Origin of the sequence: Pseudomonas sp. FeS53a, assembly GCF_000931385.1 — a bacterium.
Classification (GTDB): domain Bacteria; phylum Pseudomonadota; class Gammaproteobacteria; order Pseudomonadales; family Pseudomonadaceae; genus Metapseudomonas; species Metapseudomonas otitidis.
In genome coordinates this window covers 1-56,764 of the sequence record NZ_JYFT01000038.1, presented here as the reverse complement: position 1 = coordinate 56,764, position 56,764 = coordinate 1, and the positions used below count along the sequence as shown (strand labels likewise).

52 protein-coding genes and 1 tRNA gene (1 of these 53 cut by a window edge) are annotated in these 56,764 nt (G+C 65.7%); 31 read left to right on the top strand and 22 right to left on the bottom strand.

Annotated features, from left to right (window positions below; genetic code table 11):
* Positions 1 to 171, top strand: the end of a protein-coding gene (crp, locus tag SZ55_RS11465; protein ID WP_044405715.1) for a cAMP-activated global transcriptional regulator CRP. The gene continues 474 nt to the left of window position 1, outside the view; 171 of the gene's 645 nt are visible here — the last part of the coding sequence; its start codon lies off the left edge, out of view; it ends in the stop codon at positions 169 to 171.
* 53 nt (positions 172 to 224) lie between these two features.
* On the opposite strand, the gene trpC is transcribed toward crp, so the two are convergent.
* The 6 genes from trpC to rpe form a co-directional block, all read right to left on the bottom strand.
* Positions 225 to 1,061 carry an indole-3-glycerol phosphate synthase TrpC gene (trpC, locus tag SZ55_RS11460; protein WP_044405713.1) on the bottom strand — a complete coding sequence of 279 codons (837 nt, stop codon included), beginning with the start codon at positions 1,059 to 1,061 and terminating at the stop codon, positions 225 to 227.
* Positions 1,058 to 2,107 carry an anthranilate phosphoribosyltransferase gene (gene trpD, locus SZ55_RS11455; protein WP_044405711.1) on the bottom strand — a complete coding sequence of 350 codons (1,050 nt, stop codon included), beginning with the start codon at positions 2,105 to 2,107 and terminating at the stop codon, positions 1,058 to 1,060. The genes trpC and trpD overlap by 4 nt, the downstream gene beginning before the upstream one ends.
* A gap of 1 nt (position 2,108) precedes the next feature.
* The gene (locus SZ55_RS11450; RefSeq protein WP_044405709.1) at positions 2,109 to 2,702 is read right to left on the bottom strand and encodes an aminodeoxychorismate/anthranilate synthase component II; all 594 of its coding nucleotides are present in this window, start codon (positions 2,700 to 2,702) and stop codon (positions 2,109 to 2,111) included.
* A 10-nt stretch (positions 2,703 to 2,712) separates the two neighbouring features.
* Entirely contained in the window at positions 2,713 to 4,200 is a 1,488-nt protein-coding gene (gene trpE / locus SZ55_RS11445) for an anthranilate synthase component I (protein WP_044405708.1), read from the bottom strand.
* A 91-nt stretch (positions 4,201 to 4,291) separates the two neighbouring features.
* The gene (locus SZ55_RS11440; RefSeq protein WP_044405707.1) at positions 4,292 to 5,134 is read right to left on the bottom strand and encodes a phosphoglycolate phosphatase; all 843 of its coding nucleotides are present in this window, start codon (positions 5,132 to 5,134) and stop codon (positions 4,292 to 4,294) included.
* A complete protein-coding gene (gene rpe, locus SZ55_RS11435; protein ID WP_044405705.1) occupies positions 5,134 to 5,802 on the bottom strand; it encodes a ribulose-phosphate 3-epimerase in 669 nt (222 codons plus the stop codon). Before rpe ends, SZ55_RS11440 begins: the two co-directional genes overlap by 1 nt.
* Positions 5,803 to 5,911: 109 nt before the next feature.
* Between rpe and SZ55_RS11430 the strand changes: the two genes are divergently transcribed.
* Positions 5,912 to 6,298 carry a hypothetical protein gene (locus SZ55_RS11430; protein ID WP_044405703.1) on the top strand — a complete coding sequence of 129 codons (387 nt, stop codon included), beginning with the start codon at positions 5,912 to 5,914 and terminating at the stop codon, positions 6,296 to 6,298.
* Between the two features lie 83 nt (positions 6,299 to 6,381).
* Here SZ55_RS11430 and SZ55_RS11425 read toward each other — a convergent pair whose 3' ends face one another.
* From SZ55_RS11425 to SZ55_RS11400, 6 genes are all read right to left on the bottom strand, one after another.
* A complete protein-coding gene (locus SZ55_RS11425; protein WP_044405701.1) occupies positions 6,382 to 7,209 on the bottom strand; it encodes an ABC transporter permease in 828 nt (275 codons plus the stop codon).
* A gap of 11 nt (positions 7,210 to 7,220) precedes the next feature.
* Positions 7,221 to 8,453 (bottom strand): ABC transporter permease, encoded by a 1,233-nt coding sequence (locus SZ55_RS11420; protein WP_044405700.1) that lies wholly within the window; start codon positions 8,451 to 8,453, stop codon positions 7,221 to 7,223.
* Positions 8,454 to 8,522: 69 nt separating this feature from the next.
* Positions 8,523 to 9,554, bottom strand: a complete 1,032-nt coding sequence (locus tag SZ55_RS11415; RefSeq protein ID WP_044405698.1) for an ABC transporter substrate-binding protein — start codon at positions 9,552 to 9,554, stop codon at positions 8,523 to 8,525.
* Between the two features lie 54 nt (positions 9,555 to 9,608).
* Complete coding sequence (locus tag SZ55_RS11410) at positions 9,609 to 10,721, bottom strand: ABC transporter ATP-binding protein (protein WP_044405697.1); 1,113 nt, start codon at positions 10,719 to 10,721, stop codon at positions 9,609 to 9,611.
* Between the two features lie 198 nt (positions 10,722 to 10,919).
* Complete coding sequence (locus SZ55_RS11405) at positions 10,920 to 11,549, bottom strand: response regulator (RefSeq protein WP_044405695.1); 630 nt, start codon at positions 11,547 to 11,549, stop codon at positions 10,920 to 10,922.
* Positions 11,546 to 13,948, bottom strand: coding sequence for a PAS domain-containing sensor histidine kinase (locus SZ55_RS11400; protein ID WP_044405693.1), 2,403 nt, complete (start codon positions 13,946 to 13,948; stop codon positions 11,546 to 11,548). The genes SZ55_RS11405 and SZ55_RS11400 overlap by 4 nt, the downstream gene beginning before the upstream one ends.
* Positions 13,949 to 14,085: 137 nt before the next feature.
* Between SZ55_RS11400 and SZ55_RS11395 the strand changes: the two genes are divergently transcribed.
* Positions 14,086 to 15,186 (top strand): alpha/beta hydrolase family protein, encoded by a 1,101-nt coding sequence (locus tag SZ55_RS11395; RefSeq protein ID WP_082078213.1) that lies wholly within the window; start codon positions 14,086 to 14,088, stop codon positions 15,184 to 15,186.
* Here the strand turns inward: SZ55_RS11395 and SZ55_RS11390 are convergent, their stop codons facing one another.
* From SZ55_RS11390 to SZ55_RS11380, 3 genes are read right to left on the bottom strand one after another with little or no spacing between them, the layout of a single operon-like run.
* Positions 15,187 to 15,945 (bottom strand): TerB family tellurite resistance protein, encoded by a 759-nt coding sequence (locus tag SZ55_RS11390; RefSeq protein WP_044405691.1) that lies wholly within the window; start codon positions 15,943 to 15,945, stop codon positions 15,187 to 15,189.
* A 1-nt stretch (position 15,946) separates the two neighbouring features.
* A complete protein-coding gene (murU, locus tag SZ55_RS11385; protein ID WP_044405690.1) occupies positions 15,947 to 16,618 on the bottom strand; it encodes an N-acetylmuramate alpha-1-phosphate uridylyltransferase MurU in 672 nt (223 codons plus the stop codon).
* Complete coding sequence (locus tag SZ55_RS11380; protein WP_044405689.1) at positions 16,615 to 17,640, bottom strand: aminoglycoside phosphotransferase family protein; 1,026 nt, start codon at positions 17,638 to 17,640, stop codon at positions 16,615 to 16,617. Before SZ55_RS11380 ends, murU begins: the two co-directional genes overlap by 4 nt.
* A gap of 126 nt (positions 17,641 to 17,766) precedes the next feature.
* Here SZ55_RS11380 and SZ55_RS11375 point away from each other — a divergent pair, with 126 nt between their 5' ends.
* The 15 genes from SZ55_RS11375 (at position 17,767) to SZ55_RS11305 (ending at position 34,859) form a co-directional block, all read left to right on the top strand.
* Positions 17,767 to 20,553, top strand: a complete 2,787-nt coding sequence (locus SZ55_RS11375) for an LPS-assembly protein LptD (protein ID WP_044405687.1) — start codon at positions 17,767 to 17,769, stop codon at positions 20,551 to 20,553.
* Positions 20,534 to 21,826 (top strand): peptidylprolyl isomerase SurA, encoded by a 1,293-nt coding sequence (surA, locus tag SZ55_RS11370; RefSeq protein ID WP_160479485.1) that lies wholly within the window; start codon positions 20,534 to 20,536, stop codon positions 21,824 to 21,826. Before SZ55_RS11375 ends, surA begins: the two co-directional genes overlap by 20 nt.
* A gap of 68 nt (positions 21,827 to 21,894) precedes the next feature.
* Positions 21,895 to 22,893, top strand: a complete 999-nt coding sequence (pdxA, locus tag SZ55_RS11365) for a 4-hydroxythreonine-4-phosphate dehydrogenase PdxA (protein WP_044405683.1) — start codon at positions 21,895 to 21,897, stop codon at positions 22,891 to 22,893.
* 144 nt (positions 22,894 to 23,037) lie between these two features.
* Positions 23,038 to 23,841, top strand: a complete 804-nt coding sequence (rsmA, locus tag SZ55_RS11360) for a 16S rRNA (adenine(1518)-N(6)/adenine(1519)-N(6))-dimethyltransferase RsmA (RefSeq protein ID WP_044405681.1) — start codon at positions 23,038 to 23,040, stop codon at positions 23,839 to 23,841.
* Positions 23,842 to 23,880: 39 nt separating this feature from the next.
* Positions 23,881 to 24,261, top strand: a complete 381-nt coding sequence (gene apaG / locus SZ55_RS11355) for a Co2+/Mg2+ efflux protein ApaG (RefSeq protein ID WP_044405679.1) — start codon at positions 23,881 to 23,883, stop codon at positions 24,259 to 24,261.
* Between the two features lie 8 nt (positions 24,262 to 24,269).
* The gene (locus SZ55_RS11350; protein WP_044405678.1) at positions 24,270 to 25,097 is read left to right on the top strand and encodes a symmetrical bis(5'-nucleosyl)-tetraphosphatase; all 828 of its coding nucleotides are present in this window, start codon (positions 24,270 to 24,272) and stop codon (positions 25,095 to 25,097) included.
* The gene (gene glpE / locus SZ55_RS11345) at positions 25,090 to 25,419 is read left to right on the top strand and encodes a thiosulfate sulfurtransferase GlpE (protein ID WP_044405676.1); all 330 of its coding nucleotides are present in this window, start codon (positions 25,090 to 25,092) and stop codon (positions 25,417 to 25,419) included. Before SZ55_RS11350 ends, glpE begins: the two co-directional genes overlap by 8 nt.
* A 274-nt stretch (positions 25,420 to 25,693) precedes the next feature.
* Entirely contained in the window at positions 25,694 to 27,616 is a 1,923-nt protein-coding gene (locus SZ55_RS11340; RefSeq protein WP_044405674.1) for a PrkA family serine protein kinase, read from the top strand.
* Positions 27,617 to 27,708: 92 nt separating this feature from the next.
* Positions 27,709 to 28,980, top strand: coding sequence for a YeaH/YhbH family protein (locus tag SZ55_RS11335; protein ID WP_044405672.1), 1,272 nt, complete (start codon positions 27,709 to 27,711; stop codon positions 28,978 to 28,980).
* Between the two features lie 10 nt (positions 28,981 to 28,990).
* Positions 28,991 to 30,556: a SpoVR family protein gene (locus SZ55_RS11330; protein WP_044405670.1), complete on the top strand. Its 1,566-nt coding sequence runs from the start codon at positions 28,991 to 28,993 to the stop codon at positions 30,554 to 30,556.
* A gap of 61 nt (positions 30,557 to 30,617) precedes the next feature.
* On the top strand, positions 30,618 to 31,202 hold the full coding sequence (locus SZ55_RS11325) for a DUF4136 domain-containing protein (protein ID WP_082078212.1): 585 nt from the start codon (positions 30,618 to 30,620) through the stop codon (positions 31,200 to 31,202).
* Entirely contained in the window at positions 31,168 to 32,409 is a 1,242-nt protein-coding gene (locus tag SZ55_RS11320) for a multifunctional CCA addition/repair protein (RefSeq protein WP_044405668.1), read from the top strand. Before SZ55_RS11325 ends, SZ55_RS11320 begins: the two co-directional genes overlap by 35 nt.
* A 129-nt stretch (positions 32,410 to 32,538) precedes the next feature.
* On the top strand, positions 32,539 to 33,087 hold the full coding sequence (locus SZ55_RS11315; protein ID WP_044405666.1) for a YfiR family protein: 549 nt from the start codon (positions 32,539 to 32,541) through the stop codon (positions 33,085 to 33,087).
* Positions 33,084 to 34,328, top strand: coding sequence for a diguanylate cyclase domain-containing protein (locus SZ55_RS11310; protein WP_044405664.1), 1,245 nt, complete (start codon positions 33,084 to 33,086; stop codon positions 34,326 to 34,328). The genes SZ55_RS11315 and SZ55_RS11310 overlap by 4 nt, the downstream gene beginning before the upstream one ends.
* A 36-nt stretch (positions 34,329 to 34,364) precedes the next feature.
* Positions 34,365 to 34,859 (top strand): OmpA family protein, encoded by a 495-nt coding sequence (locus tag SZ55_RS11305; protein WP_044405663.1) that lies wholly within the window; start codon positions 34,365 to 34,367, stop codon positions 34,857 to 34,859.
* Positions 34,860 to 34,862: 3 nt separating this feature from the next.
* Here the strand turns inward: SZ55_RS11305 and folK are convergent, their stop codons facing one another.
* Both folK and folB read right to left on the bottom strand, forming a co-directional pair.
* Complete coding sequence (gene folK, locus SZ55_RS11300) at positions 34,863 to 35,402, bottom strand: 2-amino-4-hydroxy-6-hydroxymethyldihydropteridine diphosphokinase (protein ID WP_044405661.1); 540 nt, start codon at positions 35,400 to 35,402, stop codon at positions 34,863 to 34,865.
* A complete protein-coding gene (gene folB / locus SZ55_RS11295; protein WP_044405660.1) occupies positions 35,393 to 35,746 on the bottom strand; it encodes a dihydroneopterin aldolase in 354 nt (117 codons plus the stop codon). The genes folK and folB overlap by 10 nt, the downstream gene beginning before the upstream one ends.
* 52 nt (positions 35,747 to 35,798) lie before the next feature.
* On the opposite strand from folB, the gene plsY reads away from it, so the two are divergent.
* Positions 35,799 to 36,368, top strand: coding sequence for a glycerol-3-phosphate 1-O-acyltransferase PlsY (plsY, locus tag SZ55_RS11290; RefSeq protein ID WP_044405658.1), 570 nt, complete (start codon positions 35,799 to 35,801; stop codon positions 36,366 to 36,368).
* Between the two features lie 41 nt (positions 36,369 to 36,409).
* On the opposite strand, the gene tsaD is transcribed toward plsY, so the two are convergent.
* On the bottom strand, positions 36,410 to 37,435 hold the full coding sequence (gene tsaD, locus SZ55_RS11285; protein WP_044405656.1) for a tRNA (adenosine(37)-N6)-threonylcarbamoyltransferase complex transferase subunit TsaD: 1,026 nt from the start codon (positions 37,433 to 37,435) through the stop codon (positions 36,410 to 36,412).
* A 204-nt stretch (positions 37,436 to 37,639) separates the two neighbouring features.
* On the opposite strand from tsaD, the gene rpsU reads away from it, so the two are divergent.
* The 7 genes from rpsU to SZ55_RS11250 all read left to right on the top strand — a co-directional run bounded on the left by rpsU (position 37,640) and on the right by SZ55_RS11250 (position 47,413).
* Positions 37,640 to 37,855: a 30S ribosomal protein S21 gene (gene rpsU / locus SZ55_RS11280; RefSeq protein ID WP_003085057.1), complete on the top strand. Its 216-nt coding sequence runs from the start codon at positions 37,640 to 37,642 to the stop codon at positions 37,853 to 37,855.
* Positions 37,856 to 38,048: 193 nt separating this feature from the next.
* Positions 38,049 to 39,998: a DNA primase gene (gene dnaG, locus SZ55_RS11275; protein ID WP_044405639.1), complete on the top strand. Its 1,950-nt coding sequence runs from the start codon at positions 38,049 to 38,051 to the stop codon at positions 39,996 to 39,998.
* Positions 39,999 to 40,065: 67 nt separating this feature from the next.
* On the top strand, positions 40,066 to 41,919 hold the full coding sequence (rpoD, locus tag SZ55_RS11270; protein WP_044405638.1) for an RNA polymerase sigma factor RpoD: 1,854 nt from the start codon (positions 40,066 to 40,068) through the stop codon (positions 41,917 to 41,919).
* 103 nt (positions 41,920 to 42,022) lie between these two features.
* The gene (locus tag SZ55_RS11265) at positions 42,023 to 45,757 is read left to right on the top strand and encodes a bifunctional diguanylate cyclase/phosphodiesterase (protein WP_044405637.1); all 3,735 of its coding nucleotides are present in this window, start codon (positions 42,023 to 42,025) and stop codon (positions 45,755 to 45,757) included.
* 16 nt (positions 45,758 to 45,773) lie between these two features.
* A tRNA-Ile gene (locus tag SZ55_RS11260) sits at positions 45,774 to 45,850 on the top strand.
* 159 nt (positions 45,851 to 46,009) lie between these two features.
* Positions 46,010 to 46,441, top strand: a complete 432-nt coding sequence (locus tag SZ55_RS11255; protein WP_044405636.1) for a hypothetical protein — start codon at positions 46,010 to 46,012, stop codon at positions 46,439 to 46,441.
* A gap of 201 nt (positions 46,442 to 46,642) precedes the next feature.
* On the top strand, positions 46,643 to 47,413 hold the full coding sequence (locus SZ55_RS11250) for a nuclease-related domain-containing protein (RefSeq protein ID WP_044405634.1): 771 nt from the start codon (positions 46,643 to 46,645) through the stop codon (positions 47,411 to 47,413).
* A 41-nt stretch (positions 47,414 to 47,454) separates the two neighbouring features.
* Here the strand turns inward: SZ55_RS11250 and SZ55_RS27385 are convergent, their stop codons facing one another.
* The 3 genes from SZ55_RS27385 to SZ55_RS11240 are packed head-to-tail and all read right to left on the bottom strand — an operon-like array spanning position 47,455 to position 49,152.
* Positions 47,455 to 47,829, bottom strand: a complete 375-nt coding sequence (locus SZ55_RS27385) for a DUF7079 family protein (protein ID WP_236692411.1) — start codon at positions 47,827 to 47,829, stop codon at positions 47,455 to 47,457.
* On the bottom strand, positions 47,814 to 48,599 hold the full coding sequence (locus SZ55_RS11245) for a hypothetical protein (RefSeq protein ID WP_044405632.1): 786 nt from the start codon (positions 48,597 to 48,599) through the stop codon (positions 47,814 to 47,816). Before SZ55_RS11245 ends, SZ55_RS27385 begins: the two co-directional genes overlap by 16 nt.
* The gene (locus SZ55_RS11240; RefSeq protein WP_044405630.1) at positions 48,583 to 49,152 is read right to left on the bottom strand and encodes a PAAR domain-containing protein; all 570 of its coding nucleotides are present in this window, start codon (positions 49,150 to 49,152) and stop codon (positions 48,583 to 48,585) included. Before SZ55_RS11240 ends, SZ55_RS11245 begins: the two co-directional genes overlap by 17 nt.
* Before the next feature lie 557 nt (positions 49,153 to 49,709).
* Between SZ55_RS11240 and SZ55_RS11235 the strand changes: the two genes are divergently transcribed.
* Positions 49,710 to 50,180 carry a BRO-N domain-containing protein gene (locus SZ55_RS11235; RefSeq protein WP_044405628.1) on the top strand — a complete coding sequence of 157 codons (471 nt, stop codon included), beginning with the start codon at positions 49,710 to 49,712 and terminating at the stop codon, positions 50,178 to 50,180.
* Between the two features lie 85 nt (positions 50,181 to 50,265).
* Here the strand turns inward: SZ55_RS11235 and SZ55_RS27380 are convergent, their stop codons facing one another.
* Positions 50,266 to 50,424 (bottom strand): YqaE/Pmp3 family membrane protein, encoded by a 159-nt coding sequence (locus tag SZ55_RS27380; RefSeq protein ID WP_003084988.1) that lies wholly within the window; start codon positions 50,422 to 50,424, stop codon positions 50,266 to 50,268.
* 128 nt (positions 50,425 to 50,552) lie between these two features.
* Here SZ55_RS27380 and SZ55_RS11225 point away from each other — a divergent pair, with 128 nt between their 5' ends.
* From SZ55_RS11225 to SZ55_RS11210, 4 genes are all read left to right on the top strand, one after another.
* Positions 50,553 to 52,013 (top strand): sigma-54 interaction domain-containing protein, encoded by a 1,461-nt coding sequence (locus tag SZ55_RS11225; RefSeq protein WP_044405586.1) that lies wholly within the window; start codon positions 50,553 to 50,555, stop codon positions 52,011 to 52,013.
* A 496-nt stretch (positions 52,014 to 52,509) separates the two neighbouring features.
* The gene (locus SZ55_RS11220; protein WP_044405584.1) at positions 52,510 to 53,895 is read left to right on the top strand and encodes a GntP family permease; all 1,386 of its coding nucleotides are present in this window, start codon (positions 52,510 to 52,512) and stop codon (positions 53,893 to 53,895) included.
* A 137-nt stretch (positions 53,896 to 54,032) separates the two neighbouring features.
* Entirely contained in the window at positions 54,033 to 55,595 is a 1,563-nt protein-coding gene (locus SZ55_RS11215) for an acyl CoA:acetate/3-ketoacid CoA transferase (protein WP_044405581.1), read from the top strand.
* 767 nt (positions 55,596 to 56,362) lie between these two features.
* Positions 56,363 to 56,764 (top strand): IS110 family transposase (locus tag SZ55_RS11210; RefSeq protein WP_044405579.1); only part of this gene is annotated, 402 nt, incomplete at its 3' end.

The window sequence follows — 56,764 nt, the reverse complement described above, 5'->3', positions numbered from 1 at the left end:
CCCGATGCCATGACCCACCCGGACGGCATGCAGATCAAGATCACCCGTCAGGAAATCGGCCGCATCGTCGGCTGCTCCCGCGAGATGGTCGGCCGCGTGCTCAAGAGCCTGGAGGAACAGGGCCTGGTGCACGTCAAGGGCAAGACCATGGTGGTCTTCGGGACCCGCTGAGACGCGCATATGAAAAAGCCGGCAGGACGCCGGCTTTTCCATGTGCACATCGATCAGTTCGGGTCGGCGCTCAGCTTGACCCGCCCACGCTCCGGGAAGAACAGGCGACGCAATTCGGTCCCGGGCTCCTCGGCACGCATGAACGCCTCGCCCACGAGGAAGGCATAGACCTCGCTGACTTCCATCAGCTCGACATCCGCCCGGTTGAGAATCCCACTCTCGGTGACGACGATGCGGTCGCGCGGGATGCGCGGCAGCAGGTCCAGGGTGGTCTCCAGGCTCACGTCAAAGGTGTGCAGGTTGCGGTTGTTGATGCCCACCAGCGGCGTATCCAGGGTCTTCAGTGCCCGCTCCAGCTCATCGCCATCGTGCACCTCCACCAGCACATCCAGCCCCACGTCCTTCGCCGTGGCAGCCAGCTCCGCCATCTGCAGGTCGGACAACGCCGCAGCGATCAGCAGGACGCAATCGGCCCCCAACGCACGGGCCTCGACGACCTGATAGGGGTCGATGAGGAAGTCCTTGCGGATCACCGGCAGCGAGCAGGCTGCCCGGGCTTCCTTCAGGTACTCGTCGGCACCCAGGAAGAAATCCACATCGGTGAGCACCGACAGACAGGTGGCACCACCGTCCTGGTAGCTACGAGCGATCTGCGCGGGCACGAAATTCTCGCGGATGACGCCCTTGCTCGGGGACGCCTTCTTCACCTCGGCAATGACCGCCGGCTCGCGCCGCGCCACCTTGTCCTGCAAGGCCCGGGCGAACCCGCGCGGTGCGTCGGCCGAACGGGCCAGCGCTTCCAGTTGGCTCAGCGACGTGCGGGCACGCCGCTCGGCGACTTCCTCGGCCTTGCGGGCGAGGATCTTTTCTAGGACGGTCGGGACGCTCACGCTTCGTTCTCCACTCGGAACACCGCGGTGAAGGAGGCCAGCTCCTCCAGCTTCTCGCGGGCAAGGCCGGTGTGCAGGGCATCGTGGGCCAATTGCACACCCTCTTTGAAGGTGCTCGCATGGTCCGCCGCATAAAGCGCGGCGCCAGCGTTGAGCACGATCATCTCTGCGGCCTTCTGGCCGTTCTCGGTCTTGCGACGCCCCAGGGCATCGCGGATCAGTTCAAGGGACTGCTGCGGGCTGTCCACGGTCAGGCCGATCAGGCTCTGGCTCTTGATGCCGAAGTCCTCCGGCTGCACCTGGTATTCGGTGACCACACCGTCCTTCAGCTCGGCCACATGGGTCGGCGCCGCCAGGCTCAGTTCGTCCAGCCCGTCCTTGGAATGCACCACCAGGATGTGCTGGCTGCCCAGGCGCTTGAGCACCTCGGCCAGCGGCCGGCACAGCGCCTGGCTGAACACCCCCACCACCTGGTGCTTCACCCCGGCCGGATTCGTAAGCGGGCCGAGCATGTTGAACAGCGTGCGCAGCCCCAGCTCGCGGCGCGGGCCGGCGGCGTACTTCATCGCCTTGTGGTGGACCTGGGCGAACATGAAGCCGACGCCAACATGCTCGATGCAGCGGGCCACCTGTTCGGGCTTCAGGTCCAGGTAGATGCCGGCGGCCTCCAGCACGTCGGCGCTGCCGGTCTTGCCGGACACCGCGCGGTTGCCGTGCTTGGCCACCTTGCCCCCTGCCGCCGCGACCACGAAGGTCGCCGCCGAGGACACGTTGAAGATGTTGGCGCCATCGCCGCCGGTGCCGACCACGTCCACCACGCGATCCAGGCTCGACAGTTCCACACGGCTGGCCAGCTCACGCATCACCGACACGGCCCCGACGATCTCGTCGATGGTCTCGCTCTTCATGCGCATGCCCATCAGGAAGGCACCGATCTGCGCGTCGGTGCACTGCCCGGTCATGATCTGGCGCATCACCGCCTGCATTTCCTCGGTGGTCAGGTCCAGTTGGTTGACCACGCGGCCGAGGGCTTCCTTGATGTCCATGTCAGCGTACCCCGCCCTGTTGCTTGAGGAAGTTGGCGAACAGCTCGTGCCCCTGCTGGGTGAGTATGGACTCCGGATGGAACTGCACACCCTCGATGTTCAGGGTCTTGTGGCGCAGCCCCATGATCTCGTCCACCGAACCGTCTTCGTGCTGGGTCCAGGCGGTCATCTCCAGGCACTCCGGCAGGGTTTCGCGCTTGACCACCAGCGAGTGGTAGCGGGTCACCGTGAGCGGATTGTTCAGGCCCTGGAACACGCCCTGGTCATGGTGGAAGACCGGGCTGGTCTTGCCGTGCATCGCCTGGCGCGCCCGCACCACATCGCCGCCGAAGGCCTGGCCGATGCTCTGGTGGCCCAGGCACACGCCCAGGATCGGCAGCTTGCCGGCGAAATGCAGGATGGCCTCCAGCGACACGCCCGCCTCGGTGGGGGTGCACGGGCCCGGGGAGACGACGATGCGCTCGGGCTTGAGCGCCTCGATCTGGGCGATGCTCAGCTCGTCATTGCGGATCACATGGACATCGGCACCCAGCTCGCCCAGGTACTGCACCACGTTGTAGGTAAAGGAGTCGTAGTTATCGATCATCAGCAACATGGCAGGGTCCTCAGGCGTCGGTCTTGGTGGTCTGCTCAGCGAGCGCCACGGCACGGAACATGGCGCGGCGCTTGTTCAGCGTCTCCTCCCATTCCAGTGCGGGGACCGAGTCGGCAACGATGCCGGCGCCAGCCTGCACGTGCAGTTGCCCATCCTTGATGACCGCCGTGCGGATCGCGATGGCGGTGTCCATGTTGCCGTTCCAGGCCAGGTAGCCCACGGCACCTCCGTAGACGCCACGCTTGACCGGCTCGAGCTGGTCGATGATCTCCATTGCACGGATCTTCGGCGCACCCGACAGGGTGCCCGCCGGCAGGATCGCCCGCAGCGCATCCATCGCGGAGACGCCGTCCTTCAGCTGGCCGGTGACGTTGGAGACGATGTGCATCACGTTGGAGTAGCGCTCGATCACCATCTTCTCGGTGACCTTCACCGAACCGGTGGCGGACACGCGCCCCACGTCATTGCGGCCCAGGTCGATCAGCATCAGGTGCTCGGCCAGCTCCTTGGCGTCGGACAGCAGGTCCTCTTCCAAAGCCCGGTCGGCATCCTCGGTGGCGCCACGAGGACGGGTGCCGGCAATGGGGCGCACGGTGACCAGGCCATCCTCGACCCGCACCAGCACCTCCGGCGAACTGCCCACCACATGGAAGTCGCCGAAGTTGAAGAAGTACATGTAGGGCGTCGGGTTGAAGCAGCGCAGCGCCCGGTAGAGGTCGATCGGCGCTGCCTCGAAGGGCACCGACATGCGCTGGGAGATCACCACCTGCATGCAGTCGCCCGCCAGGATGTATTCCTTGATCTCGCCCACTGCCCGCTCGTAGTCCTCGCGGGTGAAGCTGGAGCGGAAGTCGCTCTGCAACTCCACCGGCAGGCTCGGGTCGACACCCAGGCGCGGTACCACCGGCTGGCGGAGTGTCTGCCGCAGCGCATCGAGGCGGGCCTGGCCCTGCTCGAAAGCGTCTGGCTGGCTCGGGTCCACCAGCACGATGGCGTGCAGCTTGCCCGCCAGGTTGTCGAACACGATCACCGCATCCGACACCATCAGCAGGATGTCCGGCGTGCCCAGGGGGTCAGGGTTCGGGCAGTTGGCCAGGCGCTTCTCGACATAGCGCACGCAATCGTAGCCGAAGTAACCCACCAGGCCGCCGTTGAAACGCGGCAGGCCGTCGATGGGCGCAACCTGGTAACGCTCCTTGAACGCCTCGACGAAGGCCAGCGGGTCTTCGCTGTCCACGGCCTCCACCACCTGGTCATCGACGCTGACGCTGACCTTCGCGCCATGGGCGCGCAGCACGGTGCGACTGGCCAGGCCGATGATGGAGTACCGCCCCCATTTCTCGCCGCCCTGGACCGACTCCAGCAGGTAGGAGTACGGCGCATCGGCCAGCTTCAGGTAGAGGGAAAGAGGGGTGTCGAAGTCCGCCAGGGTTTCGAAGGCGAGCGGGATGCGGTTGTAGCCTTGGGCGGCCAAACGCAGGAATTCATCGCGGGTCATGATCTGCCTCGTGGGGCGAGGAGCCCAGGTGGGCTCCTGGATAAAAGACGTCGGTGTGCAAGCGCGCCGGACCGGTCCGGCCAGAATGGAATCAGGCGCGCCAGCGCCAACGGGCCACGGCCTTGATGATTCGCATGGAGGCTCGTTCGAGCCAGAGCTTGCAGGGAACCAGCACGTTTCTATCTCTTCTATGAGGCAGATGATCTGGGGAGTCGGGCGACATTAGCGCAGCGCCGTGTGCGGCGCAACCGCCAGGCAGCAGCTCGCGCAGGTCGTCCACCACCAGTGCCGGCTCCTCCTCGTCGATGGGCCGACCGTGGTTGTAGCCGTAGCTCAGCGCCACGCACTTGACCCCCGCTGCCTTGGCGGCCAGCACGTCGTTGCGCGAGTCACCGATGAACAGCGCCTCGTTGCGACTGACCCCGGTCATGTGCATCACATGCAGCAGCGCAGCCGGGTCCGGCTTCTGCTGGGGCAGGGTGTCGCCAGCGATGATCAGCGGGAAGTAGCGCCCCAGCTTCATCTGGTCCAGCAACGGCGCCACGAAACGCTCGGGCTTGTTGGTGATCAGCGCCAGCTCGATCTTGCGCTTGCGCAACCACTTCAGGGTTTCCGCCACGCCCGGGTAGACCTCGGTCAGCGCATGGCTGTCGGCATAGGCCTCCAGGAAGATCTCCAGGGCTTTCTCCGCGTCCTCGTCATGCACGGCGCTGTGGTCGATACCACCGGCCAGGGCCCGGCGCACCAGCACCCGCGCACCATTGCCGACCCAGTCGCGCACGCGCTCGACCCCGGCGGGTGGACGCCCGAGGCTGACCAGCATGCGGTCCACCGCGGCGGCCAGGTCCGGCACCGAATCGATCAGGGTGCCGTCCAGGTCGAACATCACCAGACGCGGCAGGCGGCCGTCGAACAGCCGTTGCAGCGCGTTCATCAGGCCTGGGCCAGCTCGGCGCGCATGGCGGCGATGACTTCGGCGTAGTCCGGCGCATTGAAGATGGCCGAGCCGGCGACGAAGGTGTCGGCACCTGCGGCAGCGATCTCCCGGATGTTCTTCACGTTCACCCCACCGTCGATCTCCAGGCGGATGTCGCGGCCCGAGGCCTCGATCAGCGCACGGGCTTCGCGCAGCTTGTCCAGGGTGCCGGGGATGAATTTCTGCCCGCCAAAGCCGGGGTTCACGCTCATCAGGAGGATCATGTCCACCTTGTCCATCACGTACTTCAGGCTGTCCAGCGGAGTGGCCGGGTTGAACACCAGGCCGGACTTGCAGCCGCCGTCGCGGATCAGCTGCAGGGAGCGGTCGATGTGCTGGGTCGCTTCCGGGTGGAAGGTGATGTAGGTGGCGCCGGCTTCGATGAAGTCGCCGATGATGCGGTCCACCGGGGAGACCATCAGGTGCACGTCGATGGGCGCGGTGACGCCGTACTTGCGCAGCGCCGAACACACCATCGGGCCGATGGTCAGGTTGGGCACGTAGTGGTTGTCCATCACGTCGAAGTGGACGATGTCGGCGCCGGCAGCGAGCACCTTGTCCACATCCTCGCCCAGGCGTGCGAAATCGGCGGACAGGATCGACGGGGCGATGGCGAAGGGTTGCATGAGAGACCTCGGTGCAGAATCACGGTGGCGCGGATTGTAGCCGCATTCGTTTTTCACCGGTGACAATCGCGACATTCAGTCCTGAATGCGACAGACAGAGGAGCGAAGAATGGGTGCCTATACAACGGTGGCTGGCTGGATCGAACTGGATTACTCACTCACGACTGAAGAAATCGCAGGGTGTATTGAGACCACAGGGGAAGACGTTGCGAGACTGCTGAATGACGATCAGAAAGCGCTTTATCGAGGCGGCTGGATGATTCAACCCGAAGCGATCAACGGTTCTCGATTCGTGTTCTTTGGTGCGCCGATCAGAACGGCAGCCATTCCCTACATCCGATCCCAGGTGATGGCGCTTTCACGTTTGGTAGCGTGCGGCGATGACTACACCATCCACCCGAGCGGCCATTTTCTTCTGACTGAGGACGGCACTCACGGCATCCCGGATACGGAGTGGATCATCGAAGAGGGGCACATCAGCGACAGGCTGAAGTGAGTGCGCGCCTGGGAGCGCGCATGAGCGCAGGGCCACGCCCTCGTCGTGAACGAGCACAACGAGGGAGCCGCCCTATATGGAAGTCACTCCGGCATGGAGGTACGCATCTTCTCGCTGCGACCGCGCAGCCACTCCAGGGTCAGCAGCAGCACCACCGAGAAGCCGATCAGCAGGGTTGCCGCCGCGGCGATGGTGGGGCTGAGGTTCTCGCGGATGCCGCTGAACATCTGCCGGGGCAGGGTCGCCTGCTCGGGGCCGGCGAGGAACAGGGTCACCACCACCTCGTCGAAGGACGTGGCGAAGGCGAACAGCGCCCCGGAGATCACACCCGGCGCGATCAGCGGCAGGGTGACGCGGAAGAACGTGGTCAGCGGCGGCGCACCCAGGCTGGCGGCGGCACGCACCAGGTTGTGGTTGAAGCCCTGCAAGGTGGCCGACACGGTGATGATCACGAAGGGCACACCCAGCACGGCGTGGACCATGATCAGCGACAGGTAGCTGTTGCCCAGGCCCATCGGCGCGAAGAACAGGTAGCTGGCGACACCGACGATCACCACCGGCACCACCATCGGCGAGATCAGCAGGCTCATCACCAGCGCCTTGCCGCGGAACTCGCCGCGGGTCAGGCCGATGGACGCCAGGGTGCCGAAGACCATCGCCAGCAGGGTCGCGGCGGGCGCCACGATCATGCTGTTGGTCAGCGAGCGCATCCACTCGGCCGAGCTGAAGAAGTCGGCGTACCAGCGCAGGGAGAACCCCTGCAGCGGGTACACCAGGAAGGTGCCGGAGTTGAACGACAACGGCACGATCACCAGCACCGGCAGGATCAGGAACAGCAGCACCAGGCCGCAGAGGATGCGCAGGGTGTAGAACCACAGGCGCTCGACCGGGGACATGTAGGGACTCAGCATTTCTTATCTCCTCAACCCAGGCGCAGGCGGCCGGCGCCCACCAGCCAGCTGTAGACGACGTAGAGCACCATGGTGGCCAGCAGCAGCATCCCGCCCAGGGCGGTGGCCATGCCCCAGTTGATGGTGGTGTTGGTGAAGAAGGCCACGAAGTAGCTCACCATCTGGTCGTTCGGGCTGCCCAGCAGCGCGGGGGTGATGTAGTAGCCGATGGACAGGATGAACACCAGCAGGCAGCCCGCGCCCACGCCGGCCACGGTCTGCGGGAAGTACACCCGCCAGAAGCTGGCGAACGGGTGGCAGCCCAGGGAGATCGCCGCCCGCATGTAGCTGGGGGAGATGCCCTTCATCACGCTGTAGATCGGCAGGATCATGAACGGCAGCATGATGTGCACCATCGCCACGTACACGCCGGTGCGGTTGAACACCAGCTGCAGCGGCTGATCGATCAGGCCCAGCTTGAGCAGCGCGCCGTTGATCAGGCCGCCGGATTGCAGCAGCACGATCCACGCCGCCACGCGCACCAGGATCGAGGTCCAGAACGGCAGCAGCACCAGGATCATCAGCAGGTTGCTCTTGCGCGTCGGCAGCGTCGCCAGCAGGTAGGCCAGCGGGTAGGCCAGCGCCAGGCAGATCAGGGTGATCACCGCGCCCATCCAGAAGGTGCGGGCGAAGATATCCAGGTAGATGGCCTGGTCCGGCGTGGCCGGGGCCACCTCGCCGAGGTCGTCGATGCGATGGTCGACGGCCGCCAGCAGGTAATAGGGGGTCAGGTTCGAGGCGTTGCGGCGAATGGCCTGCCAGTAGGCCGGGTCGCCCCAGCGCTCGTCGAGCCCTTCCATGGCGTCCTTGTAGGAGCCCGGTTCGCTCTTGAACGGCAGTGCACGCGCGGTCTTGGCCATCAGGCTGCGATAGCCGGCCAGTTCCATGTTCAGGCGCTTGGACAGGTCACCGATGGTCTGGTTCTTGCGCGCATCGACCAGGTCCAGGGCCAGGGCCTTGTAGACCGGCTCGGCGGGCAGGGCCTTGCCGTCCCAGGTGCCGATGGCTTCCACGGTACGCGGCAGGGCAGACACCACCTCGGGGTTGCTCACGCTCTTGTAGAGCAGCGCGCCGATGGGCACCAGGAAGGTCAGCAGAAGGAACAGCAGCAAGGGCAGGATCAGCGCCTGGGACTTCAGGCGGTTGACCCGTTCGGCACGCGCAAGGCGCTGCTTCAGGGTCGGGCCGGTGACGACAGTGGCCATGGCGAACTCCGGTGGATCTCTGGGTACTCCCCTCCCCCGCGAGGAGGAGGGGATGTGCTGGGTGGCCGGTTACTTGGCGGCCCAGGAGTTGAAGCGCTGCTCCAGCTGCTCGCCGTAGTCAGCCCAGAAGGTGACGCTCATGGCGACCTGGTCCTTGATGTTCTCCGGAGTGGTCGGCATGTCCTTGAGCAGCGCCTTGTCCAGCAGCGGCACCGCCTGGGTGTTGGCCGGGCCGTAGGCGATGTTCTCGGAGTAGATCTTCTGCTGCTCGGGCTTGACCGAGAAGGCGATGAATTTCAGCGCAGCGTCCTTGTCCTTGGCCCCTTTCGGGATGGCCCAGGCGTCGAAGTCGTAGATGCCACCGGCCCAGACGATCTTCAGGTTGCTTTCCTTCTGCACGGCAGCGATGCGGCCGTTGTAGGCGGAGCTCATGACCACGTCACCGGAGGCGAGGAACTGCGGCGGCTGGGCGCCGGCTTCCCACCACTGGATGCTGGGCTTGATCTGGTCCAGCTTCTTGAAGGCGCGGTCCTGGCCTTCCTTGGTGGCCAGCACGGTGTAGACGTCCTTGGGCGCGACGCCGTCGGCCATCAGGGCGAATTCCAGGGTGTACTTGGCACCCTTGCGCAGGCCGCGCTTGCCCGGGAACTTGCTGGTGTCCCAGAAATCGGCCCAGCCGGTGGGGGCGGTCTTCAGCTTGTCGGCGTTGTAGGCCAGCACGGTGGACCAGACGAAGAAGCCGACGCCGCAGGGCTGGATGGCCCCCGGGACGAAGTCTTCCGCCTTGCCGAACTGAGCCGGGTCCAGCTCCTCGAACAGCCCCTCGTCGCAGCCACGGGCCAGCTCGGGGGACTCCACTTCCACCAGGTTCCAGGACACGCTGCCGGTGTCGACCATGGCCTTCACCTTGGCCATCTCGCCGTTGTACTCGCCGGCGATGATCTTGTTGCTGGTGGATGCCTGGAAGGGTTCGTAGAACGCCTTCACCTGGGCATTCTTGTTAGCGCCGCCGAAGGACACGACGGTCAGGTCGGCTGCCATGGCCTGTGCGGCGCATGCCAGCCCCAACGCAAGGGCAGTGAGCTTCAAGGATTTGGACATTGTTGTTCTCTCCATAGTGCAAGTGCAGGGTTGGGGTTAAGCCTCGGGCGGGCGTCAGTCGTCCACCGCCACCGGGTCCAGCGCGCGGACATGCTCCACATGCCAGCCAAGCGGCACCACGTCGCCGACGGATAGGGACGGGTCCAGCTCGGCAATGGGCTGCTTGACGAAGAAATCGGAATGACCGCAGACCTCCAGGCGAATGCGCACGTGGTCGCCCAGGTAGATGAACTCTTCCACACGGCCGGAGAAACGGTTGGCGCAGGATTCGCTGGCACTGTTCAGGCGTACGCGCTCGGGGCGCACCGAGAGGGTCACCGGCTCGCCAGGCTGGCCGACCTTGACCGCCAGGGCCTGGACCTTCTCGCCGCGCGGCAGCACCACCACGCACTGGTCGCCGTCACGGCTGAGCAGCTGGCCGTTGATGCGGTTGTTCTCGCCGATGAAGTTGGCCACGAAGGTGTTGCAGGGGAATTCGTACAGCTCGCGCGGCGGGGCGATCTGCTGGATCTCGCCCTGGTGGAACACGGCCACGCGGTCGGACATGGTCAGCGCCTCTCCCTGGTCGTGGGTCACGTACACCACGGTCACGCCCAGGCGCTGGTGGATGTGCTTGATCTCCATCTGCATGTGCTCGCGCAGCTGCTTGTCGAGCGCACCCAGCGGCTCGTCCATCAATACCAGCTGCGGTTCGAACACCAGCGCACGGGCCAGGGCCACGCGCTGCTGCTGGCCGCCGGAGAGCTGGGCCGGGTAGCGGTTGCGGAAGCTGTCGAGCTGGACCATGGACAGCGCACGCTTCACGCGCTCGCTGATGTCGGTCTTGTTCATGCCGCGCACGGTGAGCGGGAAGGCCAGGTTCTCGGCCACCGTCATGTGCGGGAACAGGGCGTAGTTCTGGAACACCATGCCGATGTCGCGCTTGTGCGGCGGCACGTTGTTGATGGAGCGCCCGGCCAGGAGGATCTCGCCATTGGTCGGGGTCTCGAACCCGGCGAGCATCATTAGGCTGGTGGTCTTGCCGGAGCCGGAGGGGCCCAGCAGGGTCAGGAATTCGCCTTTGCGAATGTCCAGGTTGAGGTCTTTGACGATGAGGGATTCGCCGTCGTAGCTCTTCTGCACGCCACGGAAGCTGACCAGTACATCGTTCGCCGGAATCGAGGCCATCACCGCACCCTTTTTGATTTTTGTTTATGCCGTGCCGAGAGACTAGAGAAGCCGGCAGGCCACGCAAATCGGGCGCTATGAGACTTTGCTATAAGGGGCGCGGAGGATCGCTTGTAGGGATCGCCCTACAATCCCGAGCGATAAGATCGGGCATTCACCGGTCGAAACCGGCCCCCTCCATCCCCGGCAAAAGCCGCTTCAGAGCAGCTTGTGCTCCACCGCGTACTTCACCAGGTCCGCCACCGAATGCACCGCCATCTTCTGCATCAGGCGGGCCTTGTGGGTGCTCACCGTCTTGCTGCTGACGGCCAGGTGCTGGGCGATCTCGTTCACCCCTTCGCCCCGCACCAGGCGCTCGAATACCGAGAACTCCCGCTCCGAGAGCAGCGCATGGGGCGGTCGCGAGTCGGTCAGGCCGACTTCGAACACCATGCGGTCGGCCAGGTCCGGGTCGATGTAGCGCCCGCCGGACGCCACCTTGCGGATCGCCGTGAGCAGCAGCGCCGGGTCGCTGTCCTTGGTGGCATATCCGGCGGCGCCGATCTTCAGCGCCCGCGCGGCCATCTGCGCCTCGTCGTGCATGGACAGCACCAGCACCGCCGGCGGGTTGCTCAGCGCGCGGATGCGCGGGATCGCCTCCAGGCCGTTGACCCCGGGCATGGAGATGTCCAGCAGCACCACCTCGCAGGGCGTGTGCCGCAGGGTTTCGAGCAGTTGCTCGCCATTGCTCGCCTCGCCGGCCACGCAGAGGTCCTTGGCCAGGCCGATGAGCTGCTTGATGCCCTCGCGGACGATGGTGTGGTCTTCGGCCACCAGTACTCGGATCACGCGGTCGTCTCCTTCTCCAGGGGAATGCGCACCTCCAGGGTGCTGCCTTCGCCCGGCTGGCTGTGGATGGACAGGCTGCCGCCCAGCATCAGCACGCGCTCGCGCATGCCCACCAGGCCGAACGATGCCCCCGGACGGCAGGCATCGGGGTCGAAGCCGATGCCGTCGTCGCTGATGGAAAGCCGCAGCCAACCGCCTTCCGGGGCCAGCTCCAGCTCGACGCTCTGCGCGCGGGCGTGGCGCAGCACGTTGGTCAGCGCTTCCTGCAGGATGCGGAACAACCCGATGGCCTTGGCATCGGACAGCGCCGGCGGCGCCTCGGGCACCGTCACCAGGCAGGGGATGCCGCTGCGCGCCTCGAAACGCCGGGCCTGCCACTCGATAGCCGAGCCGATGCCGGCGTCGAGGATCGGCGGGCGCAGCGCCGTGGCCACGTCGCGCACCAGCTGGAAGAGCTGGGCGATCAGGCGCTTCATGCTGTTCAGGCGCTCGCCCAGGCCGGCATCGCTGCCACCGTAGGCCAGCTCGCACATGGAGGTTTCCAGCTTGAGCACGGTGAGCACCTGGCCGAGTTCGTCATGCACCTCGCGGGCGATACGGGCCTTCTCTTCCTCCCGCACGCTCTCCAGGTGCGCCGACAGGTCGCGCAATTGCGCCCGCGAAGCGGCCAGCTCCAGTTCGATGCGCTTGTTGGCGGTGATGTCCCAGACCACGCCGTCCCACACCGCGCGGCCATCCTCGAAGATCCGCGCACTGGCCTTGATGTCGGCCCAGCGCTGCTCACCGTCGCGGGTGAGGATGCGCCCCTGCCAGTGCCAGTCGCGGTCCTCTGCCAGGGCGGCCATCTGGCTGGCCCAATAGCCGGCCTCGTCATCCGGGTGGACCAGCCCGCGAATGCCGCGCCCGGTGTTCAGCAACTCCTCGGCGCTGTAGCCCACCAGCGCCTCACTGCCGGCGCCGATGAAGGCGAACGCCGCATGGGCGCTACCACTGGGCCGCTCCAGGCGGAACACCAAGCCGGGCACGTTGGAAGCGATGCCCTTGAGCCGCGCCTCGCTTTCCTCCAGCGCCTCGTGGGCACGGCGGCGTTCGGTGATGTCGGTGAGGAACACCACCAGGTATTCGGAGGTGCCGAAGCGCAGGAAGCTCAGCGACACGTCCATCGGCACCAGGCGCCCATCCTCGCGCTGGCACAGGGTCTCGATGTTCTGCGCGCTCTCATTGCTGTTGCGCGCACGGCGCCAGAGGTTGAGCCAGCGGTCCATCGTGAGATCCGGCTGCAGGGCCGACAGGGAGCGGTCCACCAGGGCGCCCGGCGCATAGCCGAGCATCTGCTCCACTGCCCGGTTGGCGTAGCGCACATGGCTGTCCCAGTTGACCCAGAGGATGCCCACGGTGCTGTGGTCGATGGAGAACTGGGTCAGCCGCAGGGCTTCCTCCGCCGCCTCCCGCAACTGGATCGCATGGCGAGCCTCCAGCAGGCGCTTCTCCAGCGCACGCTGCTGCCGCCGCAACCAATAGATGATGGCGCCCGCACTGGCGAGCAACAGGCCGAACAGCAGGCAGAGGTTCTGCCAGAAACCCGGGGACTCGCTGGCGCGGGGGTAGCGCGCCTGCAGCCAGCGCTCATGCAGCTGGTCCAGGTCCTTCGGCGGGATCGCTCGCAGGGCGACATCCACCAGGGTCGACAGCTCCGGCCAGTCGCGCCGGGTGGCGACCCGCAGCAATTGTGGGAAGCCGATGTCCGCCACCACGGCCAGGCCGGTGAACTCCTGCTCGCGAGACAGGCGGCTGAGCTGCGCCTCGTCGATCACGGCGTAGCGCACCTGCTGCTCCAGCACCGCGCGCAGCGCCTGGCGCTCGCTGGTCACCGGCTGCAGCGTCAGGCCGGAATAGGTGGCCCGCAGGTAGTCGGCCACCGGGCTCGGTGAGCGCAGCGCCACCGGTTCGTTCGCGCCGAGCTGTTCGATGTCCACCGCGCCGGTGGTGGTGGCGCGCTCGCCCACCATCAGCTGCGGCACCCGCATGTAAGGGTCGGAGAACAGCCACAGGCGCAGGCCGGCGGGGGTCTGGATCAGGCCGGGGGCGATGTCCACCTGCCCGTTGCGCAGGGCGTGCTCCAGTTCGCCCATTTCATTGAAGCTGCGCCAGACCAGGTGCACGCCGAGTTCGGCGGCCAGGCGCTCCATCAACTCGACATTGAGGCCGGACAGCTGCTGCAGGCGGCGGTCCAGCTGCGCATAGGGGGCTTGCAGCACGATGCCGGCGCGCAACTCATTGTGGTTTTCGAGCCAGGCGCGCTGGCCGTCATCGAGGGACAAGCTCGGCGACGGCTGCGCCAGGGAGAGCCCCGGCAGCAAGCAGGCGAACAGGATGGACAGGCACAACGAGCGAATCATGCGACGGGACACCACGACGACCCGGGATCGGGGCGGACATACCTTACTCCAGCGCCGCCCCTGGAGGCGAAGGCAGGCCTGACAAAAAAACAGCCAGCCTATAGGCTTCCGCCTGTTGCCCCACCCGGACGCCCGCCATGCCCCGCCGCACGCTCGCCCTTGCGACCCTCGCCCTGGCCCTGCTCTGCACCGCCGCCAAGGCTGAAGACCCACCCGCCGAGAAAGGCGATGCAGCTCCGGCCGATGGCACCGGGCAGCCAGCCGAAAAGCCGGTGGAGCGCGCGCCACTCGACGAGCGCAGCCAGGAGGATGCCAAGGCCCTGGAGCAACGCCTGCCCCAGGCTGAACAGCAGCAACTGACAGCGGGCAGCGAGCCGTTCCTCGCCCTGTGGCAACCGGCCAACGTCGGCACGCCCAACGGGGTGGTGATCCTGATTCCCGGCGATGGCGAAACTGCGGACTGGCCCCGGGCGATTGCCCCCCTGCGCACCAAGCTGCCGGACGTGGGCTGGCACACCCTGAGCCTCACCCTGCCCGACCCGGCCGGCGATGAGCCGCCACCGCGGCCGGCGGATACTCCGCCGCCAGCGGCCAGCGAAGGCGGGACGCCTGCGGAGCCGCCGAAGTCCGAAAGCGCCGACCCGGCCAATCCACCACCCCCGCCAGAACAGGCCAGCACGGCGGAGCCCAGCACCGATCCAGCGCCGCCACAGCCGACGGCCGAGGAACGACGCAAGACCCAGACCGAGCGCATCTCCGCCCGCATCCAGGCGGCCATCGGCTTTGCCCGCCAACAACAGGCCACCACCATCGTCCTGCTGGGACACGGCAGTGGCGCCTGGTGGGCGGCACGCTTTCTGACCGATACACCGTCCAGCGGCGTCGAGAATCTGGTGATGGTGGCGGCCGAAGTGCCCGCCGGCTACGAGCCTCCGCTGGAGGAGCTGGCCCCGCGCCTGCCCCAGGCCGTGGGCGACCTCTATTACCAGCAGGCGCCCACCGCTGCCGCATCGGCGCTGAAGCGCTTGCAGGCGAGCAAGCGGGTCAAGCACCTGGACTACGTGCAGGTGCCGCTGGCGGACTGGTCCGCCAGCCAGGATGCCAAGCAGGAGCAACTGGTGCGGCGCGTGCGCGGTTGGCTGGACAGCCACCTGAAAGGCGCCGCGCCAAAGCGCCCCGCAAGTAGCGGCGCCACGGCCCCCACGCCACCGGCAGCGCCGGCGACGCCGAGCATCTGATCAGCGGAAGCCGTGGCGCTCGCGGATGAGGTTGTAGGCGCTGTGCAGCTCGCGGGTCCGCTCGGTGGCCTCGCGCACCCGCTGCGGGGTGGCACCCGCGCCGGCGAGCTTGTCGGGGTGGTGCTGGCTGATCAGGCGCCGGTAGGCGCGCTTGATGACAGCGGGCTCGCTGTCGGCGCCCACGCCCAGTAGCGCCAGCGCGTCCTGATAGGCCCCGCCTCGCTGCACGGGCGCCCCACTGGGCTTGTCGAAGCCGACGCTGAGCGCTTCCACTTCGTTCGCCGGCCAGCCCAGCCATTGCCCCCATTGCAGGATCAGCTCCCGCTCCTGGCGGCCGATGCGCCCATCGGCCGCTGCCATCTGCCAGCACGCGCGCAGCAGCGCTTCGCCTGCCGCGCGCTGGTGGCGCAAGCGGCGCAGGGGGCGGCGCAGGTCGCCCTCGCCGTTCTTGCCCCGGGTGAAGGCCTCGATGGCACGGCGCTGGGCCGCGTCGTCCAAGCCGAGGCGACGCATCTCGGCACGGGCTTGCTGGATATGCACCTCGAGCACCCGCCCCCCACTCTTGGCCAGGCGACCGAGGAGGCGGAACAGCAGCTCATGCTCGTCACGGCGGCGCACCCACTGGACCAGGCGTGACCAGGAGTTGAGCTTGAAGCGCCGGTCCGCCACCTGGCCCAGCAGGCCGCCGAGCAAGGCACCGGGGATGCTGGCGATGAGCATGCCGGCGACGGCGCCCAGCAGGGTCATGGGCCAGAACATCTCAGCGCCCCGCCTCGACCAGGCGCTCGACCTCGGCCAGCCGCTCCAGGGTGCCGACATCCACCCAGTGGCCTGGGTGATGTTCACCGCTCACCTGAGCGCGCCCCATGGCGTCGCGCAACAACGGTGCGAGCTTGAAGGCACCAGGCTGGCAACCTTCGAACAGGTGCGGGTCGAGCACGGCGATGCCGCTGTAGGTCAGCCCCGGCTCACCGGGCACGCCATCGCTGACGCAACCGTGGTGGAGCTGGAAGTCGCCACCCGGGTGATGAGCCGGGTTGTCCACCAGGACCAGGTGGGCCAGGCCGTCGAGAGGGGCACGCAAACGGGCGAAGTCGTAGTCGGTCCAGATGTCGCCGTTGACCACGAGGAAGGGCTCGTCACCCAGGAGCGGCAGCGCCCGATGGATGCCGCCGCCAGTCTCCAGCGGCTCGCCCTCGGGGGAGTAGCGGATGCGCAGGCCGAACCGCGCGCCGTCGCCAAGGTGGTCTTCGATCTGCTGGCCGAGCCAGGCGTGGTTGATCACCACATCGACGAACCCGGCTGCAGCCAGCGCCTTGAGGTGGTACTCGATCAGCGGAACACCGGCCGCACGGACCAGGGGTTTGGGCGTGTGCAGGGTGAGCGGCCGCATGCGCTCGCCCTTGCCGGCGGCGAGGATCATCGCCTTCATGCGGGCACCGCCGCATGACGGGGCAGGCTGGCCAGCAGCTCGGCCAGGGGCGCGAGCTCGGGCCGGCGCGCCAGCACGGCTTCTATATAGGAGAAGAAGCGCGGGACATCGCCCAGGTAGCGGGGCTTGCCGTCGCGGTGGCAGATGCGGGCGAAGATGCCGATGACCTTGAGGTGGCGCTGCACGCCCATCAGGTCGCTGGCGCGGAGGAAGTCATCGAGCTGCGGCTGCACCGGGATGCCGGCCTCACGGGCGAGGTTCCAGTAGCGCTCCAGCCAACCACGCACCCGCGCTTCGGGCCAACTGAGGAAGGCATCCTTGAACAGGCTGGTGACGTCGTAGGTGACCGGGCCGTAGACCGCGTCCTGGAAATCCAGCACGCCGGGGTTGGGCGTGCTGAGCATGAGGTTGCGCGGCATGTAGTCGCGGTGCACCAGCACACGGGGCTGCGCCAGGGCGCTGTCGACCAGCAGATCGCAGGTCTTCGACCAAAGCGCCTGCTGGGTGGCGTCCAGGGTCACTTCGAGGTGGCGCTGCAGGTACCAGTCGGGGAACAACTGCAGTTCGCGACGCAGCAGGGCGTCGTCGTAGCAGGGCATCGGCACATCGAGGCTGCGGCGCTGCAGGGCGACCAGGGCCTGGAGGGCATCCGCGAACAGGGCATCGGCGTTGTCAGCGTCGATCACGTCCAGGTAGGTCTGGCGCCCCAGGTCGTCCAGCAGCAGGAAGCCCTGCTCAAGGTCGGCCGCGAGGATGCGCGGCACATGCAGGCCTGCCTCGGCCAGCATGCCGGCGACCTTGACGAAGGGGCGGCAGTCTTCCTGGGGCGGCGGGGCATCCATCACGATCAGCGTGCGGGCCTCGCCCTGCCAGCGGAAATAACGACGGAAGCTGGCGTCGCTGCTGGCCGGAGTCAGGCTCGCCGCGGGCACTTCGCCCCAGCCCTCACGCTGGAAAAGAACGGGGAGCTGCTGCTCCAGCCAAACGCTAAGTTGTTGAAGCCGTACATCTTGGTGGGGCATCGAGAGGTCTCCGACGGCGCTAGCCGTTGCGCGGGTCATGCTTTATTATCCAGCATCTTTTTCAGCCCATCGAGAGGCGTGCGGCCCCCGCGGGCCGATGGCGCGCAGGAAGCCCGGACTAACAAGATGGCAGTAAAATCTCCCGCGTTTCGTAAAAAATTCCCCTTGCTGGTCACCGGCGGTCTGCTGGCCCTGCAACCTGTAGCCACTCCATTCGTTGTCGCCGCTGACCAGTTCGACTGCCAGGCGTCCACCACGGGCGGCTGGGCCTGCACCCCCAAGGCTTCCGCGTCGAACCTCCCGCCCCGGCCGATCCACAGCGAGAGCGCCGTCAGCTCCACCGTGGGTGTCGCCAGTGCACAGGCAGGCAGCAACGGCCAGGTAGCCAGCGGCGAAGAAGCCAAGCCGACGCTGGTCACCGAATCCGGTGGTCGCGCCCTGGCTTCCCGCAGTGCCGACTACAGCCACCTCGACTGGGTCCCGCGTGAAAAGCTCACCGCCGCACAACTGGCCGAGACCGGCCCGTACTGCGCAGGCGCCTACATCGAGCCGACCCGCCCGGGCATGAACGACAAGACGCCCAAGGCGGATGCGCCCACCTACATTTCTGCCAAGGCCTCGCGCTACGAGCAGGAGCAGCAAGTGGCCACCCTCGCCGGTGACGTGGTGATGCGCCAGGGCAGCATGCAGGTCGAGGCCGACGAGGCCAACCTGCGCCAGGCCGAGAACCGCGGCGAGCTGGTGGGCAACGTCCGCCTGCGTGACAACGGTGCACTGGTAGTAGGCGACCGAGCCGAGCTGCAACTGGACAACGGCGAGGCGAAGATCGATAACGCCGAGTATGTCCTGCACAAGTCACACGTACGCGGCAGCGCTCTCTACGCCAAGCGCCAGGACGACGCCATCATCCGCCTGAAGGACGGCACCTACACCCGCTGCGAGCCGGGTGACAATGCCTGGAACCTGAAGGGCAACAACATCAAGCTGAACCCGGCCACCGGTTTCGGCACCGCGACCAACGTCACCTTGCGGGTCAAGGATGTACCGGTGTTTTACACCCCCTACATCTACTTCCCGATCGACAACCGTCGCCAGTCTGGTTTCCTCCCGCCGAGCATCGGCAGCGGCAGCGACACCGGCTTCACCCTGCTGACGCCCTACTACTTCAACCTCGCCCCCAACTACGACGCGACGCTGTACCCGCGTTACATGGCCAAGCGCGGCCTGATGATGGGCGGCGAATTCCGCTACCTCACCCAGAGCAGCGAGGGCCAGGTCAGTGGCGCCTACCTGAACGACGAGAACGACGACCGCAAGCTGCAGTCGGAGTACAAGGACAAGCGCTGGCTCTACAGCTGGCAACACACCGGCGGCCTGAACTCCCGCCTGCTGGCCGAGGTGGACTACACCGACATCAGCGACCCCTACTACTTCCAGGACCTGCCCACCGACCTTGACGTGCAGCGCAACACCTACGTCAACCAGCGCGGCACCCTGACCTGGCGCGGCGACAGCTACACCGCGCGCCTCAATGCCCACGCCTATGAAATGGCAACCGTCACCGACATCACCCCGTACAACCGCCTGCCCCAGCTCACCCTGGATGGCACCTTGCCAGTAGATGCGGGCGGCCTGAAGTTCGACTACTCGACCGAGTTCGTGCGCTTCGAACGGAGTCTGCGTAATGGCGACTTCACCGACGAAGACGGGAAGACTACCGCCTGGAACGACACCCGCATCCAGGGCCTGGCACGCGCCGATGGCAACCGTATCCATGTCGAGCCGGGCGTCAGCCTGCCGCTGGATTGGAGCTACGGATTCCTGAAGCCCTCGGTGAAATACCTCTACACCCAGTACGACGTCGACCTGGATGCTAAAGGACGAGATGATCTAGCCAAAATAGGCACTAGCTTTAGCAGCTCCCCTGACCGCACCGTACCGATCTTCAGCGTGGACAGCGGCCTGTACTTCGACCGCAACGCCACCCTGTTAGGCAACAACTACCGCCAGACCCTCGAGCCGCGCCTGTTCTACCTCTACGTGCCCGAAGAGAAGCAGGACAACATCCCGGTCTTCGACACCGGCGAGAGCAGCTTCAACTATGCCTCGCTGTTCCGCGAGAACCGTTTCACCGGGCGTGACCGAATCGGTGATGCCAACCAGGTCTCCCTGGGCGTGACCAATCGCTGGATCCAGCCGAATGGCTTCGAGCGCCAACGCTTCAGCATCGGCCAGGCCTTCTACTTCGAAGACCGCAAGGTGCAACTGCCGGGCATCAACTACAAGGATCGCCGTTCAGCTCAGGCCAGTACTTCGCCCTATGCCCTTGAGTACCTGTATCGTTTCAATCGTGATTGGCGCCTGAGCTCCGATTACAACTGGGACCCCAACGCTGGAGAAACCCGCTCTGGTAGCTTGATGTTCCACTACCAGCCGGAAGACGAAGTCAACAAGGTCGTCAACTTCGGCTATCGCTACCGCAATGACGCAGTGGTCTACAACCAGACGGAGGGTACCTGGCAGGAAGGTGGCGACTATAAAGACCCCGTAACTCAAAAAATCATCAAGGACTACTACAAGATCCAGCAGCACGATGCCTCGGTCATCTGGCCCATCGTGCCGCAGTGGGCCGCCATCGCACGCTGGCAGTACGACTACAACCGCAACCGCACGCTGGAAGCCTTCGGCGGCTTCGAGTACGACAGCTGCTGCTGGAAGCTGCGCCTGATCAACCGCTACTGGGTCAGCTACGACGAAACCACCCTGTCGCCCGACCTGAACGAAAAAGCCGACCGTGGCATCTTCCTGCAGATCGTCCTGAAGGGCCTCGGCGGGATCATGGGCAACAAGGTTGAAAGTTTCCTCGACACCGGCATCCAAGGTTACCGTGAACGTGAAGACCAAGCTTTCTGATTGTCTGCGCCCGCTGATGCTGGGCGCCCTGCTCCTCGGGACCGGTGCGCAAGCCGAGGTTCAGACCCTCGACCGCGTAGTGGCGATCGTCGACAACGACGTAGTCATGCAGAGCCAGCTGGACCAGCGCGTCCATGAGGTCCAGCAGACCATTTCCAAGCGCGGTGCCGCGCTCCCCCCGGAGCACGTCCTGCAGCAACAGGTACTCGAGCGCCTGATCATCGAGAACATCCAGCTGCAGATCGGCGACCGCTCCGGTATCCGCATCACCGATGAGGAGCTGAACCAGGCCATCGAATCCATCGCCCAGCGCAATGGCATGAGCGTGGATCAGTTCCGTTCGGCACTGGCCCGTGATGGCCTGTCCTACCAGGACGCCCGCGATCAGGTCCGTCGCGAGATGGTCATCAGCCGGGTGCGCCAACGCCGCGTGGCCGAGCGCATCCAGGTCACCGACCAGGAAGTGCAGAACTTCCTGGCCTCCGACCTGGGCAAGCTGCAGCTGTCTGAAGAGTTCCACCTGGCCAATATCCTGATCCCGGTTCCGGACGGCTCGTCCCCGGACACCATCCAGGCTGCCGAGCGCCAGGCCCGCGACCTCTACCAGCAACTGCGCCAGGGTGCCGACTTCGCCCAGTTGGCGATCTCCCGATCTGCCGGTGAAACCGCCCTGGAAGGCGGCGAGATCGGCTGGCGCAAGGCTGCCCAGCTGCCCCCGCCCTTCGATGCCATGATCAGCGCCCTGTCGCCAGGCGAGGTCACCGAGCCGGTACGCACTCCGAGCGGTTTCATGATCCTCAAGCTGTTGGACAAACGTGGCGGCAGCAGCCAGGTTCGCGATGAAGTGCATGTGCGTCACATCCTGCTCAAGCCCAGCGAGATCCGCAGCGAAGCCGACACCAAGCGGCTGGCCGAGCGCCTCTACGAGCGCATCCAGTCCGGAGAAGACTTTGCCGAACTGGCGAAGAACTTCTCCGAGGACCCGGGTTCGGCCCTCAACGGTGGCGACCTCAACTGGATCGACCCCAACGCCCTGGTGCCCGAGTTCCGCGAAGTGATGGAAAACACCCCGGCCGGCAAGCTCTCCCGTCCGTTCAAGAGCCCCTACGGTTGGCACGTGCTCGAAGTACTCGGCCGCCGCGCCACCGACAGCAGCGACCAGATGCGCGAGCAGCAGGCCATCAACGTCCTGCGCAACCGCAAGTACGACGAAGAGCTGCAAGCCTGGCTGCGTCAGATCCGCGACGAAGCCTACGTCGAAACCAAGCTCTGACCCGCTTCACCGGCGGGGGCTCGCCAGCGCTAGAATGAGCGCCCGAGTTCCCCGCCGGAGCCCTCCTGATGCCCCCCCTGCGTTTTGCCCTCACCCCCGGTGAGCCTGCCGGTATCGGTCCCGACCTGTGCCTGCTCCTTTCTCGCGAAGCCCAACCCCATCCGCTGATTGCCATCGCCAGCCGGCAACTGCTTGAGCAGCGCGCCCGCACCCTGGGCGTCGATATCAACCTCATCGAGGTCACAGCCGAGCGATTGCCCACCGTCCCCGCTGCCGCGGGAGCGCTCTACGTCTGGGATACCCCATTGGGGGCAGAAGCCACGGCCGGCCAGCTCGACACCGCCAACGCGGCCTATGTCCTGCAGACGCTCACCCGCGCCGGCCAGGGCTGCCTGGATGGATTGTTCGACGGCATGATCACCGCCCCGGTGCACAAGGGCGTGATCAACGACGCCGGCATCGCCTTCTCCGGCCATACCGAATTCCTCGCCGACCTCACCCGCACCCAGCAGGTGGTGATGATGCTGGCGACCCGGGGGCTGCGCGTCGCCCTGGTCACCACCCACCTGCCGCTGAAGGATGTCGCCGCCGCCATCACGACCGAGCGCCTGGAACGGGTCACGCGCATCCTCCACGCCGACCTGGTGGATAAGTTCGGCCTGAGCCAGCCGCGCATCCTCGTCTGCGGCCTCAACCCCCACGCCGGGGAAGGCGGTCACCTGGGACGGGAAGAGATCGAGATGATCGAGCCCTGCTTGCAGCGCCTGCGCGCCGAGGGCATGGACCTGGTCGGCCCGCTGCCGGCCGACACCCTGTTCACCCCCAAGCACCTGGAGCACTGCGACGCTGTCCTGGCCATGTACCACGACCAGGGCTTGCCGGTGCTCAAGTACAAGGGCTTCGGTGCCGCCGTGAATGTCACCCTGGGCCTGCCGATCATCCGCACCTCGGTAGACCATGGCACCGCCCTGGACCTTGCCGGCACCGGCCGTATCGACGGTGGCAGCCTGCAGGTGGCGCTGGAAACCGCCTACCAGATGGCCACCAGCCGCCAACGCACCGCTTGATGTCGACCGGCCGCTGCCCGGATTGCCACCGGGCAGCGGCGAGCAGCACCTCAGCGCCGCTTTTGCCTTAAACTACGCGACCTCGTTTTTTCGCTTTGTGCTCTTGCTTGATGCTTGCAGCTTGAAGCCTGGAGCCGCCTCTCTATGTCCGAATACCAACACCGCGCCCGCAAACGCTTTGGCCAGAACTTCCTGCACGACGCCGGCGTCATCCACCGCATCCTGCGTGCGATCCACGCCAAGCCTGGCGAGCACCTGCTGGAGATCGGCCCCGGCCAGGGCGCGCTGACCGAAGGCCTGCTGGGCAGTGGCGCGCAACTGGACGTCATCGAACTGGACCTGGACCTGATCCCCATCCTCAACGCCAAGTTCGGCGCCGAGCCACGCTTTCGCCTGAACCAGGGCGATGCCCTGAAGTTCGACTTCAACCAGTTGGGCGCCGAGCCCCGCTCCCTGCGAGTCGTGGGCAACCTGCCGTACAACATTTCCACCCCGCTGATCTTCCACCTGCTGGACAACGCGCCGCTGATCCGTGACATGCACTTCATGCTGCAGAAGGAAGTGGTGGAGCGACTGGCGGCCGAACCCGGCGGTGGCGACTGGGGCCGCCTGTCGATCATGGTCCAGTACCACTGCCGCGTGGAGCACCTGTTCAACGTCGGCCCGGGCGCCTTCAACCCGCCGCCGAAGGTGGACTCCGCCATCGTCCGCCTGGTCCCCCACGAGACCCTGCCGCATCCGGCCAAGGATCACCGCCTGCTGGAACGCATCGTTCGCGAAGCCTTCAACCAGCGCCGCAAGACCTTGCGCAACACCCTGAAGGCCCTGCTGGACGCCGAAGCCATCGAAGCTGCCGGCGTGGATGGCAGCCTGCGACCCGAGCAACTGGACCTGGCCGCGTTCGTCCGTCTGGCCGACCAGCTTGCCGCCAGGACAGGCACCGCCTGAGCTCCTAGACTTTTTTCATTGCGCGAGAGAGCCCACCCAGTGTCCGAACCCCGCTACCAGATCGACGTCAGCGTCACCACCCGCTACCTGCCTGAGCAGTCGCAGCCGGACGACAGCCGCTACGCCTTCTCCTACACCATCACCATCGCCAACAGCGGCGATGTGGCCGCCCGACTGATCTCCCGTCACTGGGTCATCACCGATGGCGACGGCCAAGTGCAGGAAGTGCGCGGAGCCGGCGTGGTGGGGCAGCAGCCGCTGATCGAGCCGGGCGCGCAGCACGTCTACACCAGCGGTACGGTCATGACCACCCGCGTGGGCGCCATGCAGGGCAGTTATCAGATGCTGGCCGAGGATGGCCACCACTTCGACGCCCCCATCGCCCCCTTCCGCCTGGCCGTACCCGGCGCACTGCACTGAGGCCCGCCATGACGACCTATGCCGTTGGCGACCTGCAGGGCTGCCTGGATCCCCTGAAGTGCCTGCTCGACCGGGTCGCCTTCGATCCCGCCCGGGACCGCCTCTGGCTGGTAGGCGATCTGGTCAACCGCGGCCCGAAGTCCCTGGAGACACTGCGCTTCCTGTTTGCCATGCGCGACTCGGTCACCTGCGTGCTCGGCAACCACGACCTGCACCTGCTGGCCGTGGCTCACAATGTCGAGCGGCTGAAGAAGTCCGACACCCTGCGGGAAATCATCGAAGCCCCCGACGCCGGGGACCTGCTGGACTGGCTGCGCCGGCAGAAGCTCGTCCACTACGACGAGGCCCGCGACATCGCCATGGTGCACGCCGGCATACCCCCCATGTGGACGCTGGCCAAGGCGCTCAAGCGCGCCGCCGAAGTGGAGGAGGCGCTGCTCGATGACGCGCGCCTGCCGCTGTTCCTCGAGGGCATGTACGGCAATGATCCCGCCTGCTGGGACAGCGACCTGCACGGCATCACCCGCCTGCGGGTGATCACCAACTACTTCACCCGCATGCGCTTCTGCAAGGCAGACGGCACCCTCGACCTCAAGAGCAAGGAGGGCGCGGACACCGCCCCGCCCGGCTATCGACCCTGGTTCGCCCACCCGTCCCGCAAGACCCGTGGGCAGAAGATCATCTTCGGCCACTGGGCAGCCCTTGAGGGCAAATGCAATGAACCCGGCCTGCATGCCCTCGACACGGGTTGTGTCTGGGGCGGCACCATGACCCTGCTGAACATCGACAACGGCCAGCGCATCAGCTGTGACTGCAAGGAGCCCCGACATGAGTGAATTCCAGCGAATCCCGCCGGAGCGGGCCCAGGCCCTGCGCGAACAAGGCGCCGTGGTGGTCGACATCCGTGATCCGCAGAGCTTCGCGCAGGGTCACATCAGCGGCTCGCGCCACCTGGACAACTACTCCCTGGCCGACTTCATCGCCCAGGCCGACCTCGACGCCCCGCTGATCGTCGCCTGCTACCACGGCAACTCCAGCCAGGGAGCCGCCGCCTACCTGGTGGGCCAGGGCTTCTCCGAGGTCTACAGCCTCGACGGTGGCTTCGAGCTGTGGCGCGCCACCTACCCCACCCACGTAGCACAAGGCGGCGAAGAGTAAAAAAACTGCGGATGGCGCAAACCCGCGCCATCCGTAGCCTTGCGCACCTTCCTGACGAACGGCAACACGCTGTTATCACTCCGTCATCCTTGACCTCGCCGATTCCGAACTACTCTTAGGGCAGGCCATCCAAAAAGGAGAGCCGGCACACCGGTTCCGGGCCATCGGCAGCGACCATTTGGTGTACTGGGGGATTTTCTTCGGCCGACTCGTCGGACGACTGCCCACCCGCGTGACCGATCCCGCCGGCTCCCGTATCCAGCGAGGTGACGCAATGAGCATTTTCAGCCACTTCCAACAGCGCTTCGAAGCCACTCGCCAGGAAGAGTATTCCCTGCAGGAGTACCTGGACCTCTGCAAACAGGACAGGAGCGCATACGCCACCGCCGCAGAGCGCATGCTCATGGCGATCGGCGAGCCCGAGCTGTTGGATACCTCTTCCGATCCACGCCTGTCGCGGATCTTCTCCAACAAGGTGATCCGCCGCTATCCGGCCTTTGCCGACTTCCATGGCATGGAAGAGTGCATCGACCAGATCGTCGCGTACTTCCGCCATGCCGCGCAGGGCCTGGAAGAGAAGAAGCAGATCCTCTACCTCCTGGGCCCGGTGGGCGGCGGCAAGTCGTCCCTGGCCGAGAAGCTCAAGCAACTGATGGAGAAAGTGCCCTTCTACGCCATCAAGGGCTCTCCGGTGTTCGAGTCCCCGCTGGGCCTGTTCAACGCCGCCGAGGATGGCGCGATCCTCGAAGAGGACTACGGCATCCCGCGCCGCTACCTCTCCAGCATCATGTCGCCCTGGGCCACCAAGCGCCTGCAGGAGTTCGGCGGCGACATCAGCCAGTTCCGCGTGGTGAAGCTCTACCCGTCGATCCTCAACCAGATCGCCGTGGCCAAGACCGAACCGGGTGACGAGAACAACCAGGACATCTCCGCCCTGGTCGGCAAGGTCGACATCCGCAAGCTGGAGGAGTACCCGCAGAACGACGCGGACGCCTACAGCTACTCTGGCGCCCTGTGCCGCGCCAACCAGGGCCTGATGGAATTCGTCGAGATGTTCAAGGCGCCCATCAAGGTCCTGCACCCGTTGCTCACCGCCACCCAGGAGGGCAACTACAACAGCACCGAAGGCCTGGGGGCGATTCCATACAGCGGCATCCTGCTGGCCCACTCCAACGAATCCGAGTGGCACAGCTTCCGCAACAACAAGAACAACGAGGCCTTCATCGACCGGATCTACATCGTCAAGGTGCCCTATTGCCTGCGCGTCACCGACGAGATCCGCATCTACGACAAGCTGCTGATCAACAGCTCGCTGGCCAAGGCCCATTGCGCGCCCGACACCCTGCGCATGCTCGCCCAGTTCTCCGTCCTCTCGCGCCTGAAGGAGCCGGAGAACTCCAACATCTACTCCAAGATGCGCGTCTACGACGGCGAGAACCTCAAGGACACCGATCCCAAGGCCAAGTCGATCCAGGAATACCGTGACTCGGCGGGTGTCGATGAAGGCATGAACGGCCTGTCCACACGCTTCGCCTTCAAGATCCTGTCCAAGGTCTTCAACTTCGACCCCCACGAGATCGCCGCCAACCCGGTGCACCTGCTCTACGTGCTAGAGCAGCAGATCGAGCAGGAGCAGTTCCCCGCCGAAGTACGCGAGCGCTACCTGCGCTACATCAAGGAGTACCTGGCACCGCGCTACATCGAATTCATCGGCAAGGAAATCCAGACCGCCTACCTGGAGTCCTACAGCGAGTACGGCCAGAACATCTTCGACCGCTACGTGCTGTACGCGGACTTCTGGATCCAGGACCAGGAATACCGCGACCCGGAGACCGGCGAGATCCTCAACCGCGTGGCCCTCAACGAGGAACTGGAGAAGATCGAGAAACCCGCCGGCATCAGCAACCCGAAGGATTTCCGCAACGAGATCGTCAACTTCGTGCTGCGCGCCCGGGCCAACAACAACGGCAAGAACCCCAGCTGGCTTAGCTACGAGAAACTGCGGGTGGTCATCGAGAAGAAGATGTTCTCCAACACCGAGGACCTCCTGCCGGTCATCAGCTTCAACGCCAAAGGCAGCAAAGAGGAGCAGCAAAAGCACAACGACTTCGTCAAGCGCATGGTCGAGCGCGGCTACACCGAGAAGCAGGTACGCCTGCTGTCCGAGTGGTACCTGCGGGTACGCAAGTCGCAATAACAGCAGCCGCAAGTCATCAGCTGCACGCTGCGTGCGGGGCTCCCCGCCGCAGCCTGCGGTTGGCAGCCTGACGCTGCCCCGGAGGGGCATCTATGAGCTATGTGATCGACCGACGCCTGAACGGCAAGAACAAGAGCACCGTGAACCGCCAGCGGTTCCTGCGGCGCTACCGCGAGCACATCAAGAAGGCCGTGGAGGAGGCCGTCAGCCGGCGCTCCATCACCGACATGGAGCACGGCGAGCAGATCAGCATCCCCGGCCGCGACATCGACGAGCCCGTCCTGCACCACGGCCGTGGCGGCCGGCAGACCATCGTCCACCCGGGCAACAAGGAATTCACCGCCGGTGAACGCATCCCTCGCCCCCAGGGCGGAGGCGGCGGACGCGGCAGTGGCAAGGCCAGCAACCAGGGCGACGGGATGGACGAATTCGTCTTCCAGATCACCCAGGAAGAGTTCCTCGACTTCATGTTCGAGGACCTCGAACTGCCCAACCTGGTGAAACGCCACCTGACCGGTGCCGACACCTTCAAGACCGTGCGCGCCGGCATCAGCAACGAAGGCAACCCCTCGCGCATCAACATCGTCCGCACCCTGCGCTCCGCCCATGCCCGGCGCATCGCCCTCTCCGGCTCCAGCCGCGCCAAGCTGCGGGAGGCAAAGGAGGAGCTTGCGCGCCTCAAGCGGGAGGAGCCGGACAACTTCGGCGACATCCAGGAGCTGGAAACCGAGATCGCCCGGCTGCGCGCCCGCATCGAGCGGGTGCCCTTCCTCGACACCTTCGACCTCAAGTACAACCTGCTGGTCAAACAGCCCAACCCCAGCTCCAAGGCCGTCATGTTCTGCCTGATGGACGTCTCCGGCTCCATGACCCAGGCGACCAAGGACATCGCCAAGCGCTTCTTCATCCTCCTGTACCTGTTCCTCAAGCGGAACTACGACAAGATCGAAGTGGTGTTCATCCGCCACCACACCAGCGCCAAGGAAGTGGACGAGGAAGAGTTCTTCTACTCCCGCGAAACCGGCGGCACCATCGTCTCCAGCGCGCTCAAGATGATGCAGGAGATCATGGCCGAGCGTTATCCCATCAACGAATGGAACATCTACGCCGCCCAGGCCTCGGACGGCGACAACTGGAACGACGACTCCCCCATCTGCCGCGACATCCTCATCAAGCAGATCATGCCGTTCGTCCAGTACTACACCTACGTCGAGATCACCCCGCGCGAGCATCAGGCGCTGTGGTTCGAGTACGAGCAGGTGTGCGAGGCGTTCGCCGATACCTTTGCCCAGCAGCAGATCGTCTCGGCGTCCGACATCTATCCGGTGTTCCGCGAACTCTTCCAGCGCCGGCTGGTTACCTGAGGGCTGCGCCATGACCGCGAAAGAGAAGAAAAGGCAGCCGATCTCCACGGGATCGGAGTGGACCTTCGACCTCATCCGAGCCTATGACCGCGAGATCGGCCGCCTGGCCGAACGCTATGCACTCGACACCTACCCCAACCAGATCGAGATCATCACTGCCGAACAGATGATGGATGCCTACGCCTCCGTGGGCATGCCCCTGGGTTATCACCACTGGTCCTACGGCAAGCACTTCCTCAGCACCGAGAAGTCGTACAGCCGCGGCCAGATGGGCCTTGCCTACGAGATCGTGATCAACTCCGACCCCTGCATCGCCTACCTGATGGAGGAGAACACCATCACCATGCAGGCGTTGGTGATCGCCCACGCCTGCTACGGCCACAACAGCTTCTTCAAGGGCAACTACCTGTTCCGCACCTGGACCGACGCCAGCTCGATCATCGACTACCTGGTGTTCGCCAAGCAGTACATCAACCAGTGCGAGGAACGGCACGGCATCGATGCCGTGGAGAACCTACTGGACTCCTGCCACGCCCTGATGAACTACGGGGTGGATCGCTACAAGCGCCCCTACCCCATCTCCGCCGAAGAAGAGCGGCGCCGGCAGAAGGAGCGCGAAGAGCACCTGCAACGGCAGATCAACGACCTCTGGCGCACCATTCCCAAGGGCCATGGCAAGTCCGACGACAAGGACAAGGGCCGCTTCCCGGCCGAACCCCAGGAGAACATCCTCTACTTCATCGAGAAGCACGCCCCGCTGCTGGAGCCCTGGCAGCGCGAGATCGTGCGCATCGTGCGCAAGATCGCCCAGTACTTCTACCCACAGCGCCAGACCCAGGTGATGAACGAAGGCTGGGCCACCTTCTGGCACTACACCCTGATGAACGACCTGTACGACGAAGGCCTGGTCACCGACGGCTTCATGATGGAGTTCCTCCAGTCTCACACCAGCGTGGTCTACCAGCCCAGCTTCGACAGCCCCTACTACAGCGGCATCAACCCCTACGCCCTGGGCTTCGCCATGTACCGCGACATCCGCCGCATCTGCGAGGAGCCCACCGAGGAGGACAAGCGCTGGTTCCCCGACATCGCCGGCAGCGACTGGCTCTCCACCATCAAGTTCGCCATGAAGAGCTTCAAGGACGAGAGCTTCATCCTGCAGTTCCTCTCGCCCAAGGTGATCCGCGACTTCAAGCTGTTCAGCATCCTCGACGACGACCAGAAGGACGAACTGCTGGTCCCGGCCATCCACGACGAACCCGGCTACCGGATCATCCGCGAAACCCTCGCTGCCCAGTACAACCTCGGCAACCGCGAGCCCAACGTGCAGATCTGGAACGTCGACCGCCGGGGTGACCGCTCGCTCACGCTGCGCCACCAGCAGCACGACCGAAAACCGCTCGGCGAATCCACCGAAGAGGTGATGCGCCACCTGCACCGCCTGTGGGGGTTCGACATCCACCTGGAAACACTCAACGGCGACAACATCACGGGGACCTTCCACATGCCCCCAAAGGGTGAACGGGGCGAGGACGGCGAGTACCCGCGCCTGGATCTGGTCATCCCGCCCATTTGATCGGTTGACCGCCTGCCCGGGTGCGCCCGAGCATGCGGTCCATCGCCCATGGAGAGCGTCGATGCGCCTGTTCCTCGTCCTGCTGCTGTGCCTGGCACTGGCCACCTGCTCCAGCCACATCCCCGGCATCCAGGTCACCCATCCGGCCAACCCTTCGCTGGTGGGCCACGCCAGCTTCGAACTCATCGCTCCCGAGCAGGCCGTGCAGGGCGAAGCCCCCTACCGCGCCCACTACCGGCAGCTCGCCCCGCTGCTGCGCCAGCAACTAGCTGAGCGCGGCTACCACGAAAGCCAGCAGCCGGAGCTGCGCGTCTACTACTGGCTGGCCCTGCAGGATGCGCCGCTGGAGTTCCGCGTCGACGAGGCGCCACCCACCCCGCTCGGCGGCTACCAAGCCATCCACCGCCTGCGCGACGCCACCGGCACCCTGCGCCTGCGCATTACCGACCTGACAGGCCAGGTGCTCTGGGAAGGCACCGCCAGTACCGGCCTCAGCCCCGCCTGGGACAGTGCCGAACTGCTGCAGACCGCCGTCGAGGCACTGGTCCGGCAGATACCGGTCGCCACGGCCGGCCAGGCTGCTATCCTCCGCAGCCTCGGAGGAAATGAGCATGCAGATATACAAGGTGGGCGGCGCCGTACGTGACCGCCTGTTGGGCAGACCGGTCACCGAAAACGACTGGGTAGTGGTGGGCGCAAGTGCCGAACAGATGCTGGCGCTTGGCTACAAACCGGTGGGCGCCGACTTCCCGGTGTTCCTCCACCCCGACACCGGCGATGAGTACGCCCTGGCCCGCACCGAGCGCAAGAGCGGTCGTGGCTATGGCGGCTTCACCTTCTACGCCAGCCCGGACGTGACCCTCGAAGACGACCTGATCCGCCGCGACCTCACCGTCAACGCCATCGCCGAAGACGCCGATGGCCGCCTGGTCGACCCCTACGGTGGCCAGCGCGACCTGGAGCAACGCATCCTCCGCCACGTCTCCCCGGCCTTTGCCGAAGACCCGCTGCGCGTCCTGCGGGTCGCTCGCTTCGCCGCCCGCTACGCCCCACTGGGCTTCCGCGTCGCCGAGGAAACCCTCGGGCTCATGGGCGAGATCGCCGCATCCGGCGAACTGGATGCGCTGACAGCCGAACGTACCTGGAAGGAAGTCTCACGTGCCCTGATGGAGCCCCGGCCCGATGTGTTCATCGAGGTCCTGCACGCCTGCGGCGCCCTGAAGGCCTGGATGCCGGAACTGGATGCCCTGTTCGGCGTGCCCCAGCCACCGGCCCACCACCCCGAAGTCGACACCGGCCTGCACGTCCTCGCAGTCCTGCGCCAGTGCGCCGAGCACCAGCAGCCCCTCACCGTGCGCTGGGCCTGCCTGCTGCACGACCTGGGCAAGGGCCTGACTCCGCCGGAAGAGTGGCCGCGCCACCTCCAGCATGAACAACGGGGCCTGGCGCCGATCAAGACGGTGAACGAGCGCTGCAAGGCACCGCGCGACTGCCAGGAACTCGCGCTGCTGGTGTGCGAGTACCACACCCACGCTCACCGCGCCCTGGAGCTGCGTCCCGGTACCCTGGCCACGCTGATGCAGGCCTTCGACGTCTATCGCCGCCCGCAGCGCTTCGATGAATTCATCGCCGCCTGCGAGATGGACGCCCGGGGTCGTACCGGCCTGGAAGACCGGGACTATCCCCAGGCCACCTACCTGCGTGGTGCCGCGACGGCGGCCCGTGCCGTCGGTGTGAAGGAGCTGATGGCCAAGGGACTCAGCGGCGCAGCCCTCGGCGAAGCGCTATCACGGGAACGGATCGCCGCACTCGCAGCCTACCGCTCGGCCCATCAGCCCGCTGCTAGCCAGTAGCCACACCTGCCTGTCCTTGGTAGGCTGCCAAATATTTGGCCCATCTAGACCTTTGATTTATCAAATGGATGTTGGCGCCGTTTTTTTGGCGAACACTCTCGCGCGCAGCGAGAGCCCAGGAGGCTGCAGGTGCTCTCGTGGAACCTTCATCCCTGGCAGCTGGGCCTGCTGCTGGGGCTGCTGGCGCTCAGCGCAACGGCCCAGGAGCCGACACCGAATCCGGCCGAGGTCCGTGGTGAGCGAGTACGCCAGGCGGTAGAAGGCATCCTGGCCTACAGCCGCTGGCCGCAGCCCAAGGACCGGATCGCCCTGTGCATCACCGGCCCGACCCAATACGCGGACCGCCTGCTTGCCGGCGTGAGCCGCGACTACGAGATTCCCGTTTCCAGTCGACGCCTGCTCCAGGACTCTCCAGACCTGGAAACCACGTGTGATGCCCTCTACATCGGCATCCTCGACCCCGGGTCACGCCAGCGGTTGCTGGGTCGCCTGGCCGACAAACCCGTGCTGACCATCAGCGAAAGCGCCGATGCCTGCAGTGATGGCAGCCTGTTCTGCCTGGATATCGAGAATACCCGCGTCAGCTTCGCCGTTAATCTGGATGCCGTCGCCCGCAGCGGTCTGCGCATCCATCCCCAGGTCCTGCAACTGGGGCGTCGCAACAGGGCTCAGCCATGAACCGTCGACGCCAGGTCACCCGCCCTCATGCCTACACCCTCAGCCGCCTGCTGTGGCGGACGCAACTGCGCGGCATCCTGCTGGCCATGAGCCTCACCGCACTCACGCTGACCCTGCTGGGCGTGCTCGCACTGCGCAACTACGCCGAGTACCAGTTGCACCTGCTCGCCCGCTCCCTGGGCTACACCCTCGAAGCCGCCGTGGTCTTCCGTGATGCAGCCGCCGTGCAGGAAAGCCTTGAGCTGATCGCCGCCCCCGAGGACCTGGCCGAAGTGCGCGTACTGGACAGCCAGCGATCCCTCCTGGTGGACTGGCAACGCCCCGCCACCCATGGCTGGAGCGCGCTTGAACGCGGCCTGGCCGACCTGCTGCTCAGCCAGCCCTTGCGCTACCCCATCCAGTACCAGGGGCGCATAGTCGGCGAGCTGCAACTGAGCAGCCAGGGCAGCAACCTGAGCCGCTTCCTGCAGAATGGCGCGCTGGCGCTCCTGCTCTGCCTCGCCATCGGCAGCCTGGTCGCCAACCTCTACTCGCGCCGCACCCAGCGCGAGCTGATGGCACCGCTGCGGGCCTTCTCGGCCGTGGCCCGCACCATTGCCCGGGAGCGCACCTTCGCCCGCCGGGTGCCCTCGTCCCCCATCGTCGAACTGCACGAGCTGGGAGAGGACTTCAACCAGCTGCTGGATGAGATCGAAGCCTGGCAAAACCAGCTGCAACGGGAGAACGCCTCGCTGGCCCACCAGGCCAGCCACGATCCCCTGACTGGCCTGCCGAACCGCAGCCAGTTCGAACCGGCGCTGACCCGCGCCGTGCGGCAAGCCAAGCTGACTGGCGGGCGCTTCGCCCTCCTGTTCCTCGACTGCAACCGCTTCAAGGCCATCAACGACGAGCTGGGCCACGGGGCTGGCGACCAGGTCCTGATCAGCATCGCCGAACGACTGCGCAGCCAATTGCGCGAGGAGGATCTCGTGGCCCGCCTGGGCGGGGACGAGTTCGCCGTGCTGCTGTCGCCACTGCATGACCTCGAAGACGCCCAGCGCATCGCCGACAAGATCCTCGCCAGCATGCTGCCCCCCATCCCCCTGACAGGCAGCAGCGAGATCGTCGCCTCGCTCAGCATCGGCATCGCCATCTATCCCCAGGACGCCAGCTCGCTCGACGAACTGCTCCAGCAAGCCGACACCGCCATGTACAGGGCCAAGAGGAACCAGAGCGGTCGGCAGGCCGCCTCCCTGCGTTAACGCTGTCTTTTACCCCCGTTGTTCAGGAGAACCACCATGAAAATCCACCCGAGCCTCCACCTGACCTGGCTGCTGATCGCCTTCCTGTGGATAACCGGGTGCCAGAGTGCACCGCCCAAGTCAGGCCTGAGCGAAGAACAGGTGGCCATGCTCAAGGCCAAGGGCTTCAAGCTGACGGATGAGGGCTGGGCCTTCGGCCTCTCCGGCAAGGTGCTGTTCGACAACAACTCGGAGCGCATCTCCGACGCCAGTCGCCAGACCATCGCGGACATTACCCGCTCCCTGCTGAAGGTGGGCATCACCGGCGTGATCCTCGAAGGCCACACCGACAACTACGGCGCGCCGGACTACAACCGGCAACTCTCGGAGCGCCGGGCCGGCAGCGTAGGGACGGTGATGGAGGAAAACGGCATGCAGAAGCAGGCCATCCAGCTGCGCGGCATGGGGCAGACCCGCCCCATCGCCGACAACGCGACCTCGGCGGGCCGCAAGGAAAACCGCCGGGTGGTGATCATCGTCGTCGCGGACTGAGGATCAGGCAGGCGCCGGGTAGGCCTGGAGGAGCTCGCCCGGCGTCAACGCCAGGCCTCGCCAACGGAAGGCGGCCGGCCACAGCGCCTGATCGATGGACGCCTCCAGCCAGAGGTCGGCGAACGGACGCTGCACGCCGGGGTGTTGCAGATCCGGCGCCAGCAGCGCCAGGGGCCAAAGCACGAAGGCATTCTTCAGGACTTCCGCCCGCGGCAGCACCAGGCCCTCGAAGTCACCCACCAGATCGCCGTAGAGCAGCACGTCGATGTCCAGGGGCAGCCCCTTGCGATCGGGCGCGTAGCGGCCGTTGTCCGCCTCGATCTCCTTGAGCCGGCGATCCAGGTCATGCAACGGCAGATCGGTACGGGCCTCGACCACCAGGTTGAAGAAATTCCCGCTGCGAATCCCCACCGGCAAGCTCTCGAAAACCGGCGAGCAACGCATGCCCTGCAGGAAACTGGAGAGGGCTTCGAGTCCCGCCACGAGATGGCGTTCCCGATCGATGTTGCTGCCCAGGCCCAGGTAGATCGTGGTCAGCGGCATCCGCGTTCGATCTCCACGCCGACGCTGCTGGCAGCGGACACCGCGCCGGGCTTGTGCAGCCGCAAGCGGATCCACGGGATGCCGAACTCGCTCATCAGCAGCGCCACCAGGCGCTCGGCGAAGGTTTCCACCAACTCGAAGGTCGCCTCGCTGGCGAAGGCCTGGATACGCTGGGACACGGCGGCGTAATCGAGCGCCTTGCTCAGGTCGTCGCCTTCCGCAGCCGGGCGGTTGTCCCAGGCCATGCTGAGGTCCAGACGCAAGCACTGTCGGATACTGCGCTCCCAGTCGTACGCACCGATAACGGTATCGACTTCCAAGCCCTCGATGAAAACCGTGTCCACGTCAGTGTTGCCCCGCTAGAATCAGGGCTTCCTCGCCCTGGAATGGATACCAATGTTCTGGCTGCTGGCGATCCTCGCCTACCTGCTCGGCTCGCTGTCCTTCGCCATCCTGCTCAGTCGCGTGTTCGGCACTGCCGACCCGCGCGCCGAAGGTTCGGGCAATCCCGGGGCCACCAACATGCTGCGGGTGGCCGGCAAGCGCCTCGCCATCCTCACCCTGCTGGGCGACCTGCTCAAAGGGCTGCTGCCCGTGCTGGTCGCCCGCCTGATTGGTCTCGACCTGCAGGAGCAGGCCTGGGTCGGCCTGGCTGCCGTGCTCGGGCATCTCTACCCGCTGTACTTCAACTTTCGTGGCGGCAAAGGCGTCGCCACTGCCGCCGGCATGCTCCTGGGGCTCTACCCACCGGCAGCGCTGCTGGCACTGTCGGCGTGGGTACTCACCTTCTACCTGACCCGCACCAGCTCGCTCGCCTCGCTCATCGCGACGCCGCTGACCCTGCCCTTGCTGGCCTGGCAACAGCCGGCGGCCCTGCTGCCGATGTCCGCGCTGTGCGGGCTCATCGTCTGGCGGCACCGGGGGAATCTACGCGACCTTTTCGCAGGACGCGAACGACATTTCTGAAAATCGGAGTGGATGCCCGGAAGACTCCGGGCACTCCAGCCTCAGATGGCCGGCAGGCTCTCCATCGGCCAACGCGCCTGTACACCGATGGCCGGGCCATCCTTCTGGCCGGCCAGCAGCCGCTGGCAACCGGCGTAGGCGATCATCGCGCCGTTGTCGGTGCAGAAGCGCGGGCGGGCATAGAACACCTCGCCGCCCAGCTCACCCAGCATCGCCCCGAGGGACTCGCGCAGGGACTGGTTGGCGCTGACGCCACCGGCGATGACCAGGCGCTTGAGGCCGGTCTGCTTGAGCGCACGCTTGCACTTGATCACCAGCGTCTCGACCACCGCCTGCTGGAAGGCCAGGGCGATGTCGCAGCGCGTCTGCTCGCCGGCATCGCCCGCGTCGCGGCACTGCTGCCAGGTGTTCAGGGCGAAGGTCTTGAGACCGCTGAAGCTGAAGTCCAGCCCAGGCCGATCGGTCATCGGTCGGGGGAAGGTGAATCGCCCCGGGGTGCCGGACTGCGCCAGCCTGGCGATCTCGGGGCCACCCGGGTAGCCCAGGCCGATGAGCTTGGCGGTCTTGTCGAACGCCTCGCCGGCTGCGTCGTCCACCGACTCGCCGAGCACCTGGTAGCGGCCAATGCCGTCCACCCGCACCAGTTGGGTGTGCCCGCCGGAAACCAGCAACGCAATAAAAGGAAAGATCGGGGGCTGCTCCTCCAGCATCGGCGCCAGTAGATGCCCTTCCATGTGATGGACACCCAGCGCCGGCACACCCCAGGCAAACGCCAGGGCCTGGGCGCAGGACGCGCCAACCAGCAGGGCGCCCACCAGGCCGGGGCCGGAGGTATAGGCAATGCCATCGATGTCCTGCGGACTGCGGCCGGCCGCTGCCAGCACCTCGCGAATCAGCGGCAGCATGCGCTTCACGTGGTCGCGGGAGGCGAGCTCCGGCACCACGCCACCGTAGACGCGATGGAGATCGATCTGACTGAACAGCGCATCGGCCAACAGGCCCTGCTCGCTGTCGTAAAGGGCGACGCCGGTCTCGTCGCAAGAGGTCTCCAGACCCAGCACCAGCATGAGGATCGAACCTTGAAGGACTAGCCAATGAAGAAGGCGCGCATCATAATCGCCGCCCCCCTCCCCGACCAGCGCTTTTCGACTGAAGGCTTTGCATTCCAGGGGGCAAGGGGTTAATATCCGCAACCCTTGAAAACCGACGTTCTCCCGCACTCTAAGCCAGGAGCACGTTCACCCCCGGTAATTAGTGAAGGTACGACCTGGATGCCAGCCGTCAAAGTTAAAGAGAACGAACCCTTCGACGTAGCCCTGCGTCGCTTCAAGCGCTCCTGCGAGAAAGCCGGTGTACTGGCCGAAGTCCGCAGCCGTGAGTTCTACGAGAAGCCCACCGCCGAGCGTAAGCGCAAAGCCGCTGCCGCCGTTAAGCGCCACGCCAAGAAAGTGCAGCGCGAACAGCGTCGCCGCGAGCGCCTGTACTGAGTTAACAGGCTTCGCCGCACGCTCAAGCATCGCCCGGCCTCGGCCGGGCGAGTGCATTAATGGGGCACCGCAATCCACTCCGCTTCGCATCGCGAAGATCGGAGTTTTCGTTTTTACAGCCCGGGTCCACCCGACGTCGCCGCGATTGCGACAAGGGCCTATGCTTTGAGCCTTTTCGTCTCCTGAGCACCCTATGGCCGGCCTGATCCCGCAAGGATTCATCGATGACCTGCTGAACCGCACCGACATCGTCGAGGTGGTGGCATCGCGCATCCAGCTGAAAAAGGCCGGGAAGAACTACAGCGCCCTCTGCCCGTTCCATAACGAGAAGAGCCCCTCCTTCAGCGTCAGCCCCGACAAGCAGTTCTACTACTGCTTCGGCTGCGGCGCCGGCGGCAACGCGCTGGGTTTCATCATGGACCACGACAACCTGGACTTCCCCCAGGCTGTCGAAGAACTGGCCCGCAAGGCCGGCATGGAAGTCCCGCGCGAGGAAGGCGGCCGCAGCAATCGCCCGCGCCAGCCGACCGACTCCCCGCTGTACGCCCTGCTCAGCGCGGCCTCCGACTACTACCGGAGCGCCCTGAAAAGCCATCCGACCCGCAAGGCGGCCGTCGAGTACCTGAAGGGACGCGGCCTCTCCGGCGAGATCGCCCGCGACTTCGGCCTGGGCTTCGCTCCGCCCGGCTGGGACAACCTGCTCAAGCACATGGGCGCCGACGCCCTGCAGCAGAAGCACATGATCGACGCCGGCCTGCTGATCGAGAACAGCGAGACCGGCAAGCGCTATGACCGCTTCCGCGACCGGGTCATGTTCCCCATCCGCGACAGCCGCGGACGCATCATCGCCTTCGGCGGCCGCGTACTGGGGGATGACAAGCCCAAGTACCTCAACTCGCCGGAAACCCCCGTCTTCCACAAGGGACAGGAGCTCTACGGGCTCTACGAAGCACGCAAGAGCAATCGCAACCTCGACGAGATCATGGTCGTCGAGGGCTACATGGACGTGATCGCCCTCGCCCAGCAGGGCCTGCGCAACGCCGTGGCCACCCTTGGCACGTCCACCAGCGAAGAGCACGTCCGCCGCCTGTTCCGCCTCGTACCCAGCATCCTGTTCTGCTTCGATGGCGACCAGGCCGGACGCAAGGCTGCCTGGCGCGCCCTGGAAGCCACCCTGCCGAGCCTCGAAGACGGGCGCCGCGCACGCTTCCTGTTCCTTCCGGAAGGCGAAGATCCGGACAGCCTGGTCCGCGCCGAAGGCACCGACGCCTTCCGCGCCCGCATCACCCAGCACGCCCACTCGCTGGCGGACTACTTCTTCCACCAACTGCAGGAAGAAGCCGACCCGCGCTCCCTGGAAGGCAAGGCACACCTGGTGACGCTCGCCTCACCACTGATCGACAAGGTGCCCGGCGCCAACCTGCGCGCCCTGATGCGCCAGCGCCTGGCCGAGATCACGGGCCTCAGCGGCGACGCCATCGGCCAGATGGCGCAGGCAGCCCCCGTCAGCGAACACATGCCGTACACGGAGGATTACGCCTACGAGGCCGCCCCCGCCTACGAAGCGTACGGCGACTCCATGCGGGAGATGAGCTACGAACCACCCGTCGCCCAACCGAAGCGCGAGTGGAAAAAGGACGGCTGGAAGAAGGATGGCCGCAAGTGGGATCGCAAGGGCGAACCGCGTCGCCCCCCACGCACCGAAGTGCATGTCGAATCGCCCACGCTGACCGCACTGCGCACGCTGCTGCACCACCCGCAACTCGCGCAGAAAGTCGAGAATGCCAGCCACTTCGCCGCAGAAGACGACAGCTACGCCCAGCTCATGGTGTCGCTGCTGGAAGCCGTACAGAAAAATCCCCAGCTGCGTTCCCTGCAACTGATCGCTCGCTGGCACGGCACCGAGCAAGGGCGCCTGCTGCAGGCACTGGCGGAAAAGGAATGGCTGATTTCCAGCGACAACCTTGAACAACAGTTTTTCGACACTATAACTAGGTTGTCGGCCCGCCAACGCGAGCGCAGCCTTGAACAACTGCTACGCAAAGCCAAGCAAAGCGAACTCAGCGCAGAAGAGAAAGACCAGCTGCGCGACCTTCTCAGCCGTAGTCCATCCTCAGCCCCCTCCCGCCCAACTGGCGCGTGAGGCCCCGGTTCTGGTATAATCCTCGGCTTGTTTTTAGCCCGCCAAGACCTTCAGTGGATAGGGTGTTATGTCCGGAAAAGCGCAACAGCAGTCTCGCCTCAAAGAGTTGATCGCCCGCGGTCGTGAGCAGGGTTACCTGACTTACGCGGAGGTCAACGACCACCTGCCGGAGGATATTTCCGATCCGGAACAGGTGGAAGACATCATCCGCATGATCAACGACATGGGGATCAACGTATTCGAGAGTGCTCCGGATGCGGACGCCCTGTTGCTGGCCGAGGCCGACACCGACGAAGCCGCAGCGGAAGAAGCCGCAGCCGCTCTCGCCGCGGTGGAGACCGACATCGGCCGCACCACCGACCCGGTCCGCATGTACATGCGCGAAATGGGCACGGTCGAGTTGCTCACCCGCGAAGGCGAGATCGAAATCGCCAAGCGCATCGAGGAAGGTATCCGCGAAGTGATGAGCGCCATCGCTCACTTCCCGGGCGCCGTGGACAGCATCCTCGCCGAATACCAGCGCGTCACCACCGAAGGTGGCCGCCTCTCCGACGTCCTCAGTGGCTACATCGACCCCGACGACGGCAGCCTGCCGGCCGAGGAAGTCGAGCCTGTCGAACTGAAAAGCGACAGCGCCGCCAAAGCCAAGGATGAAGACGAAGAAGACGAAGAAAGCGAATCCGACGACACCGAGGAAGAAGGTGACGGCGGTCCGGACCCGGAAGAGGCCCTGCGCCGCTTCACCGCGGTATCCGACCAGCTCGAGAAGGCCCGCAAGGCCCTCAAGAAGCACGGCCGCGACAGCAAGCAGGCCACCGAGGAGCTGCAAGCCCTCGCCGAACTGTTCATGCCGATCAAGCTCGTGCCCAAGCAGTTCGACGCCCTGGTCGAGCGCGTCCGTGGCGCCCTGGACCGTGTCCGTGGCCAGGAACGCGCCATCATGCAGCTGTGCGTCCGTGACGCCCGCATGCCGCGCGCCGACTTCCTGCGCCTGTTCCCCGGCAACGAAGTCGACCTGACCTGGGCAGAAGACATCGCCAAGGGCAAGGCCAAGTACGCCGAAGCCATCGGCAAGCTGCTGGACGACATCAAGCGCAACCAGCAGAAGCTGGTGGACCTCGAGAAGGAAGTCGACCTCAAGGTCGCCGAGATCAAGGATGTCAACCGTCGCATGTCCATCGGCGAAGCCAAGGCCCGCCGTGCCAAGAAGGAGATGGTCGAGGCCAACCTGCGTCTCGTGATCTCCATCGCCAAGAAGTACACCAACCGTGGCCTGCAGTTCCTCGACCTGATCCAGGAAGGCAACATCGGCCTGATGAAGGCCGTGGACAAGTTCGAATACCGCCGCGGCTACAAGTTCTCGACCTACGCCACCTGGTGGATCCGCCAGGCGATCACCCGCTCGATCGCCGACCAGGCCCGCACCATCCGTATCCCGGTGCACATGATCGAGACCATCAACAAGCTCAACCGCATCTCCCGCCAGATGCTCCAGGAAATGGGCCGCGAGCCCACCCCGGAAGAACTCGGCGAGCGCATGGAGATGCCCGAGGACAAGATCCGCAAGGTCCTGAAGATCGCCAAAGAGCCGATCTCCATGGAAACCCCGATTGGTGACGACGAAGATTCGCACCTGGGTGACTTCATCGAGGACAGCACCATGCAGTCCCCGATCGACGTCGCCACGGTCGAAAGCCTCAAGGAAGCCACTCGCGAAGTCCTCGCCGGCCTCACCGCCCGTGAAGCCAAGGTCCTGCGCATGCGTTTCGGTATCGACATGAACACCGACCACACCCTCGAGGAAGTGGGCAAGCAGTTCGACGTCACCCGTGAACGTATCCGCCAGATCGAAGCCAAGGCACTGCGCAAGCTGCGCCACCCGTCGCGAAGCGAGCATCTGCGCTCCTTCCTCGACGAGTAAAAGACAAGACCCCCGGCCCGCCCGGGGGTCTTTCTTTTCGCTACCAAAGCCCCATTTCCCCCGACTACACTCACGCCTGTATCCAACTTGGAACGGGACCCTCATGGCGCGTCTGTCTGCCATTCTCCTGCTGTGCCTGGCGTTCTGGATTCCCACATCCGGAGCCCTGACCCTCACGCAGGCAGAACAGGACTGGCTCCAGGCCCATCCCACCCTGCGCCTTGGCACCGATGCCGCCTGGCCCCCCTTCGAATTCCGCGACACCCAGGGCCGCTACCAAGGCCTGGCCGCCGACTACGCCCGACTCATCGAAGACCGCCTCAACATCCGCCTCGAGCCCATCGACCCCGGCAGCTGGGGTGAAGTGCTCGAACGGGCCAAACGCAACGAAATCGACCTGCTGCCCGGCATCATGTCCACGCCCGAGCGCCAGGACTACCTCAGCTTCACCCGCCCCTACCTCGATTTCCCCATCGTCATCCTCGCCCGCGAAGACGGCCCCCGACCCAAGACCCTCAAGGACCTGTACGGCCTCAAGGTCGTCGTCGTCGACAGCTACGCACCCCACGAACTGCTCCACACCCACAACCCCGACCTCAACCTGCTCACCGCGCCCACCGTCGCCGCCGCCCTCCAGGTTCTCGCCACCGGCCAGGCCGACGCCTTCGTCAGCGACCTCGCCTCCAGCGTCTGGAGCCTCCGCCAGCTCAAGCTCGACGGCCTCTTCATCAGCGGCGAAACGCCCTACCGCTACCAACTGGCGATGGCCACCCCCAAGAGCGAACCGATCCTCGTCGGCATCCTCGACAAAGTCTTCGCCGAACTCACCGCCGAACAGGTGAATGCCATCCACGACCGCTGGGTCGGCGGCGTCATCGACCGCCGCCCGGTCTGGACCGACCAGCTCATCTACGTCATCCCCGCCCTGCTCGGCGCCCTGCTCGTCCTCGTACTCGTCCTGCGCATCAACCGCCGCCTGCGGGGCGAAATGAACCGCCGCGCCCTGCTCGAAGAAGAACTCCGCAACAGCGAACAGCACTACCGCGGCCTCGTCGAAAGCCTCAACGCCATCGCCTGGGAGATGAACCTCGACGACTACTGCTTCACCTACGTCTCCCCCCACGCCGAACGCCTGCTCGGCTACCCCCTCGACGAATGGAAACAACCCGGCTTCTGGCAACGCACCCTCCACCCCGAAGACGCCGAACGCGCCTTCTGCTACTGCCAGCAAGAGACCCAGGCCGGCCGCGACCACAGCTTCGACTACCGCATGCTCGCCGCCGACGGCCGCATCCTCTGGATCCGCGACATCGTCACCCTCATCCACCACGGCCACGTCCCCGTCATCCGCGGCCTCATGATCGACATCACCGAAGCCAAGCACACCGAAGAAGCCCTGCGCCTCTCCGAACAGAAGTTCGCCACCGTCTTCCACCACTGCCCCGACGTCATCGCCCTCGCCCGCCGCAGCGACGGCCGCCTGCTCGACGTCAACCAGACCTTCGAGCAACAGACCGGGCTCAGAGCCGCACAAGCCATCGGACGCACCGCCACCGAACTCGGTCTCTGGGCCGACCCCAGCCTCGCCGCCGGCCTGCTACAGCGCATCCAGCACGAAAGCCTGCACAACCTCGAAATGGCCTTCCGCCGCAGCGACGGCCGAGGCTTCACCGGCCTCCTCTCCGCCCAGCCCACCGACGTCGAAGGCGTCCCCGCCCTCATCATCGTCGTGCGCGACATCACCGTCCTGCAGGAAACCCAGCAGCGCCTGCGCCTCTCCGAAGAGAAATTCGCCCGCGCCTTCCACGCCTCGCCCGACGGCCTCCTCATCACCCGCCTTGCCGACGGCTGCCTCATCGAAGCCAACGAAGGCTTCACCCGCATCACCGGCTACGAACTCGGCGAAGCCGACCACCGCACCACCCTCGACCTCGGCATCTGGGTCAACCCCGCCGACCGCGACCACATGGTCAAAGCCATCCGCGAAGAAGGCGGCCTGCGCCACTACACCGCCCCCATCCGCAGCAAGGACGGCAGCCTGCGCATCTGCGAACTCTCCGCCCAGCCCCTGCCCGTCGGCGGCGAAGCCTGCATCCTCACCATCGCCCGCGACGTCACCGACCGGCAGAAGATGCAGGAAGAACTCCTCCAGGCCGCCACCGTCTTCGAAAGCACCGCCGAAGGCGTCATGATCACCGACACCCAGCAACGCATCCTCGCCGTCAACCGCGCCTTCACCACCATCACCGGCTACGAAGAACACGAAGCCCTCGGCCAGACACCCCGCCTGCTCGCCTCCAACCACCACGAGCGCGGCTTCTACGTCGACATGTGGGACCAGCTCAACCGCGAAGGCCACTGGCAAGGTRAAATCTGGAACCGCCGCAAGGACGGCGAAACCTTCCCCGAATGGCTCACCATCAACGCCGTCCGCAATCCCGAAGGCCAGATCACCCACTTCGTCGGCGTCTTCGCCGACATCTCACCGCTCAAGCAAGCCCAGGCCCGCCTCGACTACCAGGCCCACCACGACCCCCTCACCGGCCTGCCCAACCGCGTCCTCTTCGAAAGCCGCCTGCGCCAGGCCCTCGCCGCCTGCGAACGCGAAGGCCACGAAGGCGCCGTCCTGTTCCTCGACCTCGACCGCTTCAAGCACATCAACGACAGCCTCGGCCACCCCATCGGCGACGTCCTCCTCAAGAGCATCGCCACCCGCCTCGGCAACCAGCTCGGCCGCAACGACACCGTCGCCCGCCTCGGCGGCGACGAATTCATCATCCTCCTGCCGCACCTGCGCCACCCCGAAGAGGCCCAGCAACTGGCCGAGCGCCTGCTCGCCTGCTTCAACGCCCCCTTCGAAACCCAGGACCACGAATTCTTCATCAGCGCCAGCATCGGCATCAGCCGCTTCCCCGAACACGGCAGCGACACCGCCACCCTCGTCAAGAACGCCGACGCCGCCATGTACCAGGCCAAATCCAAAGGCCGGAACCGCGTCGAGCTCTACACCCGCGACCTCACCTTCCAGGCCACCGAACGCATGGCCCTGGAAAACGAGCTGCGCCGCGCCCTCGAACGCCACGAACTCTGCCTCTACTACCAACCCAAGCTCTGCCTGCGCAGCGGCCGCCTGATCGGCGCCGAAGCCCTCCTGCGCTGGCAGCACCCGCTCTTCGGCGACATCTCACCCGAACGTTTCATCCCCCTCGCCGAAGAGAACGGCTTCATCCTCACCCTCGGCGACTGGGTCATCAGCGAAGCCTGCCGCCAGATGCGCGAATGGCAGGACCAGCACGCCCCCTTCGGCCCCCTCTCCGTCAACCTCGCCGGCGCCCAGCTGCGCCAGCCCGGCATCGTCCAGCGCATCGACCAGCAGCTCAGGAGCGCCGGCGTCCCCGCCGAACGCCTGCAACTGGAAATCACCGAAACCTTCATCATGAGTCAGGCCGAAGAAGCCCTCGCCGTCCTCCACGCCCTCAAGGACCTCGGCCTGCAACTGGCCATCGACGACTTCGGCACCGGCTACTCCTCCCTCAGCTACCTCAAGCGGCTCCCGCTCGACATCATCAAGATCGACAAATCCTTCGTCCGCGGCCTCCCCCACGAACAGGAAGACGCCGCCATCGCCCGCGCCATCATCGCCCTCGGCCACAGCATGCAGCTCACCGTCATCGCCGAAGGCGTCGAAACCCCCGCCCAGGAAGCCTTCCTCCGCGCCGAAGGCTGCGAACAGATCCAGGGCTACATCGTCAGCCGCCCCGTCCCCGCCGACGTCTTCGCCCGACAATTCCTCAGCCCCAGTCAAACGGTTGGCGCCCCCGACAAGGCGCCGGTATAATCCGCCCGCCTTCTGAGGGCCTATAGCTCAGTCGGTTAGAGCAGAGGACTCATAATCCTTTGGTCCACGGTTCGAGTCCGTGTGGGCCCACCAAACAAAAAGCCGCGCAATGCGCGGCTTTTGCGTTTCCGAGATGGCGAATTCCCAGGCCCCACACGAGCAGTGCCCCTTCGCCAACTTCAGCCTGGTCAGCACAAGCAGAGCAGGCACCCCGAGTAACATCGGCCCTTACCTGACCAAGGGAAACTCACCATGAGCGAAAGTCCGGCGGCTCGATCCCGTGAACTACGCATACCGTTCAAGCTATGCGCGCTCCTAACAGGAGCTCTGATGCTGTGCGGCTGCGAGGCCATCATGCTGGGCAACGTACTGGTCGGCTGCTCAAGCAGGACACCGCCGGAACTCATGCCCAAAGAGCTGCCGGCAGCCAAAGTGGGGGCGCCATACATTGCCCACATCGAAGTGAGAGGGGCTGATACCGCCGTCAGCAAGTTGCTGGTAGCACAGGCTCATCCATTGCCCGATGGCCTGGTTCTGAACCACCAGGCACGAGAGCCACTTGGCGTCATTCAGGGCACGCCCACCCGAGCCGGAACCTACGAGGTGCTGATTTACGGCAACACCTTCGGCGCCCAATGCACCGGACAGGACATGGAGCAGCTCTACAGGCTCGAAGTGAACTGACCGACGCACCGTAGGGACAGAGAACAGCCGCCTGCACTAGCCATGTGAGCCCACCCAACCAAAAGCCGCGCAATGCGCGGCTTTTGCGTTTCTGGCCCCAGGCCACCCACCAAAGGAGCCCCCGGCCGGCACGCAATTCCATAGTGCCAGCACGGCTTTTTTCGCTACTATCCGACCACTCACGACACATGAGTGACGGAAATGGACTTCACACCGCTCATCGCCCAGGTCTGGACCACCTTCGCCTGGTTCATCCCGCTGATGATCCTCATCGGCCTGCTCAAATCCCCCCTCGGCAAAGGCTATGTCGGCGAACTCCTCGTCCGGCTCTTCGCCCACTGGCAACTGGACAGGCAGACCTACCAGCGCCTGCACAACGTCACCCTGAATACCCCGGACGGCACCACCCAGATCGACCACGTCTTCCTCTCCCGCTACGGCGTCTTCGTGCTGGAGACCAAGAACATGAGCGGCTGGATCTTCGGCAGCGAACAGCAGGCCCAGTGGACGCAGAAGCTCTACAAGCACAGCTACAAGTTCCAGAACCCGCTGCGGCAGAACTACAAACACCTCAAGGCGCTGGAAGCCACTCTCGGCATCGCCCCCGAGCACCTGCATTCGGTCATCACCTTCGTCGGCGGCAGCACCTTCAAGACAGCCATGCCCGCCAACGTCACCGAGGGCATCGGCTTCATCCGCTATATCAAGTCCTTCCAGCAGCCGGTGTTCAGCGACGCCCAGGTCGCCACCCTGGTCCGCGCCCTGCAAACCGGTCGCCGCGCGCCCACCCTCGCCACGCACCGCGAGCATGTGCAGGACCTCCAGCGCCGCAACGACCCGACCGCCGAGCGGCAATGCCCCAAATGCGGCAATGCGCTGGTGATTCGTACGGTGAAGTCGGGGCCGAAGGCGGGGCAGAGGTTTTGGGGGTGTTCGGGGTTTCCGAAGTGTCGGACGGTGCAAAGCCTCTGACCAGATCCGGATAGCCACAAACGGCTGGCATACAGACCCACTCACTCAACTGGTTGCTGATTCAGATGCCTGGCTATTTCACGCCATTCAGCTCTGAAGGAGCGGCGCAAATAAGCAACCAGCGCTCTATCGAAAACACGCCGAATCGCCGAGCCACGTAGCTGTTGATGGCGGGTACCAATAGCGGCTGAAATCCAGGCCTTATCAAACGCCGTCCATATCGGAGGCACTGGCGTCTGCAAGTTCTGATAGCAGACAGGCGCAACCTCCTCGAAAAATGCGTACTCAATCAGAGCTCGGTCAAACCGCCGCACATTGCGCGCGACGGCAGCGTAATCAACGGAGTTATCGACAAAGACATCTGACAACGCGGACCAGAGCTGAACCTGCTCCTCATGTGTCAAAGCACGCTCCACTTGGAAAACTCCTCCAACTCCTCGTCCAGCGCATCTGCCGCCAGGCTGCCGGCAATGCCGCCAATCGCACTCCCGGCCACCACCACGGCGATAGCGCATATGGGGGCACCAGGCCCACAAATGAGAGACACGCCGAAGAGTCCTGCGACATAGCCCCCGACGGCACCACCACCTATCACCATGCCTTGGCGCGCAGTTTCCTTGACCTTGTTGTCCGCGTTGAGGATTTCATAGGTCGCGAATGCGGCGGTTACCAGGATGCCAACCTTGCCCATGACCTGCAGGCGACGCGTACCTTTGGTGACTTTTGCGTTGTCCCTGCCAGAAGACTCGATCACCGCGTAATGAATCATTCTCTTTTGCTCAACGGTCAGGGCGTCGTAAGGCTTTCCAAACTTATCGATGGCGTACTTATCAAGTAGCGCCGGCAGAGTAGGCGGCGTTTTCTTGTGCTGCTCGGCTTTCGCCAGCCCCACTGCCGACGTGAACTTGCGGTGCTCTGCCATGATCTTGTTGCGCATTCCGTAGCAATACTCCACGCCCGCTTTGCTGCTCATTCTTCCAGAAGCAACTTCGGCGCGAACCTGAGCGGAAATTCGCTTGATGTTGGCCGCGTAGCTCGCCCGGGTCTTCGCATCGCTAATGGCATCAAGCGCAAACCGCGTGGCTGCACCTTCCATGCCTGCAATGGCTTCATCCAAGGGCGAACGGCCTAGGGTGTGCTGGCTCTTGGACTTGAACTGCCCTTTGATCTCAAGAGTCGAGGCCATTCGCGATGCCCCCGTTAATGATGGAAAGAAGGCACTCAGTGACAGAAGGCTGCTCGCTCTCCACCGACACGGGCATCTCAAGACGCGTGCAGACCAAACCCGTGGGGTTGGCAAACAGCACGGTGTTATTGGTATCGAAACAACCTGAGAGCGTCGTCCCGTCATCAAAGTGGGCGATGCACGTCCAACCGGCATAACTCTCGACCGCGGGAATCTGAAAGCCGATCCACGGGCGATTCTCCAAAGGCATCGGCGCACTAAAGGGCGCAGTCACCACGGTGTCGCCGATCAGAATATCGCCAGAACCGCTAATGACTGCGCCCCCATGACTGAGCGTGCTGCCGAGCAAGGCAGCGCTCTGCCCGTTGATGAGGACGCTGGCCGAAACGGCCCCCGAAACAGCCTGGCCACAGCCCGCAGCGTCGCCCAGCCGTGCAGCAGGCAGGTTATTGAACAGCACATCCGGGGAGCCAGTTTGGACAGGCGTGACGCCATGCCCCGGGACAGGGCAAATCGTGGAGTCACTCAAGCGTGCAGCAGGTTTGCCAGACATTGTGGGTACGCCTCTCGAGCTTTCTGCGGGGCTTTATGTTTACTCCCTCGAATGGCTCCTCACGTCCTACGAGCAGCGGGATATTCGGTAGTACTTTTCCGGCACTGATGGCGAGCACGGGTATTCGCTAACCACATCAATTGAAAGGCAACGGTGACTCACCATAGGCACCCGGTCTGCCAAAGCCCTGCCTCTGACTGAACGCTTTCCCACTGGCCACCTGGTCTGGACCTTTACTGATCCCGCGCACCTCCGACAATTCCTACTCCTCACCGGCATTGCCGTCCTACACACTCGGCTCGTAGCGTCTCCCCCGTCGCAGCGCTGACTGCGGCCGGGAGTGGAATCCCGAAGACGGTAGTAAGCATGTACGCCATAAGCAGGGTCAGCGAATGGAAGTTCCGTTCGTTGCCTCTGGCCTTCTATGGCGGACCGTGCGAGGCGGGCGCAAGCCCACCGGTTCCTATCGTCCCGGTATTCCACACCTCGCACGGTCCGCCACCCTCATGCAGTCAGGAACCGGTGGCGGGCTCCCCCTACAAGGAAGGAGTCTCACCATGTCCTACGAGTGCTACATCCCCACGGTTTTCCACCGCCATCACCGCGCGTTGCGTGCCCTGTTGATCGACGACCAGGTCTGGTTCGTCGCCCAGGACCTCGGCCCCCTCACCAACCACCGCTTCGACGAACGCCTGTCGCGCAAGCTGGACCCGGACCAATGGCGCCACGCCCGCGTGGAGTACGTACAGGGCGGGGAGCAGGAGGTGCTGTTGATCAACGAAAGCGCGGTGTTCGAGCTGCTCAAGGTCAACTTCTACCACCCCGAACACCGCGCCCTGCGCCAGTGGCTGACCCAGGACGTGGTGCCCGCGCTGCGTTCCGCCGCCACGCCACAGCTGCCCCGCCAGCGCCGGGTCACCTGGCAGGGGCGCGAGTTCAGCCTGATGGAATGGCAGGGCCGCCAGTGGGTGCGGGTGCGTGATGTGGCCGACCTGTTCGAAGGCCGCGAATTCGCCACGCGGCACTAGCCCGCCGTTTCAACGGCGCAGCGGCTACGTAGCCGTTCAACCACCTGCTGGAGCGGAACCGGGGGCCCACAGCGCCCCTGGTGCTTCAGCGCTTGGCGATGATGTACACCGCGTGGACGATGCCGGGGATGTAGCCCAGCAGGGTGAGCAGGATGTTCAGCCAGAAGGCGCCGCCGAAACCCACCTGGAGGAAGACGCCCAGCGGCGGCAGGAGGATGGCGATAAGGATGCGGATCAGGTCCATGACGACTCCGTGCAAGTCAGTGGGTACCTGCAGTCGACCGCCGCTGCGTCACGGGGGTTCAGGCTTTCTTGCCGGGCCGGCGAGGCGGCTTCCATAATCGCCGGCGTTTCCCTTCCGGAGCCGTGCCCATGGCGATCTCCCGCGACGACCTCGACCCCCACGGCCTGATCATCGGCGTCTCCCCCGAGCGTTTCCGCGAAGTGGCGATGCCGCTGCTGTTCGACCACCTCAACGCCCAGTGCGAGGGCACCATCGCGGTGAACCGCCAGGCGCGCATCGTCTGGATCAACGACAAGTACGCCCAGAAGCTCGGCATCGCCGACCCGCGCTCGGTGCTCGGCCGCGAGGTGGAAGACGTGCTGCCCGCCAGCCGCCTGCGTGAGGTGGTGCAGAGCGGCGCGCCGAGCATGCTCGACCTGATGGCCTTCGGCGACGAGCACTTCGTGGTCACCCGCATCCCCCTGCGCGACGCCGACGGCACCCTGGTCGGCGCCCTCGGCTTCGTGCTGTTCGACCGCGCCCGCCACCTGCAGCCGGTCATGGCCAAGTACAACCAGTTGCAGACCCAACTGGCCGCCGCCCAGCGCGAGCTGGCCCGCGCCCGCCGTGCGCGCTACACCATCGCCGGCTTCATCGGCACCAGCGCCGCCGCCAGCGAGGTGAAGCGCCAGGCCCGCCGCGCCGCCCAGCTGGACGCCACCGTGCTGCTGCGCGGCGAGACCGGCACCGGCAAGGAGCTGCTCGCCCAGGGCATCCACAACCTCTCGCTGCGGGCCAGCGGGCCCTTCGTGGCGGTGAACGTGGCGGCCATCCCGGAATCCCTGGTGGAGGCGGAGCTGTTCGGCACCGCGCCGGGCGCCTTCACCGGGGCCGACCGCCGCGCGCGGGCCGGCAAGTTCGAGCTGGCCGACGGCGGCACGCTGTTCCTCGACGAGATCGGCGACCTGCCCCTACCGCTGCAGGCCAAGCTGCTGCGCGTGCTGCAGGAGCAGGAGGTGGAGCCGCTGGGCTCCAACCAGGTGAAGACCCTGAACGTGCGAGTGATCGCCGCCACCCATGTGGACCTGGAGGCCAAGGTGGCCGCCGGCGAGTTCCGCGAAGACCTCTACTACCGCCTCAACGTCCTCGCCCTGCGGCTGCCACCACTGCGCGAGCGCCGGGAAGACCTGCCGGCGCTGATCGAGCACCTCGCCGACGACATCGCCAGCCGCTCCGGCCAGCCGCCGCTGGAGCTGACCGACGACGCCCTCGCCCTGCTCCGCGCCCAACCCTGGCCGGGCAACGTGCGCGAGCTGCGCAACCTGCTGGAACGGGCGCAGCTGCTTGGCGACGGCACCCAGCCCCTGCATGGGGCGGAGCTGGCCGAGCTGCTGGTGGACCCGCTGCCGCCCAGCGCCGAGCCCGCCCCAGCGCCCGAGCCGTCCGCACCGCGCGATGTCCGCCCCCTGGCGGACAGCCTGGCCGAGGCAGAACGCGCCGCCATCCTCACCGCCCTCGCCGCCTGCGACGGCAACCGCACCCGCGCCGCCGAACGCCTCGGCATCGCCCGCGCCAGCCTCTATAACAAGCTCCAGGCCCACGGGTTGTAGCGGGGCCTGCGGGCGCGTTTCCCCGGGCTGAAGCCCGGGCTACGGGTCGGCACGCCGGTGGATGGGGAAGCGTCATACCCCACGGAACGCCCAGGCGGCGTAGGGTGGATCGCGCTTCATCGATCCACGCGGTGCAGGGTTGATCGCTCGGCAGGGCGTGCGTTTACCTGCGGCCACGGCGTTTGGAGGTGGGCGCGTTGGTGGATGGGAAAAGCGCCATCCACCCTACAGCCCGGGGGGCCTCGCGCTCGGGTTATAGGGTGTCCATATTTTTGGACATCACTCAAAGTAGGCGTCCAATAAACAGGACACCGTCCATTTATGTGGACGCTTGAATCGCTCCGTTCGCCTTCCCCGCCAATGGCTCAAACCCACGACCAGCGCCTTCCCCGGGGCTTTTCAGCCCACCTGGCACAGCTTTCGCTCTATACCGGCAAAGGGCCGACCCAGGCCCGGCCGCTGCGGCGGTTCAAAACAACAACAAGAAGGAAATCCCATGGGTACCCTCGGAATCCTGCTGTCCCTCGCACTGCTGATGTTCCTGGCCTATCGCGGCTACAACGTGTTGATCCTGGCGCCGCTGATGGCGCTGCTGGCGGTGCTGTTCGCCGGTGATGCGGCGTTGATGCTGCCCACCTACACCCAGGTGTTCATGAAGTCCCTGGGCGGCTACCTGATCCAGTTCTTCCCGCTGTTTTTGCTCGGCGCCATCTTCGGCAAGTTGATGGACGACTCCGGCTCGGCCCGCGCCATCGCCCAGGGCATCGTCACGCGGCTGGGGCGCGAGCGGGCCATCCTCGCCATCGTGCTGGCGTGCGGGCTGCTGACCTACGGCGGCGTGTCGCTGTTCGTGGTGGCCTTCGCCGTGTACCCCATCGGCACCGCGCTGTTCCGCGAGGCGGGCATTCCCAAGCGGCTGCTGCCCGGCGCCATCGCCCTGGGCGCCTTCACCTTCACCATGACCGCCCTGCCCGGCACCCCGGCGATCCAGAACGCCATCCCCAGCCCCTTCTTCGGCACCGACGCCTTCGCCGCGCCCATCCTCGGGCTGATCGGCGGGCTGATCATGCTCGGCCTCGGCAGTTGGTGGCTCGCCGCCCAGGCCCGCACGCTGATGGCCGCCGGCGAAGGCTACGGCAGCCACAAGGACGACCCCACCGAGCAGAGCGGCCTGCCGGTGACCGGCTTCTGGCTGGCGTTGCTGCCGATCCTGCTGGTGATCGCGCTGAACTTCCTGATGGCCAAGCAGGTGCTGCCCAACCTCGACACCAGCTACCTGGCCAAGCCCGAATTCGGCGGCCTGCAGGATGCCAAGTCGGTGATCGGCATCTGGTCGATCATCGTCGCCCTCGGCGCAGCGGTGCTGCTGCTCATCGGCCTGCACTGGCGGCGCTGGGTGGACCTGAAGCAGAGCCTCAACGACGGCACCTTCGGCTCCATGCTGCCGATCCTCAACACCGCCTCCGAGGTGGGCTACGGCACGGTGATCGCCTCCCTCGCCGGCTTCGTGGTGATCCGCGACCTGGTGCTGAGCGTGCCGGGCAACCCGCTGGTGTCCGAGGCGGTGGCGGTGAACATCCTCGCCGGCATCACCGGCTCAGCTTCCGGCGGCATGTCCATCGCCCTCAAGACCCTCGGCGCGCAGTACCTGGAGATGGCCAACGCCGCCGGCATCAGCCCCGAGCTGCTGCACCGGGTCGCTGCCATGGCCTCCGGCTGCATGGACACCCTGCCCCACAACGGCGCGGTGATCTCGCTACTGGCCATCTGCAAGCTGACCCATCGCGATTCCTACCGATTCATCTTCATGAACACGGTGATCTTCCCCCTCGCCGCCCTGGTGGTGGTGATCACCCTCGGCAGCCTGTTCGGCAGCTTCTGATGAGTAGCCCGTGGCAGCGAATTCATTCGCGATGCGGCCCGCAGGGGCCCCCCGGGTCCGCTGCGCGGCCCTTCGCGGCTGAAGCCGCTCCCACGGGTGAACCCGGCAGCCCCCCAATTCCACGCTCGAGGTACGACATGAGCAAAGTGATGAGCGCCGCCGAGGCGGTGGCGCGTATCCCCGACAACGCCCACCTGGCCACCGGCGGCTTCGTCGGCATCGGTTTCGCCGAGGCCATCGCCATCGCCCTGGAGCAGCGCTTCCAGGCCGAGCAGGCGCCGCGCAACCTGACGCTGGTCTACGCCGCCGGCCAGGGCGACGGCAAGGGCCGGGGCCTCAACCACCTGGCCCACGAGGGGCTGGTGCGCCGTGTGATCGGCGGGCACTGGGGCCTGGTGCCCGGGTTGCAGAAGCTGGCGGTGGAGAACCGCATCGAGGCCTACAACCTGCCCCAGGGGGTGATCTCCCAGCTGTTCCGCGACATCGCCGCCGGCAAGCCGGGGCAGCTGTCGCGGGTGGGCCTGGGCACCTTCGTCGACCCCGAGCACGGCGGCGGCAAGCTCAATGCCCGCACCACCGAGGAGCTGGTGCGCCGCATGCCCCTCGACGGCGAGGACTACCTCTTCTACAAGGCCTTCCCCATCCACGTCGGGGTGGTGCGCGCCACCAGCGCCGACGAGGACGGCAACCTGACCATGGAGCGCGAGGCGCTGACCATCGAGAGCCTGGCCATCGCCATGGCCGCGCGCAATTCCGGCGGCCTGGTGATCGCCCAGGTGGAGCGGGTGGTCGCCCGTGGCTCGCTCAACCCGCGCCAGGTGAAGATCCCCGGCATCCTCGTCGACTGCGTGGTGGTGGCCGCGCCGGAGCACCACCAGCAGACCTTCGCCACCGCCTACAACCCGGCCTTCGCCGCCGAGGTGCGGGTGCCCGAAGGCAGCCTGCCGCCCATGCCGCTGGACCTGCGCAAGCTCATCGCCCGCCGCGCCGCGCTGGAACTCAAGCCCGGCGCGGTGGTGAACCTGGGCATCGGCATGCCCGAAGGCGTGGCGGCGGTGGCGGCGGAAGAAGGGGTGATCGACCTGCTGACCCTCACCGCCGAGCCCGGGGTGATCGGCGGCGTGCCGGCCTCGGGCCTGGACTTCGGCGCGGCCTGCAACCACAGCGCGCTGATCGACCAGCCCTACCAGTTCGACTTCTACGACGGCGGCGGCCTCGACCTCGCCTTCCTCGGCCTGGCCCAGGCGGATGCGGCGGGCAACCTCAACGTGTCGAAGTTCGGCACGCGCCTGGCCGGCGCCGGCGGCTTCATCAACATCAGCCAGAACGCCAAGGCGGTGGTCTTCGTCGGCACCTTCAGCGCCGGCCCGCAGGACATCCGTATCGAGAACGGCGCCCTGCGCATCGTGCAGGACGGCGAGCTGCGCAAGTTCGTCCGCGAGGTGGAGCACCGCACCTTCGCCGGCCGCCTCGCCGCCGAAGCCGGCAAGCCGGTGCTCTACGTGACCGAGCGCTGCGTGTTCCGCCTCACCACCGAGGGCCTGGAGCTGATCGAGGTCGCGCCGGGCATCGACGTCGAGCGCGACATCATCGAGCGCATGGACTTCCGCCCCCTCGTCAACCAACCCCAACTGATGGATGCGCGGCTGTTCCAGGAGCCCCGCCTGGGCCTGCGCGCCATGATCGACGGTTGTGCGTGAAACCACGGGCCCACCCTTGGGCCCGTGGCTTTTTTCAGGTGCATCCCGTAGCACCCCGTGGGAGCGGCTTCAGCCGCGATGCTCGTGCTTCACCTCGTTCGCGAATGAATTCGCTCCCACCGAGCCAGAGCGCTCCGTAGCCTGGGCTTCAGCCCGGGAATCCCTCCGGCTGGCACCGCCCCCATAGGAGCGAGCTCTCCTCGCGAACGCCCATCCCAGGCAGCACCGCCGGTCCCGGACTGAAGTCCGGGCTACAGATGGCAGCCCCTGTGGGAGCGGCTTCAGCCGCGATGCTCGCGCTTCACCTCGTTCGCGAATGAATTCGCACCCACCGAGCCAGAGCGCTCCGTAGCCCGGGCTTCAGCCCGGGAATCCCTCCGGCTGGCACCAACCCCGCAGGAGCGAGCTCTGCTCGCGCAGGCTCCTCCCCGGCACCACCGCCGTCCCCGGACTGAAGTCCGGGCTACAGATGGCAGACCCTGTGGGAGCGGCTTCAGCCGCGATGCTCGTGCTTCACCTCGTTCGCGAATGAATTCGCTTGTATGTCCTAGGGTGAGACCTGTCGGGGGCGGAGGGACTGAAGCGGAGGGACTGAATTCGCTTCTGCTAGTCAGACCGTGGGAGAAATCTCCCGCCCCTCACCTCACTGCAAGCGCCGATAAGGAATCCATCGGCTCAGGATCGCCCCCTGAGACCGACCATATCTGCAAGCCTGCGCCAACGTGAGCCCYCGACAGGTCGTTTCATCTTGGCCCTGGGAGCTCACCATGACAATGCACTGYACCGTGATTGGGATCGACGTAGCCAAGGACAGCCTGAGCCTGTATCGCGCCGATCAGGACCAGGCCGGCACWTTGGCCAATGACCCACGCGCTATTGCTGCCTGGCTGCGGGGCCTACCYCAGGAATGCAGCCTGGCSATCGAGGCTACCAACACCTACCACGTTGCCGTCGCGGTCCTGGCGCACAAGCGAGGCCATCGCGTCTATATGATCGACGGCTATCGCCTGAGTAACTACCGCAAAGGAATTGGGGGACGGGTCAAGAACGATCTATGTGATGCTCGTTTGCTGGCTCGCTACCTCAGCCATGAGCAGCACCAACTGCAGCCCTGGAGCCCGCCAGGCCGCGCTTACCGGAAGCTCCAAGCCTTGCTGCACCGTCGAGCC

Excerpts from the sequence above, each read along its gene's own strand:
- trpD (WP_044405711.1), bottom strand. The coding sequence starts at position 2,107 with ATGGACATCAAGGAAGCCCTCGGCCGCGTGGTCAACCAACTGGACCTG.
- SZ55_RS11450 (WP_044405709.1), bottom strand. The coding sequence starts at position 2,702 with ATGTTGCTGATGATCGATAACTACGACTCCTTTACCTACAACGTGGTG.
- trpE (WP_044405708.1), bottom strand. The coding sequence starts at position 4,200 with ATGACCCGCGATGAATTCCTGCGTTTGGCCGCCCAAGGCTACAACCGC.
- SZ55_RS11440 (WP_044405707.1), bottom strand. The coding sequence starts at position 5,134 with ATGAACGCGCTGCAACGGCTGTTCGACGGCCGCCTGCCGCGTCTGGTG.
- rpe (WP_044405705.1), bottom strand. The coding sequence starts at position 5,802 with ATGCAACCCTTCGCCATCGCCCCGTCGATCCTGTCCGCCGATTTCGCA.
- SZ55_RS11430 (WP_044405703.1), top strand. The coding sequence starts at position 5,912 with ATGGGTGCCTATACAACGGTGGCTGGCTGGATCGAACTGGATTACTCA.
- SZ55_RS11425 (WP_044405701.1), bottom strand. The coding sequence starts at position 7,209 with ATGCTGAGTCCCTACATGTCCCCGGTCGAGCGCCTGTGGTTCTACACC.
- SZ55_RS11420 (WP_044405700.1), bottom strand. The coding sequence starts at position 8,453 with ATGGCCACTGTCGTCACCGGCCCGACCCTGAAGCAGCGCCTTGCGCGT.
- SZ55_RS11415 (WP_044405698.1), bottom strand. The coding sequence starts at position 9,554 with ATGTCCAAATCCTTGAAGCTCACTGCCCTTGCGTTGGGGCTGGCATGC.
- SZ55_RS11410 (WP_044405697.1), bottom strand. The coding sequence starts at position 10,721 with ATGGCCTCGATTCCGGCGAACGATGTACTGGTCAGCTTCCGTGGCGTG.
- SZ55_RS11400 (WP_044405693.1), bottom strand. The coding sequence starts at position 13,948 with ATGATTCGCTCGTTGTGCCTGTCCATCCTGTTCGCCTGCTTGCTGCCG.
- SZ55_RS11395 (WP_082078213.1), top strand. The coding sequence starts at position 14,086 with ATGCCCCGCCGCACGCTCGCCCTTGCGACCCTCGCCCTGGCCCTGCTC.
- SZ55_RS11390 (WP_044405691.1), bottom strand. The coding sequence starts at position 15,945 with ATGTTCTGGCCCATGACCCTGCTGGGCGCCGTCGCCGGCATGCTCATC.
- murU (WP_044405690.1), bottom strand. The coding sequence starts at position 16,618 with ATGAAGGCGATGATCCTCGCCGCCGGCAAGGGCGAGCGCATGCGGCCG.
- SZ55_RS11380 (WP_044405689.1), bottom strand. The coding sequence starts at position 17,640 with ATGCCCCACCAAGATGTACGGCTTCAACAACTTAGCGTTTGGCTGGAG.
- SZ55_RS11375 (WP_044405687.1), top strand. The coding sequence starts at position 17,767 with ATGGCAGTAAAATCTCCCGCGTTTCGTAAAAAATTCCCCTTGCTGGTC.
- pdxA (WP_044405683.1), top strand. The coding sequence starts at position 21,895 with ATGCCCCCCCTGCGTTTTGCCCTCACCCCCGGTGAGCCTGCCGGTATC.
- rsmA (WP_044405681.1), top strand. The coding sequence starts at position 23,038 with ATGTCCGAATACCAACACCGCGCCCGCAAACGCTTTGGCCAGAACTTC.
- SZ55_RS11350 (WP_044405678.1), top strand. The coding sequence starts at position 24,270 with ATGACGACCTATGCCGTTGGCGACCTGCAGGGCTGCCTGGATCCCCTG.
- glpE (WP_044405676.1), top strand. The coding sequence starts at position 25,090 with ATGAGTGAATTCCAGCGAATCCCGCCGGAGCGGGCCCAGGCCCTGCGC.
- SZ55_RS11340 (WP_044405674.1), top strand. The coding sequence starts at position 25,694 with ATGAGCATTTTCAGCCACTTCCAACAGCGCTTCGAAGCCACTCGCCAG.
- SZ55_RS11335 (WP_044405672.1), top strand. The coding sequence starts at position 27,709 with ATGAGCTATGTGATCGACCGACGCCTGAACGGCAAGAACAAGAGCACC.
- SZ55_RS11330 (WP_044405670.1), top strand. The coding sequence starts at position 28,991 with ATGACCGCGAAAGAGAAGAAAAGGCAGCCGATCTCCACGGGATCGGAG.
- SZ55_RS11325 (WP_082078212.1), top strand. The coding sequence starts at position 30,618 with ATGCGCCTGTTCCTCGTCCTGCTGCTGTGCCTGGCACTGGCCACCTGC.
- SZ55_RS11320 (WP_044405668.1), top strand. The coding sequence starts at position 31,168 with ATGCAGATATACAAGGTGGGCGGCGCCGTACGTGACCGCCTGTTGGGC.
- SZ55_RS11310 (WP_044405664.1), top strand. The coding sequence starts at position 33,084 with ATGAACCGTCGACGCCAGGTCACCCGCCCTCATGCCTACACCCTCAGC.
- SZ55_RS11305 (WP_044405663.1), top strand. The coding sequence starts at position 34,365 with ATGAAAATCCACCCGAGCCTCCACCTGACCTGGCTGCTGATCGCCTTC.
- folK (WP_044405661.1), bottom strand. The coding sequence starts at position 35,402 with ATGCCGCTGACCACGATCTACCTGGGCCTGGGCAGCAACATCGATCGG.
- plsY (WP_044405658.1), top strand. The coding sequence starts at position 35,799 with ATGTTCTGGCTGCTGGCGATCCTCGCCTACCTGCTCGGCTCGCTGTCC.
- tsaD (WP_044405656.1), bottom strand. The coding sequence starts at position 37,435 with ATGCTGGTGCTGGGTCTGGAGACCTCTTGCGACGAGACCGGCGTCGCC.
- rpsU (WP_003085057.1), top strand. The coding sequence starts at position 37,640 with ATGCCAGCCGTCAAAGTTAAAGAGAACGAACCCTTCGACGTAGCCCTG.
- dnaG (WP_044405639.1), top strand. The coding sequence starts at position 38,049 with ATGGCCGGCCTGATCCCGCAAGGATTCATCGATGACCTGCTGAACCGC.
- rpoD (WP_044405638.1), top strand. The coding sequence starts at position 40,066 with ATGTCCGGAAAAGCGCAACAGCAGTCTCGCCTCAAAGAGTTGATCGCC.
- SZ55_RS11255 (WP_044405636.1), top strand. The coding sequence starts at position 46,010 with ATGAGCGAAAGTCCGGCGGCTCGATCCCGTGAACTACGCATACCGTTC.
- SZ55_RS11250 (WP_044405634.1), top strand. The coding sequence starts at position 46,643 with ATGGACTTCACACCGCTCATCGCCCAGGTCTGGACCACCTTCGCCTGG.
- SZ55_RS11245 (WP_044405632.1), bottom strand. The coding sequence starts at position 48,599 with ATGGCCTCGACTCTTGAGATCAAAGGGCAGTTCAAGTCCAAGAGCCAG.
- SZ55_RS11240 (WP_044405630.1), bottom strand. The coding sequence starts at position 49,152 with ATGTCTGGCAAACCTGCTGCACGCTTGAGTGACTCCACGATTTGCCCT.
- SZ55_RS11235 (WP_044405628.1), top strand. The coding sequence starts at position 49,710 with ATGTCCTACGAGTGCTACATCCCCACGGTTTTCCACCGCCATCACCGC.
- SZ55_RS27380 (WP_003084988.1), bottom strand. The coding sequence starts at position 50,424 with ATGGACCTGATCCGCATCCTTATCGCCATCCTCCTGCCGCCGCTGGGC.
- SZ55_RS11225 (WP_044405586.1), top strand. The coding sequence starts at position 50,553 with ATGGCGATCTCCCGCGACGACCTCGACCCCCACGGCCTGATCATCGGC.
- SZ55_RS11220 (WP_044405584.1), top strand. The coding sequence starts at position 52,510 with ATGGGTACCCTCGGAATCCTGCTGTCCCTCGCACTGCTGATGTTCCTG.
- SZ55_RS11215 (WP_044405581.1), top strand. The coding sequence starts at position 54,033 with ATGAGCAAAGTGATGAGCGCCGCCGAGGCGGTGGCGCGTATCCCCGAC.